At 69.5% G+C, this 57,151-nt stretch carries 45 protein-coding genes, 2 pseudogenes and 1 other annotated feature (2 of these 48 cut by a window edge); of the genes and pseudogenes, 22 read left to right on the top strand and 25 right to left on the bottom strand.

Annotated elements, in window-relative coordinates; all coding sequences use genetic code 11:
- From pepN to AC2YHT_RS17350, 7 genes are all read left to right on the top strand, one after another.
- Nucleotides 1-1,947 carry the 3' portion of an aminopeptidase N gene (pepN, locus tag AC2YHT_RS17380; RefSeq protein WP_487291019.1) on the top strand. It extends 645 nt beyond the left edge of the window, so only the last 1,947 of its 2,592 coding nucleotides appear in the window; the start codon falls outside the window, past its left edge; its stop codon occupies nucleotides 1,945-1,947.
- 365 nt (nucleotides 1,948-2,312) lie between these two features.
- Complete coding sequence (gene pleC, locus AC2YHT_RS17375) at nucleotides 2,313-4,781, top strand: cell cycle histidine kinase PleC (RefSeq protein WP_487291018.1); 2,469 nt, start codon at nucleotides 2,313-2,315, stop codon at nucleotides 4,779-4,781.
- 93 nt (nucleotides 4,782-4,874) lie between these two features.
- On the top strand, nucleotides 4,875-5,663 hold the full coding sequence (locus AC2YHT_RS17370) for a hypothetical protein (RefSeq protein WP_487291017.1): 789 nt from the start codon (nucleotides 4,875-4,877) through the stop codon (nucleotides 5,661-5,663).
- A gap of 6 nt (nucleotides 5,664-5,669) precedes the next feature.
- Complete coding sequence (locus AC2YHT_RS17365) at nucleotides 5,670-6,047, top strand: VOC family protein (RefSeq protein WP_487291016.1); 378 nt, start codon at nucleotides 5,670-5,672, stop codon at nucleotides 6,045-6,047.
- Between the two features lie 77 nt (nucleotides 6,048-6,124).
- The gene (locus AC2YHT_RS17360) at nucleotides 6,125-7,261 is read left to right on the top strand and encodes a helix-turn-helix domain-containing protein (protein ID WP_487291015.1); all 1,137 of its coding nucleotides are present in this window, start codon (nucleotides 6,125-6,127) and stop codon (nucleotides 7,259-7,261) included.
- A gap of 132 nt (nucleotides 7,262-7,393) precedes the next feature.
- Nucleotides 7,394-8,179, top strand: a complete 786-nt coding sequence (locus AC2YHT_RS17355; RefSeq protein ID WP_487291014.1) for a MipA/OmpV family protein — start codon at nucleotides 7,394-7,396, stop codon at nucleotides 8,177-8,179.
- A gap of 11 nt (nucleotides 8,180-8,190) precedes the next feature.
- Complete coding sequence (locus AC2YHT_RS17350; protein WP_487291013.1) at nucleotides 8,191-8,982, top strand: CPBP family glutamic-type intramembrane protease; 792 nt, start codon at nucleotides 8,191-8,193, stop codon at nucleotides 8,980-8,982.
- On the opposite strand, the gene AC2YHT_RS17345 is transcribed toward AC2YHT_RS17350, so the two are convergent.
- Nucleotides 8,966-10,438, bottom strand: a complete 1,473-nt coding sequence (locus tag AC2YHT_RS17345) for a SulP family inorganic anion transporter (protein WP_487291012.1) — start codon at nucleotides 10,436-10,438, stop codon at nucleotides 8,966-8,968. The genes AC2YHT_RS17350 and AC2YHT_RS17345 overlap by 17 nt on opposite strands.
- Before the next feature lie 20 nt (nucleotides 10,439-10,458).
- Nucleotides 10,459-10,512, bottom strand: a sequence feature (sul1 is cis-regulatory element that is thought to sense ions involved in sulfur or methionine metabolism; They are found in Alphaproteobacteria).
- Nucleotides 10,513-10,671: 159 nt separating this feature from the next.
- On the opposite strand from AC2YHT_RS17345, the pseudogene AC2YHT_RS17340 reads away from it, so the two are divergent.
- Nucleotides 10,672-13,446, top strand: a pseudogene (locus AC2YHT_RS17340) (M14 family metallopeptidase); the annotation flags it as partial.
- 283 nt (nucleotides 13,447-13,729) lie between these two features.
- Here AC2YHT_RS17340 and AC2YHT_RS17335 read toward each other — a convergent pair.
- The 8 genes and pseudogenes from AC2YHT_RS17335 to AC2YHT_RS17300 all read right to left on the bottom strand — a co-directional run bounded on the left by AC2YHT_RS17335 (nucleotide 13,730) and on the right by AC2YHT_RS17300 (nucleotide 23,393).
- Nucleotides 13,730-14,836 carry a PfkB family carbohydrate kinase gene (locus AC2YHT_RS17335; RefSeq protein WP_487291011.1) on the bottom strand — a complete coding sequence of 369 codons (1,107 nt, stop codon included), beginning with the start codon at nucleotides 14,834-14,836 and terminating at the stop codon, nucleotides 13,730-13,732.
- Nucleotides 14,836-15,510, bottom strand: a complete 675-nt coding sequence (locus tag AC2YHT_RS17330; RefSeq protein WP_487291010.1) for a bifunctional 4-hydroxy-2-oxoglutarate aldolase/2-dehydro-3-deoxy-phosphogluconate aldolase — start codon at nucleotides 15,508-15,510, stop codon at nucleotides 14,836-14,838. Before AC2YHT_RS17330 ends, AC2YHT_RS17335 begins: the two co-directional genes overlap by 1 nt.
- Nucleotides 15,511-15,947: 437 nt before the next feature.
- On the bottom strand, nucleotides 15,948-18,674 hold the full coding sequence (ppc, locus tag AC2YHT_RS17325; RefSeq protein WP_487291009.1) for a phosphoenolpyruvate carboxylase: 2,727 nt from the start codon (nucleotides 18,672-18,674) through the stop codon (nucleotides 15,948-15,950).
- Between the two features lie 291 nt (nucleotides 18,675-18,965).
- The gene (kduD, locus tag AC2YHT_RS17320) at nucleotides 18,966-19,724 is read right to left on the bottom strand and encodes a 2-dehydro-3-deoxy-D-gluconate 5-dehydrogenase KduD (protein WP_487291008.1); all 759 of its coding nucleotides are present in this window, start codon (nucleotides 19,722-19,724) and stop codon (nucleotides 18,966-18,968) included.
- Nucleotide 19,725: 1 nt separating this feature from the next.
- Nucleotides 19,726-19,850, bottom strand: a pseudogene (locus AC2YHT_RS17315) (hypothetical protein); the annotation flags it as partial.
- A 32-nt stretch (nucleotides 19,851-19,882) separates the two neighbouring features.
- Entirely contained in the window at nucleotides 19,883-20,725 is an 843-nt protein-coding gene (kduI, locus tag AC2YHT_RS17310) for a 5-dehydro-4-deoxy-D-glucuronate isomerase (RefSeq protein WP_487291007.1), read from the bottom strand.
- A gap of 25 nt (nucleotides 20,726-20,750) precedes the next feature.
- The gene (gene uxaC, locus AC2YHT_RS17305; RefSeq protein ID WP_487291006.1) at nucleotides 20,751-22,205 is read right to left on the bottom strand and encodes a glucuronate isomerase; all 1,455 of its coding nucleotides are present in this window, start codon (nucleotides 22,203-22,205) and stop codon (nucleotides 20,751-20,753) included.
- Nucleotides 22,206-22,310: 105 nt separating this feature from the next.
- The gene (locus AC2YHT_RS17300) at nucleotides 22,311-23,393 is read right to left on the bottom strand and encodes a LacI family DNA-binding transcriptional regulator (RefSeq protein ID WP_110120131.1); all 1,083 of its coding nucleotides are present in this window, start codon (nucleotides 23,391-23,393) and stop codon (nucleotides 22,311-22,313) included.
- A 158-nt stretch (nucleotides 23,394-23,551) separates the two neighbouring features.
- On the opposite strand from AC2YHT_RS17300, the gene AC2YHT_RS17295 reads away from it, so the two are divergent.
- Nucleotides 23,552-25,060, top strand: coding sequence for a UxaA family hydrolase (locus AC2YHT_RS17295; RefSeq protein WP_487291005.1), 1,509 nt, complete (start codon nucleotides 23,552-23,554; stop codon nucleotides 25,058-25,060).
- 176 nt (nucleotides 25,061-25,236) lie between these two features.
- On the opposite strand, the gene AC2YHT_RS17290 is transcribed toward AC2YHT_RS17295, so the two are convergent.
- On the bottom strand, nucleotides 25,237-25,827 hold the full coding sequence (locus AC2YHT_RS17290; RefSeq protein ID WP_487291004.1) for a TetR/AcrR family transcriptional regulator: 591 nt from the start codon (nucleotides 25,825-25,827) through the stop codon (nucleotides 25,237-25,239).
- Between the two features lie 106 nt (nucleotides 25,828-25,933).
- Here AC2YHT_RS17290 and AC2YHT_RS17285 point away from each other — a divergent pair, with 106 nt between their 5' ends.
- Nucleotides 25,934-26,671 carry an SDR family oxidoreductase gene (locus AC2YHT_RS17285; RefSeq protein WP_487291003.1) on the top strand — a complete coding sequence of 246 codons (738 nt, stop codon included), beginning with the start codon at nucleotides 25,934-25,936 and terminating at the stop codon, nucleotides 26,669-26,671.
- Between the two features lie 162 nt (nucleotides 26,672-26,833).
- On the opposite strand, the gene AC2YHT_RS17280 is transcribed toward AC2YHT_RS17285, so the two are convergent.
- The 6 genes from AC2YHT_RS17280 to AC2YHT_RS17255 form a co-directional block, all read right to left on the bottom strand.
- Nucleotides 26,834-28,498: an energy transducer TonB gene (locus tag AC2YHT_RS17280; protein ID WP_487291002.1), complete on the bottom strand. Its 1,665-nt coding sequence runs from the start codon at nucleotides 28,496-28,498 to the stop codon at nucleotides 26,834-26,836.
- Nucleotides 28,499-28,612: 114 nt separating this feature from the next.
- Nucleotides 28,613-28,912: a hypothetical protein gene (locus tag AC2YHT_RS17275; protein ID WP_487291001.1), complete on the bottom strand. Its 300-nt coding sequence runs from the start codon at nucleotides 28,910-28,912 to the stop codon at nucleotides 28,613-28,615.
- A gap of 164 nt (nucleotides 28,913-29,076) precedes the next feature.
- Nucleotides 29,077-31,335 carry a TonB-dependent receptor gene (locus AC2YHT_RS17270; RefSeq protein WP_487291000.1) on the bottom strand — a complete coding sequence of 753 codons (2,259 nt, stop codon included), beginning with the start codon at nucleotides 31,333-31,335 and terminating at the stop codon, nucleotides 29,077-29,079.
- Nucleotides 31,336-31,654: 319 nt separating this feature from the next.
- A complete protein-coding gene (locus tag AC2YHT_RS17265) occupies nucleotides 31,655-32,155 on the bottom strand; it encodes a hypothetical protein (RefSeq protein ID WP_487290999.1) in 501 nt (166 codons plus the stop codon).
- 193 nt (nucleotides 32,156-32,348) lie between these two features.
- Nucleotides 32,349-33,947, bottom strand: coding sequence for an FAD-binding oxidoreductase (locus tag AC2YHT_RS17260; protein ID WP_487290998.1), 1,599 nt, complete (start codon nucleotides 33,945-33,947; stop codon nucleotides 32,349-32,351).
- A gap of 40 nt (nucleotides 33,948-33,987) precedes the next feature.
- Nucleotides 33,988-34,344, bottom strand: coding sequence for a hypothetical protein (locus tag AC2YHT_RS17255; protein WP_487290997.1), 357 nt, complete (start codon nucleotides 34,342-34,344; stop codon nucleotides 33,988-33,990).
- A 202-nt stretch (nucleotides 34,345-34,546) separates the two neighbouring features.
- Between AC2YHT_RS17255 and AC2YHT_RS17250 the strand changes: the two genes are divergently transcribed.
- On the top strand, nucleotides 34,547-35,992 hold the full coding sequence (locus AC2YHT_RS17250) for a mannitol dehydrogenase family protein (protein WP_487290996.1): 1,446 nt from the start codon (nucleotides 34,547-34,549) through the stop codon (nucleotides 35,990-35,992).
- 134 nt (nucleotides 35,993-36,126) lie between these two features.
- Here the strand turns inward: AC2YHT_RS17250 and AC2YHT_RS17245 are convergent, their stop codons facing one another.
- From AC2YHT_RS17245 to AC2YHT_RS17230, 4 genes are all read right to left on the bottom strand, one after another.
- Complete coding sequence (locus AC2YHT_RS17245) at nucleotides 36,127-36,684, bottom strand: hypothetical protein (protein WP_487290995.1); 558 nt, start codon at nucleotides 36,682-36,684, stop codon at nucleotides 36,127-36,129.
- 67 nt (nucleotides 36,685-36,751) lie between these two features.
- Nucleotides 36,752-37,312 (bottom strand): sugar transferase, encoded by a 561-nt coding sequence (locus AC2YHT_RS17240; protein WP_487291044.1) that lies wholly within the window; start codon nucleotides 37,310-37,312, stop codon nucleotides 36,752-36,754.
- 7 nt (nucleotides 37,313-37,319) lie between these two features.
- Entirely contained in the window at nucleotides 37,320-40,415 is a 3,096-nt protein-coding gene (locus AC2YHT_RS17235) for a polar localization protein TipN (protein ID WP_487290994.1), read from the bottom strand.
- Nucleotides 40,416-40,612: 197 nt separating this feature from the next.
- Nucleotides 40,613-40,819 (bottom strand): hypothetical protein, encoded by a 207-nt coding sequence (locus AC2YHT_RS17230; RefSeq protein WP_487290993.1) that lies wholly within the window; start codon nucleotides 40,817-40,819, stop codon nucleotides 40,613-40,615.
- A 227-nt stretch (nucleotides 40,820-41,046) separates the two neighbouring features.
- Here AC2YHT_RS17230 and cysD point away from each other — a divergent pair, with 227 nt between their 5' ends.
- A complete protein-coding gene (cysD, locus tag AC2YHT_RS17225; protein WP_487290992.1) occupies nucleotides 41,047-42,018 on the top strand; it encodes a sulfate adenylyltransferase subunit CysD in 972 nt (323 codons plus the stop codon).
- Nucleotides 42,018-43,925, top strand: coding sequence for a sulfate adenylyltransferase subunit CysN (gene cysN, locus AC2YHT_RS17220; protein WP_487290991.1), 1,908 nt, complete (start codon nucleotides 42,018-42,020; stop codon nucleotides 43,923-43,925). The genes cysD and cysN overlap by 1 nt, the downstream gene beginning before the upstream one ends.
- Nucleotides 43,926-44,074: 149 nt before the next feature.
- On the opposite strand, the gene AC2YHT_RS17215 is transcribed toward cysN, so the two are convergent.
- Nucleotides 44,075-45,241, bottom strand: a complete 1,167-nt coding sequence (locus AC2YHT_RS17215; protein ID WP_487290990.1) for an MFS transporter — start codon at nucleotides 45,239-45,241, stop codon at nucleotides 44,075-44,077.
- 213 nt (nucleotides 45,242-45,454) lie between these two features.
- Nucleotides 45,455-47,164 carry a methionine--tRNA ligase gene (gene metG / locus AC2YHT_RS17210; protein ID WP_487290989.1) on the bottom strand — a complete coding sequence of 570 codons (1,710 nt, stop codon included), beginning with the start codon at nucleotides 47,162-47,164 and terminating at the stop codon, nucleotides 45,455-45,457.
- Nucleotides 47,165-47,347: 183 nt separating this feature from the next.
- On the opposite strand from metG, the gene AC2YHT_RS17205 reads away from it, so the two are divergent.
- Nucleotides 47,348-49,144 (top strand): polysaccharide deacetylase family protein, encoded by a 1,797-nt coding sequence (locus AC2YHT_RS17205; RefSeq protein ID WP_487290988.1) that lies wholly within the window; start codon nucleotides 47,348-47,350, stop codon nucleotides 49,142-49,144.
- On the top strand, nucleotides 49,141-49,971 hold the full coding sequence (locus tag AC2YHT_RS17200; RefSeq protein WP_487290987.1) for a glycoside hydrolase family 16 protein: 831 nt from the start codon (nucleotides 49,141-49,143) through the stop codon (nucleotides 49,969-49,971). The genes AC2YHT_RS17205 and AC2YHT_RS17200 overlap by 4 nt, the downstream gene beginning before the upstream one ends.
- Here the strand turns inward: AC2YHT_RS17200 and AC2YHT_RS17195 are convergent.
- Nucleotides 49,932-50,450: a hypothetical protein gene (locus AC2YHT_RS17195; RefSeq protein WP_487290986.1), complete on the bottom strand. Its 519-nt coding sequence runs from the start codon at nucleotides 50,448-50,450 to the stop codon at nucleotides 49,932-49,934. The two genes, AC2YHT_RS17200 and AC2YHT_RS17195, sit on opposite strands and share 40 nt — an antisense overlap.
- Before the next feature lie 147 nt (nucleotides 50,451-50,597).
- Here AC2YHT_RS17195 and AC2YHT_RS17190 point away from each other — a divergent pair, with 147 nt between their 5' ends.
- The 4 genes from AC2YHT_RS17190 to AC2YHT_RS17175 are packed head-to-tail and all read left to right on the top strand — an operon-like array spanning nucleotide 50,598 to nucleotide 52,497.
- Nucleotides 50,598-51,191 carry a DUF2975 domain-containing protein gene (locus tag AC2YHT_RS17190; protein WP_487290985.1) on the top strand — a complete coding sequence of 198 codons (594 nt, stop codon included), beginning with the start codon at nucleotides 50,598-50,600 and terminating at the stop codon, nucleotides 51,189-51,191.
- Nucleotides 51,191-51,427, top strand: a complete 237-nt coding sequence (locus AC2YHT_RS17185) for a helix-turn-helix domain-containing protein (protein WP_110119325.1) — start codon at nucleotides 51,191-51,193, stop codon at nucleotides 51,425-51,427. Before AC2YHT_RS17190 ends, AC2YHT_RS17185 begins: the two co-directional genes overlap by 1 nt.
- A gap of 31 nt (nucleotides 51,428-51,458) precedes the next feature.
- On the top strand, nucleotides 51,459-52,343 hold the full coding sequence (locus tag AC2YHT_RS17180) for an alpha/beta fold hydrolase (RefSeq protein ID WP_487290984.1): 885 nt from the start codon (nucleotides 51,459-51,461) through the stop codon (nucleotides 52,341-52,343).
- Nucleotides 52,344-52,365: 22 nt separating this feature from the next.
- Nucleotides 52,366-52,497 carry a hypothetical protein gene (locus AC2YHT_RS17175; RefSeq protein ID WP_255580316.1) on the top strand — a complete coding sequence of 44 codons (132 nt, stop codon included), beginning with the start codon at nucleotides 52,366-52,368 and terminating at the stop codon, nucleotides 52,495-52,497.
- Nucleotides 52,498-52,653: 156 nt separating this feature from the next.
- On the opposite strand, the gene AC2YHT_RS17170 is transcribed toward AC2YHT_RS17175, so the two are convergent.
- Together AC2YHT_RS17170 and AC2YHT_RS17165 are read right to left on the bottom strand one after the other, a co-directional pair.
- Nucleotides 52,654-53,115 carry an EF-hand domain-containing protein gene (locus tag AC2YHT_RS17170; protein ID WP_487290983.1) on the bottom strand — a complete coding sequence of 154 codons (462 nt, stop codon included), beginning with the start codon at nucleotides 53,113-53,115 and terminating at the stop codon, nucleotides 52,654-52,656.
- 8 nt (nucleotides 53,116-53,123) lie between these two features.
- Nucleotides 53,124-53,906, bottom strand: coding sequence for a DUF4198 domain-containing protein (locus AC2YHT_RS17165; protein WP_487290982.1), 783 nt, complete (start codon nucleotides 53,904-53,906; stop codon nucleotides 53,124-53,126).
- Between the two features lie 162 nt (nucleotides 53,907-54,068).
- Here AC2YHT_RS17165 and AC2YHT_RS17160 point away from each other — a divergent pair, with 162 nt between their 5' ends.
- From AC2YHT_RS17160 to AC2YHT_RS17150, 3 genes are all read left to right on the top strand, one after another.
- A complete protein-coding gene (locus AC2YHT_RS17160) occupies nucleotides 54,069-56,294 on the top strand; it encodes a TonB-dependent hemoglobin/transferrin/lactoferrin family receptor (RefSeq protein WP_487290981.1) in 2,226 nt (741 codons plus the stop codon).
- A gap of 242 nt (nucleotides 56,295-56,536) precedes the next feature.
- A complete protein-coding gene (locus tag AC2YHT_RS17155) occupies nucleotides 56,537-57,142 on the top strand; it encodes a YqaA family protein (protein WP_110119330.1) in 606 nt (201 codons plus the stop codon).
- On the top strand, nucleotides 57,139-57,151 hold the 5' end (the start) of the coding sequence (locus AC2YHT_RS17150; protein WP_487290980.1) for a disulfide bond formation protein B. The gene runs 542 nt beyond the window's last position; 13 of the gene's 555 nt are visible here — the first part of the coding sequence; the start codon lies at nucleotides 57,139-57,141; its stop codon lies beyond the right edge, outside the window. The genes AC2YHT_RS17155 and AC2YHT_RS17150 overlap by 4 nt, the downstream gene beginning before the upstream one ends.

Genomic DNA, 57,151 nt, shown 5'->3' with positions numbered 1-57,151 from the left:
TTCGTCGATCCCGGCCAGGCCTCGCGCGCCGCCTATGCGCTGGACGCCCTCAAGCGCTCGATGAAGTGGGACGAGGAGGCGTTCGGCCGCGAATACGACCTGGACCTCTTCATGATCGTGGCCGTGCGCGACTTCAACTTCGGGGCCATGGAGAACAAGGGGCTGAACATCTTCAACAGCTCGCTCCTGCTGGCCGAGCCGGAGACGGCCACCGACTTCGACTACGAGCGCATCGAGAGCGTCGTCGCCCACGAATATTTCCACAACTGGACCGGCAACCGCATCACCTGCCGCGACTGGTTCCAGCTGTGCCTGAAGGAAGGCCTGACGGTCTTCCGCGACCAGAGCTTCAGCGCCGACATGCGCGGCGCGGCCGTGCAGCGGATCAAGGACGTGAAGGCCCTGCGCGCCCGCCAGTTCGCCGAGGACGCCGGCCCGCTGGCCCACGCCGTGCGGCCGTCCAGCTATCTGAAGATCGACAACTTCTACACCGCGACCATCTATGAGAAGGGCGCGGAGATCATCCGCATGCTGAAGACCATCCTGGGCGCCGGCGCGTTCCGGGCCGGGCTGGACCTCTATTTCGAGCGCCACGACGGCGAGGCGACCACGGTCGAGGCCTTCATCGCCTGCTTCGCCGAGGCTTCGGGCCGGGACCTTTCCAGCTTCTTCTCCTGGTACGAACAGGCCGGCACGCCGTCGGTGTCGCTGACCCACGCCTATGACGCGGACGCCAAGGCGCTGTCGATCACCCTGAGCCAGAAGACGGCGCCCACCAGCGGCCAGCCGGTCAAGAAGGCCCTGCCGATCCCGGTCACCATCGGCCTGCTGTCGCAGGCCGGCGCGCCGCTGCGCGACAGCGAGGTGGTGCTGCTGGAGGGCGAGAGCCTGACGGTGCGCTGGGAGGGCGTGGCGGAAGCGCCGGTGATCTCGGCCCTGCGCGGCTTCTCGGCCCCGGTGACCCTGACCACCGACGCACGGCCCGCCGACGCCTATGTGCTGTTCGCCGCCGATCCGGATCTCTTCAACCGCTGGGAAGCCGGCCAGGGCCTGGCCCGCGGCCTGATCCTGGCCCGCGCGGCGGGGGCTCCCGACGAGGTCGGCGAAGAGCGCTACGCCCAGGCCCTGGGCCAGGCGCTGGACGACGCCGCCGCCGATCCGGCCTTCAAGGCCCTGCTGCTGGCCCTGCCGAGCGAGGGCGACCTGGCCCTGGCCGTCGATCCGGCCGATCCGGGCGCGATCCACGCCGCCCGCGACGCCCTTCGCGCCCGCATCGCCGTGCACCTGGGCGAGCAGCTGGCCCGCATCCACGGCGCCATGCAGGGCGACGGCGAGTTCTCGCCGGACGCCACCTCGGCCGGCCGCCGGGCGCTGCGCAACGCCTGCGTCGACCTGCTGGCGGCCGACCCGCACGCCGACAACGTCCAGCGCATCGTCGGCCACTTCGAGGCCGCCGCGGCCCTGACCGACGCCATGGGCGGCCTCTCGGCCCTGCTGGCCGTGGGCGGCGAGCCCTGCGAGAAGGCGCTTTCGGCCTTCCACGCCAAGTGGCGGCACGAGCCGCTGGTGCTGGACAAGTGGTTCTCGGTGCAGGCCCGCGATCCGTCGGAAGGCGCGCTTGCCCGCGTTCTGACCCTGACCGAGCACGAGGACTTCGACGCCGGCAATCCCAACCGCTTCCGCGCCCTGGTGCAGGGCTTCGCCAGCGCCAACCCGGCCCGCTTCCACGATCCCAGCGGCGCGGGCTATCGCTTCCTGGCCGACCAGATCCTGGCCGTGGACAGCTTCAACCCGATGACGGCGGCCCGTCTGGTCGAGCCCCTGGGCGGCTGGCGGCGCTATGTCCCGGCGCTGGGCGATCTGATGCGGCGGGAACTGGAACGCGTGAAGGCCGCGCCGGGGCTGTCGAAGAACGTGCTCGAGCTGGCGGGGCGAGCGCTGGATTAGGAACCTCCCCCTCTGGGGGAGGCGGCCGAAGGCCGGTGGGGGGACGTTTTCAGCTTCCGGTGAAGCGGACGTCCCGCAAAAACTCCCCCCACCGATCGCTTCGCGATCACCTCCCCCACGGGGGGAGGTTCCCTCAAGCGGCGAGCCTGGGGTGATTCTTCCGCGCAACGGTTGCGACCAAAGCGCTCAGCCCCCAGGGATTCGCGTCTCCCCAGGGTGACGGCGACCGAACGCGTACGGTAGATTCACCACGATTGGCGAACTGACTCGCCTGGGGTGCTGCGGAGTTGCGGGCGTTGCGGATTGGCGGGGCGAAACCCGGGAGGACGGCCAAGGCCGGACTTTCGGCTGCGGGCGCGGCTCGCATGCGCGCCGCCCGGTCGTCGCAGGCCTATGTCCGCGTCGTGATCCTGGCCGCCCTGCTGCTGCTGGCCGTCTACACCGCCCTCGGCGTCGTCAAGCTGCAGAAGGAAGCCGCCGCCCCGCCAGGCGGCGCGGCCCTGGCCGCCCAGGCCCAGATCCTGTCGGGCAAGGTCGAGACCAATCTCGCCGCCCAGCGCGCCGGCCTGTCGGCGGCGGGCGACCTGCTCGAACGCGACCCGACCTCGGCCATGGACGCGGCCGAGACCGCCCTGCGCGCCGCCGGCGGCGAGGCCATGGCCGTCGCCGTGGCCACCACCGGCGAAGTCATGGCGGTGGCCGGCCGCGATCCGTCGGCCGACTGGCGCGAAGCGGCCCGCGCCGCCGCCGCCTCGGGCCGCAGCGCCTGGATCGGCGGCGTCGGCCGCAGCGGCCGCCTCTATGTGGCCATGGCCGCCCAGACCTCGGCCGGCCGCGGCTACGTCATCGCCGCCGGCGATCCCTCGCGCCTGCTGGGCGAGCCGGACAAGACCCAGTCCAACGCCCTCTTCCTGCCGGACGGCGGCCTGCTGGTCGGCGTCGGCCGCGCGGTGCAGGGCGCCGCCAGCCTCGACCAGGCCTACGCCCTGTCGGTGGAGGACCTGCAAGGCGGGGCCGCCGCCCTGACCGGCCGCGGCGTCGACGGCTCGGGCCTGGACGTGGCCTTCGAGCCCCTGGCCCAGGGCGCCCTGATCGCCGCCGTCAGCGCCCCCAGCCACACCGTCGCCAATGTCGACCGCCGCCTGATGGAAGGCGCGCTGACCCTTCTGATCCCGCTGGCCGCCGGCATCGCCCTGGCCCTGATCCTGATGCTGCAAAGCCGCCGCGCCGAGGCCGCCCAGCGCGAGTTCATCGACAGCGAGCAGCGCTTCCGCCTGGCCGTCGAGGCCGCCCGCTGCGGCATCTGGGAATGGGACCTGCGCTCGGACGAGGTCTACATGTCCGACGTCACCGGCGCGATGTTCGGCTGGGGCGGCGGCGGAGTCGCGCCCGGCGAGGATCTCGTCGAGCGGATCTCGTCGGACCACCGCGACCGCGTGCGCCAGGCCCTGGCCAACGCCGCCCAGTTCGGCGCCTTCGACGTGTCGTTCCGCATCCCCGCCCGCGAACACGGCGGCCGTTCGATCTGGGTGGACGCCCGCGGCCAGGGCTTCGGCAAGCCGGGCGAGGACGGCTATTCGCGGATCATCGGCGTGGCGCTGGACGTCACCGAGGAGCGCCTGGCCCAGGCCCGCGCCCAGGCCGCCGAGAACCGCCTGCGCGACGCCATCGAAAGCGTGTCGGAGGCCTTCGTGCTCTGGGATCGCCAGGGCCGCCTGCTGATGTGCAATCGGAACTACCGCAGCGTCTTCTCGCTGGAGCCGCGGATCCTCAAGCCGGGCGCGGCCCGCGCCGAGGTCAACCGCTTCGCGGCCCTGGCCATCAAGCAGGAGATCCCCGACCCGACCGGCGCCAAGGGCGTGCGCGAGGCCGAGATGAACGACGGCCGCTGGATCCAGATCAGCGAGCGGCGCACGGCCGAGGGCGGCCTCGTCATGACCGCCGCCGACATCACCGCCATCAAGACCCAGGAAGAAGCCCGCCGCCGCAACGAGGAGCAGCTCCAGAACGCCGTCGCCGGCCTGGAGCGCAGCCAGGAACAGCTGGCCGAGCTGGCCCGCAAGTACGAGATGGAGAAGGTCAAGGCCGAGGGCGCCAACAAGGCCAAGAGCGAGTTCCTGGCCAACATGTCCCACGAGCTGCGCACGCCGCTGAACGCCATCAACGGCTTCTCCGAGATCATGATGAACGAGATGTTCGGCCCGCTCGGCGACCAGCGCTACAAGGGCTACAGCCTCGACATCCACAACAGCGGCCAGCATCTGCTGGCCCTGATCAACGACATCCTCGACATGTCGAAGATCGAAGCCGGCAAGATGAACCTGAAGTTCGAGCCGCTGCACCTGGAAGACGTGACCGAGGACGCCGTGCGCCTGGTGCGCAACCGCGCCGAGGCCGCCGGGCTGAAGCTGGAGGTCGACTTCCCGCCCCTGCCCGAGATCGAGGCCGACTACCGCGCGGTCAAGCAGGTGCTGCTGAACCTGCTGAGCAACGCCATCAAGTTCACCCCCCGCCAGGGCCGCGTCACCGTGCGCGCCGAGATCCGCCGCGATCCGCTGGGCGAGCGGGTGAAGGTGTCGGTCACCGACACCGGCATCGGCATCGCCGCCGAGGACCTGGCCCGCCTGGCCCGTCCGTTCGAGCAGGTGGAAAGCCAGCACTCCAAGACCACGCAAGGCACGGGCCTGGGTCTGGCGCTGACCAAGTCGCTGGTCGAGATGCACGACGGCGCCCTGGAGATGGTCTCTAACCCGGGCGAAGGCACCACGGTCAGCTTCATCCTGCCGGTCAGCCAGAGCAGCCCGATGCAGATGCGCGACTACGCGGTGGCGTAGAGACGTGCTGCCGACAAAAATCACCCGACAAGCTTGACCGGTCGCGGCAACAGCTAAACTCTCACTTGCAGTAGCAGGAGAGACTTCTTCAAAATGGTGCGCTTTCCATATGCGTGCGGGCTCGCCTTCGGGCTGGCGCTTCTGGCGCTTTCGACGGCCGCGGCCGCGGCCGAGCCCGACAAGACGCAGGCTCTCCAGGACGTTGTCGTTTGGCAGGGCCAGCCGTTCGTGCCGAACCAAGGCACAACTTACATCGGCGAGTTGCGGCTGAAGCCCGGCGCGCAGATCTTCACCAACGGCTTCCCGGTGAAGCTGGTAATCGAGCTCTTGATCATCGAAGACACGGCCCAGCTAATATCCCCTGGCCCCTCAGAGGCGACAATGGGAGAGAGCTCTGGCCTAGTCGAGTTGGTGGTCCAGAACGTGGAGGGCAAGGGCCTCTCGATCCTCAACGCCGGAGTGGCGGGCGCGCCAGGCTCCAATGCACCGCCACGCGACCCATCCGCCTGCGCCGCCGACGCCGCCGCCTCGGCCGGCAACCCTGGCGGCCCGGGACAAAACGGCGGCGACGCGGCCAATGTCTCCATAGTCACCTCCTCGCAGTCGGCCTGGGCGGCCTTCTCGGTGCTCACCGACACGAACGCCGCCGGCCAGCCTCAAAACTGCGGCGGCCAGATCTGCGGGGGTCTCGGAGGCCTAGGCGGCGCGGGCGGCGCGGGTGTTCCCGTCAAGCCCGCATGCGACAGCAAAGCCCTCGGACCGGACGGACCCCCAGGCGCGACAGGGTCGACGGGCCGCAACGGGAAGGTCTCCTTCAACTGGTCCGTCGCCATGCCCGAGCGTTCGCGGCAGGATTCGCTGACAGCTTCCCGCAGGGAGTGAAAGGCCATGCCCGCCGTTTCCGGAACGCCCGTCGCCTTCGTCCACGTCAGCGACCGTCAGCGCGCGCTCGACTTCTATGTCGAGAAGCTGGGCCTGGCGGTGCATAGCACCGACCCGTTCGGCGACTTTCTGGGAGCGGGCGACGCGCTGATCCGCCTGACCGCCCTGCCCGATTTCAAGGCCGGCGCCCATCCGGTGTTCGGCTGGAACGTCGAGGACATCGAGGCCGCCGTGCGCACCCTGGCCGGCCGGGGCGTGGTCTTCACGATCTACGAGGGCTTCGGCCAGGACGCCCTGGGCATATGGACCGCTCCCGACGGCCAGGCCAAGGTCGCCTGGTTCGCCGATCCCGATGGCAACGTGCTGAGCCTGTCGCAGGCTTGAGGCGACGCACGTTCCGCGACACTCTCCGCGCCGTTTCGCGCGGAAGGCTTCCCGCGCGGTTTCGGGGAAATGACTGAATGAGCGGCGCCCTGGTGCTGATCCTGTCGTCGGCCGCCGCCGCCATCGGGCTGTTCGCGGCGACGCAGCTGGTGCTGCGGCCCGGCTGGCGGAAGGCTCCGGCGACGGCGCTGGCGGTGTTCCTGCTGCTGAGCGCGCTGTCGGGCGTCGACCTGATCCTGGATCGTGGTGGGATCTACGCCGCCGCGCCCTGGGCGACGGGGATCCTGTGGTCGACCTCGCTGTTCCTGGGACCGGCGATCCTGGCCTATGTGGTGGCCATGACCGGGGATCCGGAGGCGGGGTGGAGCCCGGTGCGGATCGCGCGGCTCTGCTGGCCGGCAGGGATCGCCCTGCTGCTGGCCCTGCCGTTCTTCGCCCTGCCGATCCCGACCCGGATCGCCATCTACACCGGCGTGGGGGCCGAGACCGACGCCTGGGCCGGCCCGCTGCAGCTGGCCTTCGTGGCGCTGTTCCTGACGACGACCCTGGGCTACCTGGCCGCCGCCTTCCGGGTGATGGGCCGGCACGTGCGGCGGGTGCGCGACCTCTTCTCCAACATCGAGAACCGCACCCTGAGCTGGCTGCGGGTGCTGCTGCTGGTGATGCTGGCCGCTTGGATCTGGGGCGCGGTGAAGTCGGGCCTGGCGCTGAACGTCGCCCACGCCGATTGGCTGGACGTCGCCGGCGCTGCGGTGGAGCTGGCCTGGACGGCGGCCATCGGCCTTTTCGGCCTGTCGCAGCAGCCGATCTTCACGCCCCAGACCGAAACGCCCAAGGCCCTGCCCCCGGCCGAGAAGTACGCCCGCTCGGCCCTGCCCGAAGCTCGCCAAGTCGAGATCGCCGCGCGGCTGGACCGGGCGATGGCGGCTGACGCCCTGCATCGCGATCCGCTGCTGTCTCTTAGTGCGCTGGCCGTCCGCATCGGCGTCTCGCCCAACCACCTGTCGCAGGTGCTGAACGAGCACCTGGGCCAGAGCTTCTTCGACTATGTGAACCGCTGGCGGGTCGACGAGGCCGTCGAGCGGATCCGCACCACCGACGAAGCCATCCTGTCGATCGCCTATGAGGTGGGGTTCAACTCGCGCTCGACCTTCAACGCAGCCGTCAAGAAGCACGCCGGCCGACCGCCCAGCGCCTTCCGCCCCGCCGTCTGACGCCCCCCTCCAGCAATGTCCGGTCCGGCAGGATCGGAAGCCCAAGCCCTTCGAGCCTACCCGTCCGGACGACGCCCGGCGGCGTCTGCTCCAGCGTCGTGACTGTCACCTCCCCGTTCGAGAGAAACAGTCATGATCCTCCGCCTGAAGGGCGCCGCCCTGGCCGCCTGCGCCCTGGCGCTCCAACCGTTCGCCGCCCGTGCGGAGAGCGAGGAGCCCGACCACCTGCTGCTGCTGGGCGCTGGCGTCTACGCGACCAGCAATCCCTATGAGAGCGCCCGCGAGAAAACCGAGACCGGCGTCCTGCCGCTGTTCTTCTACCAGAACCGCTACCTTACCGCCGACCTGTCGGGCCTGGCCGTGAAGGCCTACGAGACCGAGCACTTCAAGCTGGAAGGCCGCGTCAGCCCGCGCTTCCAACTGGTCGATCCGAAGGACACCCGCGACTTCGCCTTTCTGGAGCGCGACACCGGCGTCGATGTCGGCGCGCGGTTCAGCGGCATGGCCGGCCCGGCGACCCTGAGCCTGGAGCTCCTGGCCGACGCCACGGGCGAGACCGAGGGCCAGGAGATCAATCTCGACCTGACCCTCGCCGCCCAGCCCACCGAGCGGCTGTCGCTGGAGGCGGTGGCCGGCCTGTCGTGGAAGGACGAAAAGCTGGCCACCTGGCTCTACGGCCTGCGCGAGAACGAGGTCGCCCCTGCCCTGGCCTATGAGTTCGGGCGCACGCCCCGGGCCCCGTCGGGCGGGGTGGTCGTGCCCTCGCTGGGGGTCCAGGCCCGCTACCAGCTGACCGAGCGGCTCTATGTGATCGCCGCCGCCGAGGTCGAGGCGTTCGACGACGACATCAAGAACAGTCCGCTGATGGCCAAGGGCCAGACGGCCGCCGGCTTCGTCAGCCTCGTTCGCCGGTTCTAGGCGTGCGGCCGGTGCACGCCTCGCGCATTTCGGTCGTGCCCAGCGGGCTGACCCTGGCCTGGGAGACCTTACTGATCCTGCTGATCTGGCTGGCCGCCGTCGCGCCCATGGGCGTGCTGGCCTGGATCGTCGCGCCCCGGCTGATGACGCCGGGCGATCCGCTGCCGGGGCTGGTGTTCTGGCGCATGGTGGTGGTCGGTATGGCCTGGCAAGGCGTGCTGGCCCTGATCGTGCTGAGGCTGGAGGGCGTGCCCTTCACCCTGCCCGCCCTGCGTCGGCGGCTATGGCTGAAGACGCCGACCTGGCGGTCCAGCGGCCGGCCGTTCGCCTCGGCCTTCCTGCTGGTTCCGCTGTTCGTGGGCCTGGGCTTCCTGGGCGACGAGGCGGTCGGGGCGCTGTTCCAGGCCACGCCCCTGGGACACCGGCTGGCCGAGGCGACGCCGGCCTTCGCCCAGATCGAGCACCTGATCACGCCCGAGGCCAAGGGCCGGTGGGACATCCTGGCCCTGGCCCTGGTCTCCAGCCTCTTCAACTACGCCCTGGGCGAGGCCCTGCTGTTCCACGGCGTGCTGCTGCCGCGCATGGAGCGGGCCTGGGGACGCTGGGCGTGGCTGGGCAACGGCCTGCTGTTCGCCGGCTATCACGTGCACAAGATCTGGATCATGCCCGGCCTGGTGATCAGCTGTCTCTGCTACAGCCTGCCGGCCCAGGCCTTCCGGTCGAACTGGCTGGCCGTGGTGATCCATGGCGTCGAGGGCGTGGTGCTGATCGCCGCCGTGCTGATCGTCATCCTGCAGCCGTGAGGGCGCCGTCGGGCGCGCCGAGCCTCGACACCAGGGCCGCGCCGGTTTCGTCGAGGCCGACGACCGACACCACCGCGCCCTGGCGGCGATAGCGCGACACCGCCTTGTCCAGCGCGCCGACGGCGGTCAGGTCCCACAGGCGCACGCCGGCCATGTCGATCTCGACGCGGGCGGGATGGCCATGGAACTCGAAGCCCGCGGCGAACAACTCGGCCGAGACGAAGAACAGTTGGCCCTCGACGGCGTAGCGGCGGACGGTCTCGTCGCTGTCCGCCCGCTCCTTCACCGCGATCATCTTCCCGACCTTGCGGGCGAAGAACAGCACGCTGAGCAGAACGCCCAGCACGACGCCCTTGGCCAGGTCGCGGGTCGCCAGCACCGTCACGGTCGTGGCCAGCATGACGATGGTCGACTGCAGCGGCGTCGAGCGCAGCTTGCGCACCGAGTTCCAGTCGAAGGTCGTGAACGAGACCATGATCATCACCGCCACCAGGGCGGCCATCGGGATCCTGGCCACCCAGTCGCGCAGCACCAGGATCAGGATCAGCAGGAAGAGGCCCGCCCAGAAGGTCGACAGGCGCGAGCGGCCGCCGGACTTCACGTTGATGATCGACTGGCCGATCAGGGCGCAGCCGGCCATGCCGCCCAGCAGTGGCGAGACGAGGTTGGCGATGCCCTGGCCGCGCGTCTCGCGATCCTTGTCCGACGGGCTGTCGGTCAGGTCGTCGAGCAGGTTGGCGGTCAGCAGGCTTTCCAGCAGACCGACGAAGGCCAGGGTCAGCGACACCGGCGCGATGATCCTCAGGGTCTCGAGCGTCAGCGGCACGGCCGGCAGGTGGAAGCCGGGCAAGGCCGTCGGCAGCTGGCCCATGTCGCCGACGGTGCGCACCGGCAGGTGCAGGGTGATGGCAACGGCGCTGAGCGCCAGGATCGCCACCAGCGACGACGGGACAGCCCTGGTCAGGCGCGGGAAGAGATAGATGATCGCAAGGCCCGCTCCCACCAGGGCGAAGGTCTGCCAGTTGCCGCCGATCAGCTGGGGCATCTGCGCCATGAAGATCAGGATCGCCAGCGAGTTGACGAAGCCGCTCATCACCGAGCGCGACACGAACTTCACGTAGCGGCCCAGGCGCAGGGTCCCGATGACGATCTGGATGGCGCCGGTCAGCAGGCTGGCGGCGAACAGATACTCGATGCCGTGCTCGCGCACCAAGCCGCCCATCAGCAGCGACATGGCCCCGGTGGCGGCCGAGATCATCGCCGGCCGGCCGCCGACGAAGGCGATGGTCATGGCGATGACGAACGAGGCGTAGAGGGTCACGGCCGGATCGACGCCGGCGATGAAGGCGAAGGCCAGGGCCTCGGGGATCAGGGCCAGGGCGACGACCGTGCCGGCCAGCAGGTCGCGGCCAGGATTGGCGAGCCATTGCTGGCGCGTCTTGGCGAGGAAGCTCATGGAGATCTGTCTTGGGTGCGGGTTTCCCGAGGGATCGGCGCCCGGGGTAGCCATCCGGCGAGGCCGGATCCGTTGTGCGGCCTGCTGATGCCGCATTCGCCGGCCTGGGGCAAGCCTGGCCGCCGCGAACCATTTTTTGCGTCCCGACTGGCTCCACGTGCGGTTTCATGCTCCGCCTGCGTCAAGCTAGAGGGGCCAGCGAAACAAGCGCCCCGCTTTGGTGGATGGGGAGTGCGATGACGCGACACGTAGCGATGGCCGGGGCCGCCCTGGCGCTGGTGATGACATTCGGCGGCCAAGCCGCCTATTCCGCAGAGATCACCCCGCCCGCCCAGGCCTTCGCCCAGGATCCCGGCAGCGACTACTTCCTGGCCGACTACACCGCCTACGAGGCCTATCTGAAGACCCTGGCCGGCCAGTCGGACCGCATGAAGCTGGTCGACATCGGCAAGTCCGAGGAAGGCCGCACCCAGTGGGTGGCGATCGTCTCCTCGCCCGCTAACCTGGCCAAGCTCGACGAATACAAGGAAGTCGCCCGCAAGCTGGCGCGCGGCGAGGTCACCCGCGAGGAGGCCGAGAAGCTGGCCGCCACCGGCAAGGCCGTGGTCTGGATCGACGCGGGCATGCACGCCACCGAGACGGTGACCTCGCAAGGCCAGATCCAGGTGCTCTACCGGATGCTGACCAAGACCGATCCGGAGACGATGCGCATCCTCGACGACGTCATCGTGCTGTTCGGCCACGACAATCCGGACGGCATGGAGCTGGTGTCCGACTGGTACATGCGCAACGCCGATCCGCAGAAGCGCGAGTTCAACTCGATCCCACGCCTGTACCAGAAGTACGTCGGCCACGATAACAACCGCGACAGCTTCATGTCGCAGATGTCCGAGACCACCAACGTCAACAAGGTGCTGTTCCGCGACTGGTATCCGCAGATCATCTACAACCAGCACCAGCCGGCCCCGAACGGCATGGTGGTGTTCGTGCCGCCGTTCCGCGACCCGTTCAACTACAACTACGACCCGCTGGTCATGACCTCGCTGCAGGAGGTGGGCATGGCCATGCACAGCCGCCTGGTGGCCGAGGACAAGCCGGGTTCGGGCGCCCGCAGCGCCGCCCCCTACTCGACCTGGCACAACGGCATGGAACGCTCCATCGCCTACTTCCACAACGCCGTGGGCCTGCTGACCGAGATCACCGGCGGGCCGACGCCGATGCCGCTGAACCTGGTGCCCGAGGTGCAGCTGCCCAACGGCGATCGCCCCATGCCCGCCCCGCCCCAGACCTGGCACCTGGCCCAGACGGTCGAATACCAGTGGAGCCTGGACCGGGCGGTGATGGACTACGCCTCGCGCAACCGCGAGCGCATGCTGTTCAACATCTGGAAGATGGCCAGCAACTCGATCGCCAAGGGATCGAAGGACAGCTGGACGATCACCCCGACCGAGATCGACGACCTGAAGGAAGCCGGCGCCAAGGTGAAGTTCGAGGGCAAGGTCACCGGCTCGGCCACCTCGGCCGCCGTCGATCCGTCGCTCTACAAGACCATCCTGCAGGCCCCGGAGAAGCGTGATCCGCGCGGCTACATCCTGACCGCCGACCAGGCCGACAAGCCGACCGTGGTGGCGTTCCTGAACGCCCTGATCAAGGCCGGCGTCGACGTCGATGAGGCCTCCAAGCCGTTCACCGTGGCCGGCAAGACCTATCCGGCCGGCTCCTACGTGGTGAAGACCGCCCAGGCCTATCGCCCGCACGTCCTCGACATGTTCGAGCCGCAGGACCACCCGCACGACGCCGAATATCCGGGCGGCCCGCCCAAGGCGCCCTACGACGTCACCGGCTACACCCTGGCCTACCAGATGGGGATCAAGTTCGACCGCGTGCTCGACGGCTTCGACGGGCCGTTCCAGCGCGTGCCCGACCTGATCGCCGTCAAGCCGGGCGCGGTGAAGGGTTCGGGCAAGGCCGGCTGGCTGATCGACCACGCCCCCAACAACGCCTTCACCCTGACCAACCGCCTGCTGAAGGCCGGCGCCCAGGTCTCGTGGCTGAAGGACGGCGCCAAGGCCGGCAAGCAGAGCTTCGCCGCCGGGGCCATCTGGGTCCCCTACTCACCCGCCGCCGCGACCGTGATCACGGCCGGGGTCAAGGAACTGGGCGTCGACGCCTGGGCGACGGGTTCGAAGCCCGGCGGCAAGGCCATCGCCCTGAAGCCGGTGCGCATCGGCCTGGTGGACGTCTATGGCGGCTCGATGCCCTCGGGCTGGAACCGCTGGATGTTCGAGAAGTTCGAGGCCCCCTTCCAGGTCGTCTACCCGCAGCGCCTCGACGCCGGCGATCTGGCCAAGGACTTCGACGTCTTGGTGTTCGCCGACGGCGTGGTGCCGGCCCCGGCCGGCGGCCCGTTCCGCGCCGGCCGCGGCTATCCGCAGCCCAAGCCCGAAGAGATCCCGGCCGAGTACCGTCCATGGCTAGGCACGGTGACCGACGAGACCACCCTACCGCAGCTCAAGGCCTTCGCCGAGCAAGGCGGCACGGTGATCGCCATCGGCGCCTCCACCCGCCTGGCCACCGCCTTCGGCGCGCCGGTGGACGTGGCCACGGCCAAGAGCGAGGGCGGCAAGCTGGTGGGCCTGTCGACCAAGGAGCTCTACATCCCCGGCTCGGTGCTGCGGGCCAAGGTCGACGTCACCCAGCCCCTGGCCTACGGCATCCCGGCCGACGTCGACATCTTCTACGACCGCTCGCCGACCTTCACCCTGAAGTCGGACGCCAAGGGCGTGTCCAAGGTCTCGTGGTTCGACAGCGACAAGCCCCTGCGCAGCGGCTGGGCCGTCGGCCAGGACAAGCTGAAGGACACCACGGCGATCCTCGACGTCGACGTGGGCAAGGGCAAGCTGTTCGTCATGGGCCCGGAAATCACCCAGCGGGCGCAGTCGTACGGGACGTTCAAGTTCCTGTTCAACGGGCTGCTGTACGGGCCGGCGGTGAGCGCCGGGAAGTAGTTCCAACCACCGTAAAACCCCCGCGAAAGCGGGGGCCCAGGTGTTTTATCGTCGAGCGACACGCGCTTCAGAAAAGGCCTGGGTCCCCGCTTTCGCGGGGATTTTACGGAATGAGATATGGAAAAGCCCCGGTCGCAGGACCGGGGCTTTTTCTTATGGGGAAAGACCCCCTCAGTCGCTCCGCGACAGCTCCCCCAAAGGGGGAGCATCTACTTGGCGCGGCGCTTCCAGATCCTCCCCCTCTGGGGGAGGTGGCCCGGAGGGCCGGAGGGGGTCTTCGGCGTCAGCGAATAACCCGCGCCCCAGCGCCCTGCACCAGGGCCTCGACCTCCTTCAGGCGCACCATCGAGGTGTCGCCGGGGGTGGTCATGGCCAGGGCCGCGTGGGCCGCGCCGTAGTCGACGGCGGCTTGCGGGCCGAGGTTCTCCATCAGGGCGTAGGCCAGGCCCGAGGCGAAGCCGTCGCCGCCGCCGATGCGGTCGTAGATGGCCAGGCCGTCGCGCATCGGGGCCTCGTAGAAGGCCCCATCGACCCACAGGATGGCGCCGAAGTCGTTGACGCTGGCCGAGCGCACGGCCCTCAGGGTGGTGGCCAGCACCTTCAGGTTCGGGAAGGCCTTCACCGCCTGCGGGGCCAGGGTCTTGAAGTTGGCCGGGTCGGTGGGGGCCAGACCCTTCACCAGACCGTCGATCTCCATGCCCAGGCAGACCACGAAGTCATGATCGTTGCCGATCATCACGTCGGTCATGGCGGCGATCTTGCGGTTCAAGGCCTGAGCGGCGTCGAGGCCGCCACGGTCCTTCCACAGCGAGGCGCGGTAGTTCTGGTCGAACGAGACGATGACGCCGTGCTTCTTGGCGACCTCCAGGGCCTCCAGCACCACCTCGCCGGTGTTGGACGCCAGGGCCGTGAACACGCCGCCGGTGTGGAACCAGCGCACGCCTTCCTCGCCGAACAGCCGCTCCCAGTCGATCTCGCCGGGACGCAGTTGCGAAGCGGCCGAGTTGGCGCGGTCGGAAACGCCCAGGGCCGGACGCACGCCGAAGCCGCGCTCGGTGAAGTTCAGCCCGACCCGGGTGTTGCGGCCCAGGCCGTCGAACGGCCGCCAGACGACGTGGGACATGTCCACGCCGCCCTGGCCGATCAGGTCCTGGACCAGCCAGCCCAGATCGCTGTCCGGCAGGGCCGTAGCGACGGTCGAGCGCTTGCCCCAGCACTTGCTCATGCCGCGGGCGAAGTTGTACTCGCCGCCGCCTTCCCAGACCTGGAACTGGCGGGCGTTGCGCACCCGCCCGTCGCCGGGATCGAGCCTCAGCATCACCTCGCCGAGGGCCGCGCAGTCCCAGCGGGTCTCCGACGCCGGGCGAAGCTTAAGGATCGGATCGCTCATCAGGCCTTGCCGCGCACCTTGGCGATCAGGTCGACCGTCTCGCGCACCTTCTTGGAGATGCCCGCGTAGTCCTTGGCGTCGAGAGCTTCCTGGGTGATCAGCTTGGAGCCCATGCCGGCGGCGACGATGCCCGCGCCGAACCACTTCTTGATCGAGGCCTCGTCCGGATCGACGCCGCCCGTCGGCATGATCTTGGTCCAGGGCATCGGGCCCATCACGGCCTTGATGAAGTCCGGGCCGCCGACCGACGAGCCGGGGAACACCTTGACGATCTCGCAGCCCAGCTCCTGGGCGTAGGAGATCTCGGTCGCCGAGCCGCAGCCGGGGCTGTAGGGGATCATGCGACGGTTGCAGAGCTTGGCGACGTCGGCGTTGACGATCGGGCTGACCATGAACTTAGCGCCGTTGGCGATGTAGAGGCCGGCGGTCGGCGCATCGACGATCGAGCCGACGCCCATGATCACGCGCGGATCGGCCGAGGCGAAGTGCTTGGTGACTTCGTAGAAGACGTTGGCGGCGAAGTCGCCGCGGTTGGTGAACTCGATGCAGGGCGCGCCGCCGTCGGCGCAGGCCTGGATGACGTTCTTACAGATCTCGACGTCCGGGTGGTAGAACACCGGCACCACGCCCTGGCTCTCAAGGGCCTGCAGCACCGCCATACGGTTCTTCAGCATTCGCGTACTCCTCCCGGAAGGGATGGTCTTGCGCGATGCGCCGCTGAGCGCCCCGCGCGTGGAAGATCTGTTCGGCGATCCCTTAGCCCGCGCGCGCGGCTTGCGCCACAGGCCGAGGCTGCCGCCACGTCAATTTCAGCCGCCCTGCCCTCTTGGGTGGGGCGAGGCAAAATGAAGGGCGCCGAGCCGAAGCTCGACGCCCTGGAAAAGTTTGCGCAGGAGCGAACTCAAAGAGCCGCAGGACGCCCGGTCGCGCGAGGCGGACCAAAACGTCATGACACCGGTATCAAGTTGAGCTCGGCTCGCGTTGTCACCGGTGTCATGAACAGATAAGCGCAGTTTCGGCATTTGAGCAAGCCTGTAGAAAACGCAGTTTCGCGCTTCGTGGAATTTTTGACGGGCGCGCCGATTTGGTGATCGGCGCGCCCCTTTTCCGGTCAGCCGGTGTTGCGCAGGCCGGCGGCGATGCCGGCCACGGTCAGCTGGATGGCCAGGCGCACGTCCTCGGCCTGCTCGCCGCCGCGACGGCGGGCCAGCAGCTCCAGCTGCAGGTGGTTCAACGGGTCGACCGAGTGGCCGGCCAGGGTCACCGACTCGGCCAGCTCCGGCTGGTTGTCGAGCAGGCTGGAACCGCCGCGGATGGCCAGGGCGATGGTCTGGGCCGCGTCGTGCTCGCGCTTGATAGCGTCGAAGATCCGCTGGGCGTTGTCCTGGTCGGGCGACAGGGCGACGTAGCGGGCGGCGATGCCCATGTGGCTCTGGGCGAGCGCCAGCTCCATGTTCGACAGCAGCGAGGCGAAGAAGTCGAAGCCGCCGGCCAGGTCCTGCAGCTGGCCGGTCGACAGGCCCGCGCGCTCGACGCCCGAGGCGAAGCCGTACCAGCCCGGCAGCATGAAGCGGGCCTGCGACCAGCTGAACACCCAGGGGATGGCCCGCAGATCTTCGATCTTGCGGCTGGCCGTACGCGAGGCGGGACGGCTGCCGATGTTGAGGCCGACGATCTCGCCGATCGGGGTCGCCGACCAGAAGAAGTCCTCGAAGGCCGGGTCGTCATAGACGAGCGCGCGATAGCCCTCGAACGAGGCCTGGGCCAGGGCGGTCATCGCGCCCTCGACCTTGGGATCGGGACGGTGGGCCGGGCGCTGGCTGGACTGCACCACCGCGGCGGCCAGGCCGTCGAGGTTGCGGCGGGCCGTCGGCTGGTCGCCGAAGCGGCGGGCGATCATCTCGCCCTGCTCGGTCATGCGGATGCGGCCCTGGACGGTGCCGGCCGGCTGGGCCAGCACCGCCTCGGCGGCCGGTCCCCCGCCCCGCCCGACGCTGCCGCCGCGGCCGTGGAACAGCTGGATGCCGACGCCCATGCGGTCGGCCTCGAACGCCAGGGCCGAGGCCCCGCGCGCGACGCCTCGACGGGAAGCGACATAGCCGCCGTCCTTGTTGCTGTCGGAGTAGCCGAGCATGATCTCCTGCACCGGCCGGTCGCCCAGGATGGTGCGGCTGATCGGCAGCTCCAGCCACTGACGCAGCACGCGCGGACCGTTCTCCAGGTCCTCGATGGTCTCGAACAGCGGGGCGATCTTCAGCGACGAGCGCGGCGCCGCGCCGCCCCAGACCAGGCCGACCTGCTTGAGCAAAACGAGCGGCTCGAGGATGTCCGACAGGGTGGCCGACTTGGAGATGATGTAGGCGCCGATGCAGGCGTGGCCGTAGTCGCGCACGGCCTGGGCCGCGGCTTCCATGGTCGCCAGTTCCTTGGCCGTCTCCTCGCTATAGGCGGTGAACGGCGAGACCAGCGGCCGCTGGTGCGACAGCTCCTCGATCAGCAGGGCCGAGCGGGCTTCCTCGTCGAGATCCAGATAGCGCACGCCGGTGCCGGCGCGGCGGTAGAGCTCGTCGATCGTGCGCTCGTGGACGTCGGCGTTCTGGCGCAGGTCCAGGCTCATCAGGTGGAAGCCGCAGGCCTTGGCGACGGCCACCAGGGTGCGCAGGGACGAACCGACCAGGCGCTCGCCGCCGCTGGCTTCCAGGGAGTCGATGATGATCTGCAGGTCGGCGACGAAGGCGTCAGGATGGTCGTAGGGCGCCACATCGGTGCGGCTGGTGGCGTAGGCCACCCACTGGTTGGTCAGCTTCTGCGACACGGCCGTGAGGCGGTCGAAGATCAGCTCCAGGGCCAGGCGGTAGGGCTCGTCCAGGCGATGCACCGACGGGTCCTTGGCCTGGGAGGCCAGGTTCAGCAGTTCCTGCGAGACGGGCGTGTAGGCGGTCGAGACGGCGAGGTTCGACCACAGCTTGCGCACCTCGCCGGCGTACCAGTCGAGGATCACCCGCGACTGCGACGACAAGGCCAGCTTCAGGGTCTCGCCGTTGACGCCGGGGTGGCCGTCGCGGTCGCCGCCGAGCCACGAGCCCATCTTCAGCAGCGGCGCGATGTGGCCGTGGCTGCCGATCTTGCCCGACCATTCCTCGTAGAGATCCACCATCGCCGGCAGGATCGAGGTGCGGACGATCGACAGGGCGTTGCGGATCTCGTCCTTCACGGTGATCCGCTCGGGCCGGTAGAGGCGCGTGCGCCACATCAGGGCGATCTCGCGGAACAGGCGCTCGCGGATGTCGGCTTCCAGGTCGGCCGGCAGGTGATGGCGGCGCAGGGTCATCAGGCGCGAGATCTCGGTCTCGCGGTCGACCATGCTGCGGCGGCGCACTTCGGTCGGGTGGGCGGTCAGCACCGGCACCACGTTCATGGCGGCGAACACCTTGGCCAGCTCGGCGTCGGTCTTGCCCTCGGCCTTCAGCGCCGCGACGGCGTCGACCAGGGTGCGGGCGCGCTCGTCGCCCGGCTGGGCGTCGGCCTCGGCGTGGCGGCGGCGGCCGGCGACGTCCTCGCCGATATTGGCCAGCAGCGAGTGGCTGGCGAAGGCGCGGGCCAGGAAGATGGCCTGGTCGTTGGACAGGTCGGCGAACAGGTGGTCGAGGCCGGGCGCCTCGCCGTCGGCGGTCTCGTGCGAGGCGGCCTTGCGGGCCTTGGTCACCAGCTCGCCGGCCTCGTCGCCTTCCAGATAGGCGATGGCCTCGATCAGGAGATCGCCCAGCAGATTGGCGTTCCGCCGGACATCACGGCTGGTGGGTCGGTCTGAGCCGAGGGAGAGGGCCGAGTCGCGCATGCGCATGCTCCATCACCGCCGCGAGGAGGAGCGGCGGATCGTCAGGACTGTAAGAACTGATCTAACGGTTCTCGCGTCCAACCCGGCCCGGACGAACGCTGTGCGGGCTCTAGCGCCCTTCGTCGCTCGGGGGAAGTCGGACGGCGATATGGTTGCGCTACCATCGTTCATTGGCGCGCATTTTGTGCGTGAGACGGTGCAGTTTGGTCCCCACCTGTCCCGGAACGGAAAATCCCCGCGAAGTCGCCTTCGCGGGGATCAAACGCTCGGTCGTCCCGAAGGCCGTGGAGCTTAGCGCGCCAGCCAGCCGCCATCGACCGGCAGAGTGACGCCCTGGATGTAGTCGGCGGCCGACGAGGCCAGGAACACAGCCGCGCCGCCCAGGTCTTCCGGACGACCCCAGCGGCCGGCCGGGATGCGGGCCAGGATCGAAGCGTTGCGGTCGGCGTCGGCGCGCAGGGCCTCGGTGTTGTTGGTGTCGAAATAGCCCGGCGCGATGGCGTTGACGTTGATGCCCTTAGTCGCCCACTCGTTGGCCAGGATCTTGGTCAGGCCGGCCAGGCCCGACTTGGCGGCCGTGTACGACGGCACGCGGATGCCGCCCTGGAACGACAGCAGGCTGGCGATGTTGATCACCTTGGCGCCGGTCCCTTGAGCGAGCGCCTGCTTGGCGAAGGCTTGGGTGAGGAAGAAGACGACCTTCAGGTTGGTGTCGATCACCGCGTCCCAGTCGGCTTCGGAGAATTCGATCGAGTCGGCGCGGCGGATGATGCCGGCGTTGTTGACCAGGATGTCGACCTTGCCGAGGGCGGCGACGGTCTCGTCGACCACGCGCTGGACGGGCTCGATGGTCGAGAAGTCGGCCTTGATCGACACGAACTTGCGGCCCAGGGCCTCGACGGCGGCCTTGGTCTCGGTCGGTTCGCTGCGGCCCGCGGCGGCGATGTCGGCGCCGGCCTGAGCGAGCGCGATGGCGATCCCCTGCCCGATGCCGGTGTTGGCGCCGGTGACGAGCGCGACCTTGCCTTCGAGGCTGAACGGATTGGCCATTTTATCTGCTTCCTGATCCCAATTTGTCGTCATCCCGGACGGCCGAAAGGCCGATCCGGGACCCAGGGGCCGGCGCATTGCGGCTGCCCCTGGGTCCCGGCTCTACGCTGCGCTTCGGCCGGGATGACGGCCGAAGGAACGCGGGAGGCGTGTTACGCCTACTTCAGCTGGCAGATGTCCAGCACGTTCATGTCGGTGTAGTCGAGGTTCTCGCCGCCCATCGCCCAGATGAAGGTGTAGTTGGCGGTGCCCGAACCCATGTGGATCGACCACGGCGGGCTCATGACGGCCTCTTCGTTGGCGATCACGATGTGACGCATCTCGTCCGGCTCGCCCATGTAGTGGAACACGCGGTCGTTCTCGCCGAGGCCGAAGTAGAAATAGGCTTCCGAGCGGCGGTCGTGCAGGTGGGGCGGCATGGTGTTCCAGACGCTGCCCGGCTTCAGCACGGTCATGCCCAGCAGCAGCTGGGCCGACTTGCAGGTGGTCGGCACGATGTACTGGTAGATGGTGCGCTCGTTGGAGGTCTCCAGCGCGCCGCGCTCCAGCGGGATGGCGTCGGCGAAGGCCAGCTTCTTGGTTTCGAACGCGGCGTGGGCCGGCAGGCTGACCAGGTAGAAGCGAGCGGCTTCGCCGCCCGTGCCTTCGAAGGTCACTTCCTTGGCGCCCATGGTGACGTACAGGCCGTCACGCGGAACGATGTCGTAGGCGACGCCGTCGACGGTGATCTTGCCGGTGGTCTCACCGACGTTGATCACGCCCAGCTCGCGGCGCTCCAGGAACGGGTGGCCGGCGGCCGAGGCCGGTTCGGTCTGGTCGGGCAGCTTCACGGCGCCCACGGCGACCACGCCGCCGACGACGAAGCGTTCGGCGTGGTTGTAGTTGAGGACGACTTCGCCTTCGACGAAGAGGTCCTGCATCAGGTAGCGATCGCGCAGGTCGTCGTTGCTGACCGCGAACATCATGTCCGGATGGGTGGCGTGGTAGGTCTTGGCGAACATCGAGTTTACTCCGGAAGTGGTGTTCTTATTCGGCGGCGAGCGCCGGGGCCGGTAGCGGCCGCGGCTGATCGAGCTTGTAGGCCTTCTTAGGCAGATTGTACGTCAGGTCTACGATGAGCTCCTGAGCTTCCACCAAATCCATGCGGTGCTCGCTCACCATGCGCGCCAGGAAGGCGCTGTCGACGCGTCGGGCGACATCGTGGCGGGCGGGGATCGACAGGAAGGCGCGGGTGTCGTCGTTGAAGCCGACGGTGTTGTAGAAGCCGGCGGTCTCGGTGACCTGCTCGCGGAAGCGCATCATGCCTTCCGGGCTGTCGTGGAACCACCAGGAGGGACCCAGCTTCAGCACCGGATAGTGGCCGGCCAGCGGGGCCAGCTCGCGGCTGTAGGTCGTCTCGTCCAGAGTGAACAGGATGATCGACAGGCGCGGGTCGGCGCCCAGTCGGCCCAGGAGCGGCTTCAGCGCATCCACGTACTCGGTGCGCATCGGGATGTCGGCGCCCTTGTCGCGACCGTGCGATTCCAGAAGACCGACATTGTGGTTGCGGTGCGAGCCAGGGTGGATCTGCATCACCAGGCCGTCCTCGAGGCTCATCTTGGCCATCTCGGTCAGCATCTGGGCGCGGAACAGCTCGGCCTTGGCGGGCGTCACATCGCCCTTCACCAGGCTCTGGAACAGGGCCTCGGTCTCAGCCTCGGAAAGATCGGCCGTAGCGGCGGTCGGGTGGCCGTGGTCGGACGAGGTGGCGCCGGCCTCGATGAAGGCCGCCCGGCGGATGCGGTGGGCTTCGAGATAGCCCTTCCAGCTGTAGACGTCCTGGCCCGAGATCTCGGCGAAGCGTTCGAAGGCGCGCGGGCTGCGCTCGTCCTCGAAGTCGATGACCGCGTCGGGGCGATAGGCGGTGATGACGTGGCCGCCCCACCCGCTCTCGCGGATCGCCTTGTGGTGCTTCAGCGGATCGTGCGGGCCCTCGGTGGTGGCCAGGGTCTCGATGTTGAAGCGGTCGAACAGGGCGCGCGGGCGGAAGGCGTCGGTCGCCAGCGCCTCGTTGATGCCGTCGAAATAGGCGTCGGCGTTGTCCTCGCCGAGGAACTCGGTAAAGCCGAACACCTTGGAAAACACGTGGTTCAGCCAGATCCACGACGGCGTGCCGCGGAAGAGGTGGAAGTTCTTGGCGAACACCTTCCAGGCCGCGCGCGGATCGGTGGCCGGCACGCCGGACTTGCGGGGCACCTTCAGGTCGTCCAGCGCCACGCCCTGGCTGTAGAGCATGCGGAAGACGTAGTGGTCGGGCGCCAGCAGCAGGTCGGTCGCGTCGCGGAACGGCTCGTTGGTGGCGAACCAGGCCGGGTCGGTGTGGCCGTGCGGGCTGATGATCGGCAGGGCCGCGACGGTGGAATAGAGCTCGCGGGCGATGCCGCGCACGGTCGGATCGGCCGGGAACAGACGATCGTCGTGCAAGATCAGGGGGCGGGCCATGGCGTGTCTCCTCGTCCCTTCGCCGAAGGCCGCTGACGGGCCGTTTCGCGGCGCTTGGTAACCGGTGTCAGAGTTTGGTGCAAGGTGCAGGGCGCGGCGCGCACCCTACACAGGTTTGGGGGCAGCGGAAGACTCGCGCACCACCAGATAGGGGATCGTGGTCGCCGGATCGCCCGGCTCCTTGCCCTCGCGGGCGATCAGCTTCTCGGCGGCCATGCGGCCGACCTGGCGCGTCGGGATGTGGACGGTGGTCAGCGGCGGCCAGACGGCCTGCGCGATCTGGAAGTCGTCGAAGCCGACCACGGTCAGGTCCTCTGGCACGGTCAAGCCGGCGCGGCGGGCGGCCTGCAGCACGCCGGCGGCCATTTCGTCGTTGCCGGCGAAGATGGCGGTCGGACGCGGGGTCTTGGCCAGCAGCGCCTCGCCGGCGGCAAGACCCGATTCGAAGGTGTAGGCGCCCTGCACCACATAGTCCGGGTCGAGCTTCAGCCCCGCCGCCGCCAGGGCGTCCTCGAAGCCCCCTCGCCGCTCGTGCGACGAGCGGAAGCTGGGCAGGCCGGTGATGAAGCCGATGCGCTCGTGGCCAAGACCCACCAGGTGCTCGCCCATGGCCTGGGCGCCCAGCCGGTCGTGGCCGACGATCATGTGCTCTTCCTCGTCCAGCGGAACCGAGGCGATGCGGATGTATTCGCAGCCGATGTCGCGCAGCAGGTCGGCGACGCGCTCGTCTTCGGAAACCGACGGCGGCAGGATCACCCCGAACAGCTTCTGCCGCTCGATGAACATCCGCACGTCCTGCAGGAAGGTCGGGCTGGAGCGATCGCAGGGGTGGACCACCAGCTCGAAGCCCGAGCCGCGCATGCCGTCCAGCAAGCCCAGCTGCATGTTCACGACGTACTGCGGATTGGGGTTGTCGTAGATCATGCCGATCAGGAACGAGCGGCGGAACGCCAGGCCCCGGGCCTGGGGATCGGGGGCGTAGCCCCATTCGGCGATCACCGCCTCGATCCGCTGGCGGGTTTCCTCGCGGACGAACGGCGACTGGTTGATGACCCGCGAGACGGTCTTCTTGGAGACCCCGGCCAGGCGAGCGATGTCGTTGATGGTGGCGCGGCGACGACCGCTTTCCAGCGCGGCGTTCACATCCGTGTCGTCGGCGGACTTGTTTGGCGTCTTAGACGAGGTCACGGCGTTTCCATGCAGTGGTTTTCGTTTTTTGTCATACTCCAGCGTCTGGAGCGTCGCTAATCAAGCGGCAAAAAGCACGCTGGCGAAGCTCTTGACACCGGTTTCCACTCCCTTAGGACCGGATGGCAGCACAAAAAGTCGCAAAGACAAAGACCCAGATGAGCGAAACAGCCTCCCTCCCCGGCGAATCGATCCACGGCGTCGACCCGCGTGACCACGTCGCCACCGCCCTGCGCCCCCTTGGCGTCGGCGAAACCGTCGATCTGCACGGCCAGTCGATCCTGGTGCGGAGCGACATCCCCAAGGGCCACAAGATCGCCGTCCGCCCAGTCGCGAAGGGCGAGGACGTGCTGAAGTACGGCTGGCCGATCGGCCGGGCGACCGCCGACATCGCCGTCGGCGACCACGTGCACGTCCACAATGTCGAGACCCGCCTGGAGGGCGTCGAGGGCTACGCCTATGCGCCGGCCCCGACCGACAACACCGAAGTGGTCGGCGAGCGTAGCTTCCTGGGCTACCGCCGCGCCAATGGCCGGGTCGGCACCCGCAACGAGATCTGGGTGCTGTGCACCGTCGGCTGCGTGGCCAACACCGCCCGCCGCATCGCCGAGAAGGCCAACGCCCGCTTCGCCGGCCGCGTCGACGGGGTGTTCGCCTTCCCCCACCCGTTCGGCTGCTCGCAGCTGGGCGATGATCTTTCCCACACCCGCCAGCTGATCGCGGGCCTGGCCGCCCACCCCAACGCCGGCGGCGTGCTGATCCTGGGCCTGGGCTGCGAGAACAACCAGCTCAAAGCCCTGCTCGACAGCGCCCCGGACCTTGATCCCGCGCGCCTGCGCTCGTTCACCACCCAGTTCGTCGAGGACGAGTACGAACAGGGCCTGGAAGCCATCGAGGAACTGGTCGCCATCGCCGAGCAGGACCGCCGCGAGCCGGCGCCGATCTCCGAACTGGTGGTGGGCCTGAAGTGCGGCGGCTCGGACGGCTTTTCGGGCGTCACCGCCAACCCTCTGGTCGGCCGCATCGCCGACAAGGTGGCGGCCGCCGGCGGCACGCCGGTGCTGACCGAGATCCCCGAGGTGTTCGGGGCCGAGAACGTGCTGCTGCAACGGGCTGCAAGTCGCGAGATCTTCGACGAGGCCGTCGCGGTGATCGACGACTTCAAGCGCTACTTCATCGACAACAACCAGCCCATCTACGAGAACCCCTCGCCCGGCAACATCGCCGGCGGCATCACCACGCTTGAGGAGAAGTCCCTGGGCGCGGTGCAGAAGGGCGGCCGCGCGCCGCTGGTCGAGGTGCTGCGCTACGGCGAACGCGTGGGCCCGCACGGGCTGACGCTGCTGGAAGCCCCGGGCAACGACGCGGTATCGTCCACCGCCCTGACGGCGGCCGGCGCCACGGTGATCCTGTTCACTACCGGCCGCGGCACGCCGCTGGGCTTCCCCGCCCCCACGCTGAAGATCGCCTCCAACAGCGCCCTGGCGATCCGCAAGCCGTCATGGATCGACTTCGACGCCGGGGTGGTGCTCGACGGCCAGACCATGGATCAGGCCGCCGACTCCCTGCTCGACCTGGTGGTCGCCACCGCCTCGGGCCAGGAGACCAAGGCCGAGCGCAACGGCGAACGCGAGATCGCCATCTGGAAGTCGGGCGTGACGCTCTAGGGCGGATCGACGTTCAAGAACGCGAGCTATTTTTCACCGAGCATCCCCGCGAAGGCGGGGACCCAAGCCGAGTCTGCGGATAGCCCACGGCCGCGCCCCATCCTGAGCGCCAGCTTGGGTCCCCGCCTTCGCGGGGAATGACGGAATTGGGGCCAGCAGTTTAGCGACGATCCGTTCTAGGCGCCGCCCCTCGCCGCCAGCCCTCGCAGGGCCAGGCGCGCCGCCTCGCGCAGTTCGTCCTGGCCCGCCCCGCCGCGCGCGGCCACCTTCAGGCCCGAGCGCAGGGTCAACAGCATGCGGGCCGCCGCCTCGGCGTCGAGTCCGGCGTCGAACGCGCCCGTGGCGATCCCGCCCTGCACCCGGGTGGCGAAGGCGGCGACGACGGCGCGGGCGGCCTCGTCATTGAGGGCGTTGACCTCCGGATCCGAGCGGCTGAACTCGACGATCGAACCGACGCCCAGGCAGCCGCTTTCCAGCTCTTCGGACGAGCCGAGCCCAACCAGCAGCGCGGCCTCGACAGCGTCGGCCGCCTGGTCGTGGGACGCGAGCGCCTGGACCATCTGGGCCAACGAACCGGCCGCGTAGCGGCGCAGGGCCTCCAGGAACAGACGGCGCTTGTCGCCGAACGCCCCGTAGAGGCTCTGGCGGCCGATGCCCATGCCCTCGATCAGGTCGCTGGTCGAGGCGGCCTCGTAGCCGTGGCGCGCGAACACCTTGATCGCGCTGGCGATCGCTTCGTCCCGGTCGAATTCAGAAGGCCTGGCCATGATCGCATCCTAGCGACCTTGATCGATCAGTCCAGAATTATTCTTGACTGATCGATCCCGAATGCACAGTTGTTATGGACCAATCAGTCCATAACGGAACATCGCCATGACTTCCCCCTCCTCCTCCCCTGCCCCCGCACTGGTTTTCGGCGGCTCGCGCGGCATGGGCGCCGCCATCGTCCGACGCCTCGCCGCCGAAGGACGCCCGGTCGCCTTCACCTACGCCAGCTCGCCGGGCAGCGCCGCGGCCCTGGCCGCCTCCATCGAGGAGACCGGCGGAACGGCGCTGCCCCTCCAGGCCGACAGCGCCGACGCCGAAGCGGTGCGCGCCGCGGTCGAGGCCGCCGTCGCGCGGTTCGGAAAGCTGGGGGTGCTGGTCGTCAACGCCGGCGTGCTGATCCCCGGCGCGATCGACCAATACGCCTTCGACGACTTCGACCGCATGCTGGCGGTCAATGTGCGCGGGGTGTTCGCGGCCATCCGCCACGCCGCCCCGCACCTGCTGGACGGCGGCCGCATCGTCACGATCGGCAGCAACACGGCCGAGCGGATCGGCGCGCCCGGATCGAGCGTCTACGCCATGACCAAGGCGGCCGTGGCCCAGCTGGTGCGCGGCGCCGCGCTCGACTTCGCCCCGCGCGGGATCACCGTCAACAACGTCCAGCCGGGTCCGGTCGAGACCGACATGACCGCCGGCCTGATGGACTACATCACGCCCCGCCTGCCGCTGGGCCGCATCGGCAAGCCCGAGGAGATCGCCGACCTGGTCGCCTGGCTGGCCGGTCCGACCGCCGGCTACATGACCGGCGCCAGCCTGACCATCGACGGCGGCTGGACGGCCTGAGGCGGCGCTTAGGATTGATCGACATTCAAGCTCGGTGCGTGGTCCTCGTCCTTCGACAAGCTCAGGATGAGGACCATTTACAGGCTCGGGCAGTAGAAAAACCTCATCCTGAGCCTGTCGAAGGACGAGGTTTTCGTCTCAAACGCCGAATGCCGATTGACCCTAGTCCGGGACCGAGAAGTTGACCGGGATGAGGATCGGCTCGTCGACTGGGACGCCGTCGATCGTCTCTGGGCTGAAGCGGAACAGCCGGCTCATTTTCAGCGCCGCTTCGCCGAAGCCGTATTCCAGCGGCGATTCCGACAGCAGCGTGCAGTCCTCCACCCGGCCCTTGACGATCCGGGCGCAGCTGAGCTCGGCCTTGCCGCCGACCTCCATGCGCTGGGCGCGGTCAGGGTAGTAGCGGGCGGCGGAGTCGGCATCCATGCCGGCGCGGATCAGGGGCCGGTAGTCGACGACTCCCGGCCCCGGCCTGGGCAGGTCGGGCTCCGCAGCGACGATCGAGGGCTTGCCGAACTTGCCGACCGGCACGTCCAGCAGCACGGTCGCGCCGATCGTCGAGCGGCCCTCGTCGGTCCAGAGCGGGGACGCGACCTTGGCGAGCCGCGCCCGCGCGTCGATCTCGGCCCCGGCGTCGCCGGCCGGCGTCAAGCTCAGGATCTCGCAGCCTTCCAGCTTTCCGCTCAGGCCGACCCGGCAGCGGGCCCGCGCCTCGCCCGGGACCGGCGGCTTTCCGTCCGGCTTCGGCGTCGGCGCCGCGTACGGCATGCTCATCCAGTAAGGCCGGCCCTCCGGGTTTCCGAAATCGATCACGACCGCCTGGGGCGTGAGCACCGGGGCGGCAGGAGCCTTCTTGCGGGCGCCCGACGCGGCGGAGGTCGTCGGCGGCTCGAGCCGGAAAGCCGAAGCCAACCCCAGGGCGGCCTCGCCGAAACCCTCGCCCTTCACCGTCTCGGCGATCACGCGGCAGTCCTGGAGCCGGCCTTCGTCGTTGGCCATGCAGCTGAGCCGGACCAGCCCCTTCACCCCGCGCTGCCGGGCCGAAGGCGGATAGGCCGCCAGGACGTCGGCCTGGCTGGGCGCGGCGCGCCACGCCAGGGTGGGCTGATAGGGCGCGCCCTCGAACGGACGGCAGCGGTAGTCGCAGGAGAAAAACACCTTCACGACGGTGGTCATGGGAACCGGAACGCCGTTCCTGCGCCCCGGCTGGAAGCGATAGAGGGGCGCCACGCTCAGCGCGGCGGGGCCCAGGTCCTGCGCCACGCTGCGTTGCGACAACACCCCGCAGTCCTTGGCGCGCCCCTCCAGCGTCACCGTGCACAGCAAGTCGACACTGCCTTCGAGGCCACTGAAGCGCGCCGCCGCCGGCCAGGCGGCGTGCAGCGCGTCCTGAGAGGGCTGCTCCACCTCCAGCGGGGCGACGTATTCGACCCCGCCCGCATGGAACACCCGCGCCTTGGGCGCGATGAACTGCACGGCGATGGTGCGCGAGCCGGTCACGGCCCGGGTTCTCGGCGCGACCTCGTAGCGCTTGACCATGGTCAGCGCCGCCGCGCCAAAGCCCTCGCCCACGGGCGTCTCCGACGTCAGGGCGCAGCCCCAGACGCGTCTCTCGGCCGCCTGGCAGGTCACGATCGCGACGCCGTTCAGACCCTTGGCCTTGGCGTCGGCCGGATAGACGCCCTGCACCTCGTCATAGCGATAGGCGAAGACCGGATCGCCGGTTCCCTCCTGCGCGGCCGCGCCGCCGCCCATCCCCGCCCAAGCCAAGCCGATCCAGGCCAGCGCTGCAAAGGCGCCGGCTTTCCCGGTCGTACGATAGGTCATGATCCACCCCGAAACTCGCCTCAACCTATGGACGGCGGTGACGATTGCCAAGCCACCGGTCGGCGAGTTCGGGAAGCGAAGGAACGGGCGGCGCGGCGCGCCGCCCTCCCCGCGTCAGTGCGCGGCGTCCTTGGCCTTTTCACCGGCCTTTTCCGCCTGATCGCCGGCCTTCTCGGCGGTCTCGCCCGCGGCTGCCGCCGCATCGCCGGCCGCCTTGGCCGTGCTGGTGTCGCCGGCGGCCGCGGCCTGGGCGCTGGCGTCGGCGGCGGTGTCGGCGGCGCTCGAAGCCTGGGCCGCGGCGTCGGCCGCCTTCTGGCTCTCGACCGAGGCCTCGGCGGCCTTTTCGGTCTTGTTCTCGCAGGCGGTGACGCTCAGGGCGACGGCGGCCAGGCCGATGAGCAGGGTATGACGCATGTGAACTCTCCCAAACGAGCTTCGCCGGTCTGTCGCCGGCTTGGCTCAACCCGCATGCGGCGGCGTTCGTTCCGCCGCCCTCCGCTCAGGCCTTCGGGCATGAAAAAGCCCGGCGGCGTCCTTTCGAACGCCGCCGGGCCGGTCTCTTCAGCGAAAGCGCGTCCTTAGAAGCGCTTGGTCACCTGCACCCCGTAGGTGCGCGGCTCGTTGACGAAGGCGGTCAGGTTGTTGAAGTCGATCGCGCCGATGACATTGGCTTCGTCGGTCAGGTTGCGGACGTAGACCGCCGCTTCCAGGCCCTGGGCCGGGTTGCGCCAGCCGGCGCGGGCGCCGCCTTCGAAGTTGGTGTCCTGCATGAACTCGACCGATTCATAGAGGAACAGGTTGAAGTCCTTCTGCATGACCCAGTCGGTCGAGGCGAAGAGCTCGGTGCCGTTGCTCAGGCCATGCACGTAGTTCAGCGTGATGTTGGCCGTGTACTTCGGGGCCTGCGGGAACGGGTTGCCGTCGATGTTGGCGCGACGGGTCGTGCCCACCGTGACGATCGGATCGGTGACCGTGCAGTTGGCGCCGCAGAAGGCGACCAGCAGGTCCTTGTCCTTGATCTCGGTGTGATTGTAGGCGAACCCGCCCGACAGGCTGAAGCCCGCGCCCAGATAGACGTCGCCGTCCAGTTCCAGGCCGTAGCCCTCGCCCTTGTCGGCGTTGATCAGCTGGTTGAAGTTGCCTTCGCCGCCGATGGCCGTGAACTGCGGGTCGGTGACTTCGTAGTAGTAGACCGTGGCGTTCAGGCGAGCCTTGCCCTGCCACAGGCGCGACTTCAGGCCGGCCTCGTAGGACATCACCGTCTCGGAATTGGCCGCCGTGATCAGGTCGGACGAAGTGATCCGGCCCTGCAGCGACGGACCGCGATAGCCCTTGGCCACGCGGGCGAAGGCGTTCAGGTCGCTGTTGATTTCATACAGCGCGCTGAGGTCCCAGCTGACCTGCTCGTCGCCGACCGAACGGCGCACGTTCGACAGCGGCAGGGCCGTGCTGGTGCTGCCGGCCGGGATGATCCGGTCGCCGTGGAAGTCGCGGCTGTCTTCGGTGTAGCGCAGGCCGCCGGTGATCTTCAGGGCGTCGGTGACCTTGTAGTTGGCCTGGCCGAACACCGACCAGGATTCCGAGCGCTGGATGATGTCGCCGATGACGATCGGGTTCAGGCCGCCGACGCCGTTGAAGGTGCCCGAGACGAGGTTGAAGCGCTCGTCCCAGAAGAAGGCGCCGACCTGCCAGCCCAGGCGGCCGTCGCCGTTCGAGGCCAGGCGCACTTCGATGGTCTTCTGGTCCAGGTCGCTCGACAGGGTGCCGGTCTCGGAGTTGAACGGCGTCTTGTAGGGCGCGGTGGAGGCGGCCGAGGCGACGCCGCCGTCGATGTCGCCGTCGCCGGCCGAACGGCCCTGATAGGCGCTGACCACGCCGGTCAGGGTGACCGGCCCGAAGTCGTAGGCCGCCTGCAGGCTCTGCGAGGTGGTGTGCTGCTTCTGCGGGTTGTTGCGGCCGCCGTCGTAATAGACCGTGTCGCGGTCGAAATTGCCGTTCAGCTCGTTGGAGCCCTTGGTCAGCACGTTGGCGCGGTTCAGCGTGCCGGTGCCGGTGTAGTTGCGCGACTGCAGGGTCAGCAGGGTCGACAGGCGGTCGGTCGGCTTCCAGGCCACGTGCACGCGGGCGGCGGTGTCGTCGAAGCGGCCCAGGTCGTCGCCGTCGCCGGCGAACGAGGGATTGTAGGCGTTGTTGACCCAGTCGTCGCGATGGTTCCACAGGCCGGCGATGCGCACCGACAGCGTGTCATTGACGGGGATGGTCACGCCGGTCTCGGCGCGCACCGCGCCCAGGTTGCCGTAGGCGATCGAGCCGAAGCCGCCGAACTCGCCGCCCGGCTTGACGGTGTCGATCTTGACCACGCCGGCCGGGGTGTTGCGGCCGAACAGCGTGCCCTGCGGGCCGCGCAGCACTTCCAGCTGATCGACGTCGAACAGCGGGAAGCCCTTCAGGTAGACGTTCTCGAGCACCACGTCGTCGAGCACGACGGAAACCGGCTGCGAGGCGTTGAAGTCGAAGTCCACATTGCCGAGGCCGCGGATATAGAAGCGCGGGGCGTAGCGGCCGTTGGAGCTTTCGATCTGCAGGCTGGGCACGCGGGCCGAGAGCGACAGCACGTCGCCGCCGCCGGCCGACACGGCCGCCAGGGTCTTGCTGCTCATCGCGGTGACGGCGAACGGCACGTCGCGGATGTTTTCGCTGCGGCGCTGGGCGGTGACGACGATCTCCTCGGTCACCGTGGCGTCGGAGGCCGGCGCCTGCTGGGCCAGAGCCGGCGCCGAAACCATCAGGGCCAGGGCGCTGACCGACAGGCCCAGCCAGTTCTGATGATGCTTCATGTTGGTATCCCCTAAAAATTCGGGGAGGACCTACGCCGCAACGTTGCAACACCGCCAACAAAAACCGGCGCTATTGCTTGAATTTTTCAAGACAACTCGAACACCGAACGACGAACACTGATCTTCGCTGCGAAAGCACTACATCGCAAACCACGATCGAACGGCAATATATGACCCGCGCCCGTCACAACGAGGCCCGCGCGAGACGCCTCACCGACGCACGTAAGAAAAGAATTACCTCACAAAACTCCGTTCACGGACTATCACTCCATGAACGGTTCAGGGCAGGCCAGGCGTCCAGGACGGCCGCGCCCGCGGGTCAGACCGACATCATCGCGTCCCAGGCCACGCTGCGCCACGTGCGAACCCTGCGGATTTCGACTCGGATCGTCTGCGGCGCCGCGCCCGGGCGGCGCACCATCCGCACCACGAGGTCATGAGAGGCCGAAGGCGTGGCGATCGGCGGAACAGTGAACCCACACATCGTGTCGGGCGCGGCGCCGGGCCCGCAATCCTCCCCATCGACGCCTGGCTGGCCGGGCGCGGGCTCCAGCCGGGCCGACAGCGGTCGCTCGCCGTCGCCGCAGTCGATCCAGGCGACCACGACCAGCGGATAGGCGACGTCGGAAGCGTCGACGCCCGGCCCGAGCTGCTTTCTCGTCCAGTCGCTGCGTTGACTGACCTTGACCTCGCACGCGCCATCGCTGCGCGCGACGACCTCCTCCAACCGGTAGGGCCAGAGAAGGAACGCCACGATTGCGGCGGCCAAGGCGATCCCGCACCAGCGCAGGACGCGCCCGAACATCTTCCAGCCGCTCACTTGACCTCGCGGCTCGAGGGACTTGCACGACGACTTTGCACGACGACTTCAGGCATCGAATCCCACGCGAAACTCCAAGTGGGGATGGGACGATACGATCCGCGAGGCGGCAAGGCCTGGGCGGCGGACGCTCACCCCAACTCCCATCATTCCCGTCCTTGTAGCGGGAATGATGGGGAGAAGTGGAAAGGCCCTACGCCCCCGGGATCGCCTGGGCGAACCTGAACACCCGGTCCGGATCGACCGCCGCCTTGATCGCCTTCAGCCTGGGCAGGTTGTCGCCGTAATAGGAGGTGGCGAAGTAGTCGGGCTTGGACGGATCCCTCGACAGGCCTGGGTCGGCGAAGTTCTGGTAGGCGCCGCCGCCGGCGCGCGGGCGCATGGTCCTGTAGAAGGCGTCCAGCCAGGCGTGGTTGGCCCTCATCCGCGCCTCGTTGTGCGAGTCGGCCTCGCCCCAATAGAGGCCGTTGACCATCAGCCAGCGGCTGTCGCGGTGAACGAAGGCGGTGTCGGCCTTGCCCACGGCGTTGATCTGGCCGCCGGTCTGGAAGAAGCGCAGGTCGCAATAGCCGTAGGTCCCCGGCCATTTGCGCAGGTGCTCCAGGCCCGCGGCCAGGTCGTCGGCTCCGAACCTGCGGTTGGTCACGAAGGCCGAGCGCTCCTGGTAGAAGGTGGCGAAGCCGTCCTCGTGCAGGAAGTCCTGGGCGGGCCAGTAGAGCAGTTCCTCGACCCCCGCCCCGCCGGTCGGCTTGGCCAGGTCGAACACCGGCTGCAGCAGCTTCATCAGCGCATCACGCGGCCCGACGAACTGGCCCAGCAGGCTGATCGGGACGTCGTAGCCGGCCTTGACCTGCACCGGCGTCACCGCCCCGAACGACACCCGCGAGCCCAGAGCGTCGGGCGCTTCGTCCAGCACCGCCATCAGCTTGGCGCCCAGTTCGGCCACCGAGACCTTGGGATGCGGCGCGTCGGGCGTGCGGCTCCAGCTGAGGTCGAACACGGTGACGACCTTGCCCTTCACGTCGAAGGTCTGCAGCGAGAACGAGGTGCTGACCCCGAAATTGCCGCCGCCCCCGCCCTGGCTGGCCCAGAACAGGTCGCGGTCCTTCGGGTCGGCCGCCTTGGGCGACAGCTTTCGCAGCGAGCCGTCGGCCAGAACGATCTCGCTCTCGACCAGCTGATCGCAGCCCAGGCCGTGGGCGCGCATGTTGAAGCCGATGCCGCCGCCCAGCAGGAAGCCGGCCGCGCCCACCGACGGGCAGCGGCCGTGGGTGACGGCGCGGTCCTGGCTGCGCAGCAGGCGGTAGAGGTCGCGGTTGCGCGCACCCGCACCAGCCCGGGCCACGCCGGTGGCGGCGTCGTAGCTGGCCTGGCTGAGGCCGCCGGTGTCGAGCATCAGGCCCGTCGTCGTCGAATAGCCGGCGTAGGAATGGCCGCCGCCGCGCACGACCAGCGGCACGTCGTTCTGGCGCGCCCAGCCGATGGCGAAGGCGACGTCGGCGGCCGAGCCGCAGCGGGCCACGCCCTGCGGCAGGGTCGCGGCGAACTCCAGATTGTTGGGCAGGGCGATGGCCTGGTAGTCGGCGTCCCAGGCGCGCAGCACCCCGCCGCTCAGGTTCCGCGCCAGGCGGTCCCACTCGCCCTCGGCCGGACCGGCCGGCGGCGTCGGATTGGGCGCGTGCAGCGGCGAGCGGGCCAGGGCGCTCCTCGGCGCCAGCGCCGCCCCCATGGCCAGCAGGCCGCCCGCGGCCAGGAAATCGCGCCGGCTGGCGAAATAGCGTTTCGTCTGCATCGTCTCCCCCAGATTTTTCTTCGAAACTCGTCGGCCGCGATCAGCGGCAGTCCGCCGCCACCTTGGCTAGGGCCGTGCCGCCGTCGCCCTTGGCGAACAGCGCCTGCTCCTCGGGCGGCAGGGTCGGCAGCGCCTGGGCGAAGCCGTTCTCGCGGCCGCGCGCATAGTCCTCCAGCACCGTCATCGCCGCCGGCGACAGCTGGGCCTGCAAAACATTGGCCGCGCAGGCGCAGCCGATCCGGTCGTACTTGAGCCCCAGGCCCGTCAGCTTGCCGTCGACGCAGGCCCGCGTCACCACCGCCCGCTGGGCGGCCGGGGCGTCGGCCTCGACCCGGTCGCAACTCGACGCCGCAACGCCCGACGCCAACACCGCCGCGATGATCAGAAACTTGCGCATGCTCTTCCCTTGCGGCGGCAAGCTTGGCGCTACAGCCTTCGGTTTTATGTGAAAATTATAACGCCGCGGCGCTTTCCCCCGGATCCCCCCGCTCAGCGTGCGATGGCGGCGAAGACAGGATTGCCACCGGTGTCTCGGCGCCGCATCTAGGCGTCCGGGCGGACGCCAGATCCGCCGAACCAGCATTATCGAGGCGCCCCCTGTGACCACCGACACCGCCAGCTCGTCCCTGCGCCTGAGCGCCGTCAGCTATCCGGCCGCCCTGCCCGGCACGGCCTTGCCCGGCTACGACCGCGACAAGGTGGAGATCGGCGTCGTCCACTTCGGTCCCGGCGCCTTCCACCGCGCCCACCAGGCCTTCTATTTCGACCGGCTGCTGGAAAGCGACCCGCGCTGGGGGATCTGCGCCGTCTCGCTGAAGAGCCCCGGCGTGCGCGACGCGCTCGCTCCGCAGGACGGTCTCTACACCCTGGCCCAGTTGGACCGTGAGACGAGCTTCCGCGTCATCGGCTCGATCCTGGAGGTGCTGGTCGCGCCGGAAGACCCAGAGGCGGTGTTCGCCCGCCTGGCCGCGCCGCAGACGCGCCTCGTCACCCTGACCGTCACCGAAAAGGGCTACTGCCTGACCGGCGAGGGCAAGCTCGACACCGGCCATCCCGACATCGTCCATGACCTGGCTTCGCCGCGCGGCCCGGTCAGCGCCGTGGGCTACATCGTCGAGGGCCTGCGCCGCCGCTTCGCCGCCGGCCTGCCGCCCTACGCGGTCGTCGCCTGCGACAACCTCGCCGACAACGGCTGGCGCCTGAAGGCGGCCACGATCGCCTTCGCCGAGGCGGTGGATCCGGCCCTGGCCTCGTGGATCGAGCAGACCGCCGCTTTCCCGCGCACCATGGTCGACAGCATCACCCCGGCCACCGACGACGCCCTGCGCGCCCGCGTCCAGGCCGCCACCGGCCTCTTCGACGCCTGGCCGATCCAGCGCGAGGCCTTCACCCAGTGGGTGGTCGAGGACGTGCTGGGCGAGAACGCCCCCGACCTCGCCTCGGTCGGCGTCACCCTGACCGACGACGTGCGCGGCTTCGAGCGGGCCAAGCTGCGCCTGCTGAACGGCGTGCACTCCACCCTGGCCTATGCCGGTCTGCTGAAGGGCCATGAGACGGTGTTCGAGGCGGTCGGCGACCCGGCTCTGGAGGCCCTGGCCCGCGACCTGATGGTGCAGGACATCATCCCCACCCTGACCGCCCCGCGCGGCCTGGACCTGGTCGCCTACGCCGAGGCCATTCTCGACCGCTTCCGCAATCCCGAGATCCGCCACTTCCTCAGCCAGATCGCCTGGGACGGCTCGCAGAAGCTGCCGTTCCGCATCCTCGGCACGGTGAAGGACGCGCTGGAGGCCGGCCGCCCGGTCGACCGTCTGGCCGTACCGATCGCCGCCTGGTTCCATTTCCTGAAGAAGCGCGCCGCCGAAGGCGTCGCCGTCACCGACCCCCTGGCCGACCGCCTGCTGGCCGTCGTCCAGGCCCTGCCGGGCGACGTGAAGGGCGATGTGGCCGCGTTCCTGGCGGTGGAAGCGGTGTTCCCAGCCGAACTGGCGGCGAACGCGACGTTCGCGGCGGCGGTGGAGACGGCGTACGGGGAACTCGCCTAGTTAACCCCCGCGAAAGCGGGGCCCAGGCGTTTTATCGTCGAGCGCCGCGCGTTTCAGAAAAAGCCTGGGTCCCCGCTTTCGCGGAGATTTTGCGGATCCATGACCCCTACGCATACGGAGCCCGCGCGGGAAACTCACTCGATGCTGCAGCTCAGCACGGCGCCCTGGGCCTGGTCGCGCTCGACGGCGATCGTCACCTTCACGCCCGGAGGACCGCTGGTGTCGACGCGCCGTCCCTGCTGGCCCAGCCGGAAGCCGGCCGCATTGACCTCGCGCAGCACGTCTTCGAACGGCGCGTCGAAGCCGATCCACAGGCGATTTCCGTAGCCCATCCAGCCGCCGACCGCGATCTGGCGCACCTTCAGGCCGCGCCAGGTTCCCGACACCGGGACGATGGCGCGATAGGTGTCGCCGTTCATCTCCACGTCCGGCTCGCCGACCTGCGATCGATAGGCTTCCGGCACCTGCGGGACGGCCGGCAGCACGGTCAGCTCCATGGGAGAGCCCTCGAACTTCACGACGCTGGTGGTCAGGCGCTGCAGGTCGGGTGCGGGCTGGCAGCGCGCGGCGTCCTTGAAGGCCAGAAGGCCGTCGAGCGGCGGCGGGGGCGGCGCCTTCTTCTGTTCGGCGCAGCCGGTCAGCGCCATCAGGGCGGCCGCCGTCAGGCCCGCGCCAAGTCCGATCTTCCGCATCACGCCCCCAACTCGCCTCAAGGTTCAGCTTGGCCGATGCGGACACGGGGGCGCAAGGCCCGAAGCGTCAGGCCCGCACGCCCTTGCCCAGCAACACCGGCGCGACGGTGCCGATCAGGATCTTCAGGTCGAACAGGAACGAGGCCCGGGCCAGGTATTCGGCGTCCAGCGCCACCTTGTCGGGAATGGCCAGCTCGTCGCGGCCGTTGATCTGGGCCCAGCCGGTGACGCCGGGACGCAGGGCGTCGACGCCAGCGACGGTGCGGGCGGCGACGAGGTCGTCCTGATTGAACAGGGCCGGGCGCGGGCCGACCAGGCTCATGTGACCCACCAGCACGCTCCACAGTTGCGGCAGCTCGTCGAGGCTGGTCTTGCGCAGCAGCGGCCCGACCGGCGTCAGCCAGCGGGCGGGGTCTTCCAGCAGGTGGGTGGCGACCTCGGGGGCGTCGATCCGCATGGTGCGGAACTTGGGCATGGGGAACAGTCGATTGCCCCGCCCCACGCGCTGCGACCAGTAGAGCGCCGGTCCCGGCGAGGTGGCGCGCACCAGCGCCGCCACCGCCAGCAGCGGCAGGGCCAGCGCCAGCAGGCCCGCGGCCGAGGCGGCGAGGTCGAAGGCGCGCTTCAGCACCGGATCAGGCCAGGTCGCTGGCCGCCGCGTCCAGCAGCAGATAGGCGCGGCCGGCTTCCGAGGCCAATAGGGCGGCCACAAGGAAGCCCTCGCGATCCTGCTGGGCGGCCTCGTTGATCATGCCGGCGTAGCGGCGCACGAAGCGCTCGGCGTTGGACTTCAGCGGCGCGTCCGAGAACAGGCGGCGGACCAGGCGGCGAATGGCGGCCGGGGCCAGCTTCTTGACCACCTCGCGGGCGCCGTCCTCGTCGTGGGTCTGGATGGCGGCGGCGATCTCGTCGATGCGGCCGCGCGGCAGCAGGGCCGACGGGTCGATGCCCATGGCCAGGATCTCGCCGGCCAGCTTTTCACCGAGAGCCGCGTCGCCCGGCGAGCTGTTCTGGGCGTCGCCCAGCACGGTCTTCCAGCTCCAGCCCTCGTCCTGCGCGGGCTCGGCCGGCGCCGGGGCCGGACCGCGGCCGCCGGCGGCGTCGAACATGGTGCGGAACTCGTCGTCGGTGGCCGTGGGCGTCAGCTTCAGGCGCTGGCGCGGCGGCGGCTCCAGCGGCGCGAAATCCTCGTTGGGATAGGGATAGGGCGCCGGCGGCGGGGTCTGGGCGCGCGGCGGCTGCGGCGCGGGCTGGACCGGCGGCGGAGGCGGCGGCGCCTGGCGCTGCTGCGGAGGCGGGACCGGTTGCGGAGCCGGTTGCTGCGGTTGGGGCGCACGCACCAGGCCGGCCGCGCCGCGGTTCGACGGGGCGGCGAAGGTCGGCGTCGCGGCGGCGGCCGCGTTCATCGTGCTGACCGCCTCGCTCAGCATCTCGTAGTTGCGACGCACGCGGTCCTGGAAGGCCTGGTCGATGGCCGCCGTCTCCTCGGCGGTCTTGCGGGCGGCGGCGCGCAAATCATCGATGCCCTTCTCGATCTGGGCGCGGACCTCGGCGGCGCGGGCCAGGGCCTCGCCCGGCAGGGCGGCGCTGCGCTGGCCGGCCTCGGCCAGGATGCGCTCCATCTCGGCGATCGAGCCGCGCGCGGTCTCGACGGTCTCGGCCAGCTTCTGGGCGGTGCGGGCGCCGGCCTGCTCGACCACCTGGGCCGAGCTCTCGATCAGGTCGCGGGCTTCCTGCATGCGCGACTCGAACACGGCGTCGGCCTTCTGGCCGGCCGAGAAGGCGATCTCGTTCAGCTGGTCGACGCGGCCGCGGGCGGTCTCGACGCGCAGCTCGACGCCCTCCCCGGCCCGCTGGGCGGCGTCGGTGATGGCGTTCATGGCGCGGGTCAGCTCGCCCTCGAGGTCGCCGCGACGGTCGGCGGCGGCGGCTTCGAGGCGGGCCAGGGCGGCTTGCGTCTCGGCGGCCAGGGCCTCGCGCTCGGCGCGGGCGGCCTCGGCCATCTCGCGCAGCTGGTCGCCGGACGAGACGATCAGGCCGCGCAGCACCTCGGCGCCCATGGCGGCGATGTCGCCAAGCTCGGAGGCGCCGACACGGGTGTAGGCCACGAACTCGGTGAGCTGGGCGGTGCGGGTCTCGGTCTCGGAGGAGAAGTCCTCCTGGTCGGCGCGCAGAGCCTGGGCGGCGGCAACCAGGGCGGCGCGCTGCGAGGCGAGGCTCCGTTCGACATTGCCGATCTGGTCGCCGACGCCCTGGCCGGCGGTTTCCAGACGGGCGATCTGGCGCGACAGGTCCTCGGCCCCGATGCGGGCGGCGTCGGACGCCTCGGCGGCGGCGGCGGCCAAGTCGGCGGCGCGGGCGGCGAGCGCGGCCTCGGCTTCGCGCAGCTGGGTCTCGGCGAGGTCGGAGGCCTCGGCGACCATGCGGGCCTGGCTGCCAATGGCGTCGACCACCGAGGTAGACTGGGCGTCCAGCGTGGTCGACAGCGCCTGCATGGCGCTGCGTTCGTGGCCCAGGCCCTCGGCCAGCTGCTTGGCCATGCGGCTGGAGGTGTCGGCGGCCTCGACAAGGCGGGCGGTCTCTTCCGCCAGGGCTTGCCGCAGAGTGACGATGCGCTCGCGGGCGGCGTCGGCGGCGCTGGTGGCCGCGTCGATCTGGCCGCTGAGGGCGTCAACCACGCCGGTGGCGCCGGCGGCGGCCAGGGTGGCCGGGGTCAGCAGCTGATCGGTCAGCTCACGGGTGCGGCGCAGCTCGGCCGACACGCCCAGCGCCTGGCGCAGCATGTAGGCGGCCAGCAGGATGAACGCGGCCGGACCGGCGGCCAGGGCCGAGAACACCGCCATGGTGATCGGCATCGGCAGGCTGGGGCCGTAGCCGAGGGCGAACATCACCGGCGCCACGGCCCACAGGGCGGCGACGCAGACGGCCAGGCTCCAATAGACGCCGCCGGGCATCGGCTTGCGCTCGGTCGTCTCCGACAGGGCGTGCACCCGGCGGTCGGGCGTCTGGGCCGAAGACTGGGCGACCGACTGCTTGGCCGGCTCCGGCCTGGCGGGCGGCTCGGGCTCGACGCGCGGGGCCGGCGGCTGGGCGGCGGCGGGCGCGGTCAGGAAGGTGGGCAGCGGCGACAGGTCGTCGGCCGTCGGCGCGCTGGCCTGTTCGCGTTCGCGCTCGGCCTTCAGGCGGGCGCGCATCGAACCATACTGCGGGACGGGCTCGGGTTCCGGGGCAGGCGCGGGTTTGGGTTCCGGCGGCGCAGCTTCGGCGACCGGTTCAGGCGCGATCGGCTCGAACTTGGGAGCCGGCGGCGGCTCCGGATCCGGCGTCTTGTTCGTGCGGAAGAACGAGCGGCGGGCCGTGGAGCGGTCTTCGCGCAGCGCCGCCTCGAACGGATCGGGCGTCGGGGCCTCGGGCTCCGGCGCGGGTTCGGACGCGACCGACGAGGTCAGCGGCTCGGGGACCGGCTCGGCGGAGGGCTCGGCCTGGGGCTCTGGCGCCTGGTACGACGGCGGACGCGCGCCGCGCGGCGGCGCGGCCAGGAACCCGGTCTCGGGATCGGCGATGTCGAGGTCGTTGTCGGGCTCGGTGACCGGCGCGTCGGGATCCGGCTCCTGGGAGGTCGGCGCAAGTGAGTCGGCTTCAGGCAGACCAGAAGGGGGCGCCGCATCCTCGCGGGGCGTCTCCACCGGCAGGGTGGAAAAGTCGAGCGGTCGGCGCTTCTTAGGCTTCATACGCAGCCACTGTCCCAAGGCGAACGGTGAGGGGGCCTCTCACAGCGACACAGCGCGCAAGCCCCTTCTTCGCGCAGGCGAGTAAACCTAGCCGCGAATGACGCCTGCGCCTAGCCGCTTGCAACGGTTTTCCCCAAAGCCGGCCATGCCTTACGCGCGCCGAAGGGGCTTTTCGAGGCGCTCTCGGGGCGGACGGATCAGGCGCGGACGACGCCCGCGGCGCGCTCGGGACAGACGATCCGCGGCGGCGTGTCGATGCGAGCGGCGTCGCGCGGCGTGCGCGCCACGGTGCGTTCGGCCTTGGGCTTGGGCATCTTGCTTTCGATGACCACGCCGAACTGGCACAGGGCCATGGCGGAAAGCCACAGCACGATCGCCGCGAAGATTTCAGTCAGGAATGACATCGGTTCACCCGTCGGTCCGATACCGTCGTTATGCCGCAACCCACGGCCAGGCTCGAATGAACTTTTGGTCATGTTGCCGCAACCGGGCGCCCACACAAGCTGACAGCGACCCTAGATTTCTGCGCCTTGCTCGCGAGGCCCCAGAGACCTAGGTCGCAAGCTCCCCCGGTTCTTCGTCGGAAAGCCGCCTGGCGCCGATGAAGTTTTTCTGTTTGCGGACGACTGTCTTGCCCCTTACCCAGCTTGCACCTCAGGCGTCCGCCGTCGCTCTCGAGCCGCCTATGCCCGCGATCACGCCCGCTCGCCTGACCCACCTGCAGCGCCTGGAAGCCGAGAGCATCCACATCATGCGCGAGGTGGCGGCCGAGTGCGAAAACCCGGTCATGCTGTACTCGATCGGCAAGGACAGCGCGGTGATGCTGCACCTGGCCGCCAAGGCCTTCTATCCGTCCAAGCCGCCCTTCCCGCTGCTGCACGTCGACACGACCTGGAAGTTCAAGGCGATGTACGAGCTGCGCGACAAGGTCGCTGAGCAGCTGGGCTTCGACCTGCTGGTCCACAAGAACCCCGAGGCCGAGGCGCGCGGCATCAACCCGTTCGACCACGGCAGCGCCCTGCACACCGACCTCTGGAAGACCGAAGGCCTCAAGCAGGCCCTGGCCAAGTATGGCTTCGACGCGGCCTTCGGCGGCGCCCGCCGCGACGAGGAGAAGAGCCGCGCCAAGGAGCGCGTGTTCAGCTTCCGCTCGGCCGAGCAGCGCTGGGACCCGAAGAACCAGCGCCCCGAACTGTGGAAGCTCTACAACACCCGCAAGCACCCGGGTGAAAGCCTGCGCGTCTTCCCGATCTCCAACTGGACCGAGCTGGACGTCTGGCAATACATCCACCTGGAAAACATCCCGATCGTGCCGCTCTACTTCTCGGCCCCGCGGCCGGTGGTCGAGCGCGACGGCGCGCTGATCATGGTCGACGACGAGCGCTTCCGCCTGCGCGAGGGTGAAGAGCCCCAGATCAAGAGCGTCCGCTTCCGCACCCTGGGCTGCTATCCGCTGACCGGCGCCGTCGAGAGCACCGCCTCGACCCTGCCCGAGATCATCCAGGAGATGCTCCTGACCACCACCAGCGAGCGCCAGGGGCGGGTCATCGACCACGACCAGTCCGCCTCGATGGAGAAGAAGAAGCAGGAGGGCTACTTCTGATGGCTCACCAATCCGCCCTCATCGCCGAAGACATCGAAGCCTATCTCGAGGCCCACCAGAACAAGTCGCTGCTGCGCTTCATCACCTGCGGCAGCGTCGATGACGGCAAGTCCACCCTGATCGGCCGGCTGCTCTACGACAGCAAGATGATCTTCGAGGACCAGATGGCCGCCCTCGAGGCCGACTCCAAGCGCGTGGGCACGCAAGGCGGGGCGATCGACTTCGCCCTGCTGGTCGACGGCCTGGCCGCCGAGCGCGAGCAAGGCATCACCATCGACGTCGCCTACCGGTTCTTCTCGACCGACAAGCGCAAGTTCATCGTCGCCGACACCCCCGGCCACGAGCAGTACACCCGCAACATGGTCACCGGCGCCTCGACCGCCGACGCGGCCGTGATCCTGATCGACGCGCGCAAGGGCGTGCTGACCCAGACCCGCCGCCACTCCTACCTCGTCAGCCTGCTCGGCATCCGCAACGTGGTGCTGGCGGTCAACAAGATGGACCTGGTCGACTGGGACCAGGCGGTGTTCGACGCCATCGTCGCCGACTACCGCGCCTTCGCCGAGAAGATCGGCCTGAACGTCTTCACCCCGATCCCGATCTCCGGCCTGGGCGGCGACAACATGGCCGTGCGCAGCGAACACACGCCGTGGTTCGACGGCCCGATCCTGATGGACTGGCTGGAAAGCGTCGAGGTCGAGGACAGCCTGCAGGCCCAGCCGTTCCGCATGCCGGTGCAGTGGGTCAACCGCCCGAACCTGGACTTCCGCGGCTTCTCGGGCCAGCTGGCCTCGGGCGTCGTCAAGCCGGGCGACCGGGTCAAGGTGCTGCCCTCGGGCCGCGAGAGCCGGGTGTCGCGCATCGTCACCCTGCCGGGCGACCTGGATCAGGCCGTGGCCGGCCAGTCGGTGACCATCACCCTGGCCGATGAAGTCGACGTCTCGCGCGGCGACGTGCTGGTCGCCGCCGACAGCCCCTCGGCCGTCGCCGGCCAGTTCGAAGCCACCCTGGTGTGGATGGACGACGAGCCCCTGCCCCCGGGTCGCTCCTACCTGCTGAAAATCGGCGCGCGCCTCGTCGGCGCCAGCGTCACCGAGATCAAGCACCGGGTGAACGTCAACACCCTGGAGCACACGGCTGCCAAGCGGCTGGAGCTCAACGAGATCGCCCACGTCAACATCTCGCTCGATCAGGCCATCCCGTTCGAGGCCTATGCCGACAACCGGGATCTGGGCGGCTTCATCCTGATCGACCGGATCAGCAACCGCACCGTCGGCGCGGGCCTGCTGAACTTCGCCCTGCGCCGGGCCGACAACATCCACTGGCAGCACACCGATGTCTCCAAGGCCTCGCGCGCGGCGCTCAAGAGCCAGCGCGGCCGCGTGGTGTGGCTGACGGGCCTGTCGGGCGCGGGCAAGTCGACCATCGCCAACCTGGTGGAAAAGCGCCTGCACGCCCTGGGCCGCCACACCTACCTGCTGGACGGCGACAACGTCCGCCACGGCCTCAACAAGGACCTCGGCTTCACCGAGGAAGACCGGGTCGAGAACATCCGCCGGGTGGCCGAGGTCGCCAAGCTGATGGTCGACGCCGGCCTGATCGTGCTGACCGCCTTCATCTCGCCGTTCCGGGCCGAGCGCCAGCTGGCGCGCGAGATCCTCAACGACGGCGAGTTCGTGGAAGTGTTCGTCGACACCCCCCTGGCCGTGGCCGAGAGCCGCGACGTCAAGGGCCTCTACAAGAAAGCGCGTTCGGGCCAGCTGAAGAACTTCACCGGCATCGACAGCCCTTACGAGGCGCCCGAGGCGGCCGAACTGGTCATCGACACGACCAAGGTCGATCCGGTGGCGGCGGCCGAGCAGATCGTGGCCTGGCTGGAAGGCGAGGAGATCGCCTACGAGATCTAGGGAAGACGAAGGCGCTTGCCGCCCCCTTCCCCCTCGATGGGGGAAGGGTCGGGGATGGGGGTGACCTGCTGAATTGGCCGCGGCTCAGCGTCGAACGCCGCATCACCCCCACCCCTTCCCCTCCCCCATCAAGGGGGAGGGATGAGTGTTCAAGCCGCCGCCTTCACCCGCGCGCTGCGGCCCAGCACCAGCGCGCCGACCAGGCCCGCCGCCCCCAGCGCCGCCATCGCCCAGTAGCCCTTCACGCCCAGGGCGTCGAACAGCGGCCCCGAGGCCAGGGTCGCCGCGCCCAGGGTGAAGCCCTGCGACACCGCCGAATTCAGGGCCTGGGCGGCCGAGGCGCTGCGGGACGGCGTCAGGCGCTCGATCAGTTGCAGCGAGGCCAGGAAACTGGCGGCGAAGGTGAAGGCGTGCAGCATCTGCAGCGGGAACAGCGCCCACAGCGGCGGGGCGAAGGCGTAGGCGGTCCAGCGGATCACCGCCGCGCCGGCGCCCATGGCCAGCAGCTTGCCGGGGCCAACCCGTCGCCGCCACGGCTCCAGAAACCACATGAACCCGACCTCGGCCGCGACGCCGACGCCCCACAGCACGCCGATCACCGGCTCGGGGATCTCCTGCTTGCGCCAGAGGATGGTCGAGAAGCTGTAGTAGAAGCCGTGTGCGCCCTGGATCAGGCCGGCGGTGACCACCGCCAGCACGAACACCCGGTCGGTCAGCAACTGGCCCAGGCCCTTCCAGCGCTCGCGCTTGGGCGGAGCCTCGCCCTCCTCGTGCACCTGCTCGGGCGGCACCAGGACGAAGGCGGCGGCGGCCGCCAACAGGGCCGCGACGGTGATCCAGACGACGATGACGTCGGCCCCCGCCAGGGTCAGCACCACGCCCATGACCAGATTGGCGGCGATGAAGGCGCTGGAGCCGCTGCCGCGCGGCAGGCCGTAGTTGAAGCCCTCCAGCCGCGCCCGGCGCAGGGTGACGACGTCGATCAGCGGCGAGATGGTCGAAAGCAAGGTGGCGCCCAGCAGCCAGCAGATCAGCAGACCCCAGAAGCCGGGCGCGATCAGCATGGCGAGGTAGGCGACGGCGGCGGCCACCGCCAACAGGATCATCGGCGAGCGCCGCAGTCTGAACCCGTCGGCCCACACCGCCAGCACCGGTCCGGTGAACGGCTTGAGCAGCAGCGGCGCGGCCAGCACGGCGCCGATCTCGGCCCCCGACAGGCCCTTGGCCCGCAGGAAGGTGGCGATGTAGGGCAGGCTCACGCCCGTGCCCAGATAGATGGCCACGTAGAACAGACAGAGGCGGACGACGAGCGGCATGGCCGTCCCGTAGATCGGCGTGCGGCGAAGGGGAAGGAAATCCTTCTCCCCCTGCGGGAGAAGGTGTCATCCGAAGGATGACGGATGAGGGGTCGCACAGACGAAAAACGCCGCGACAGCGGATCAGCTGTCGCGGCGTCTGGCTTTTGAGAGACCCCTCACCCGACCCTGCTCCGCAGGGCCACCCTCTCCCACAAGGGGAGAGGGATCAGGTCATTCCGCCCCTCCAAACCGCGCAGCCCATTCGGCGATCATGTCTTCGTCGATCTTCTTGAAGAGGACCTCCGGCGCACGCACGGCCTGGCCGGCGGGTACGGTCGAGAGCTCGGCGGCGACGTCGGCGGTCGGCCACGCCGGCGGCCAGGCCTGGGCGAAGGCCTCGCCGATCTTCTCGGCGGCGAACGGGATGAACGGCGCGGAGATACGGGCGTAGAGCGCGGCCAGGTTCAGGGCCGTGCGCACGATCACGGCGGCGCGGTCGCGGTCGGTCTTGATCGCCGTCCAGGGAGCGGCCTCCTGCAGGTACTCGTTGCCGACCACCCACAGGGCCCGCAGCGCCTGGGCGCTCTTGCGGATCTCGATGGCGTCCATCTGCTCGGAGAGGTCGGCCAGGCGCGCGGCGACGTCGGCGTAGAGCTTCTCCTCCAGCGGGCCGGCTTCGCCGCCCTCCGGCACGAGGCCGTCGAACTTGCTCTCGTTGAACTTCAGGATGCGGTTGACGAAGTTGCCCAGCACGTCGGCCAGGTCACGGTTCACGGCGCTGGCGAACTGCTCCCAGGTGAAAGCCGTGTCGCTGCCTTCCGGCGAGTTCGAGGTCAGGTACCAGCGCCACAGGTCGGGCGGCAGGATGTCGAGCGCCGCGTCCATGAACACGCCGCGCTTGTTGCTGGTCGAGAACTTGCCGCCGTACCAGTTCAGCCAGTTGAAGGCCTTGAGCATGTCGACGCTCTTCCACGGCTCTTCGGAGCCGAGGATGGTGGCCGGGAAGCTGACGGTGTGGAACGCCACGTTGTCCTTGCCCATGAACTGGACGTAGCGGACGTCGTCGGCGCCGGCGTCGGTGCGCCACCACGAGCGCCAGTCGCGATCGGCGCCCGCCTCGGCCCATTCCTGGGTGGCGGCGATGTACTCGATCGGCGCGTCGAACCAGACGTAGAAGACCTTCTCCTCCATGCCCGGACGCGGCAGGCCGTCCTTGGTCACCGGCACGCCCCAGGCCAGGTCGCGGGTGATGCCGCGATCGATCAGGCCTTCGTCGAGGTGCTTGTAGGCGATCGACTTGGCCAGGGTCGGCCAGTCGGGGTGGGCGTCGACCCAGGCGCGGATGCGCTCGGCCATCTTGGTCTGGAGCAGGTAGAGGTGCTTGGTGTCGCGCACCTCCAGGTTCCGCGAGCCCGAGATCACCGAGTACGGGTCCTTCAGGTCGGTCGGGTCCAGCAGGTTGCCGCAGTTGTCGCATTGGTCGCCGCGGGCCTTTTCGAAGCCGCAGTGCGGGCAGGTGCCCTCGATGTAGCGGTCGGGCAGGAAGCGGCGGTCGTCGATCGAGTAGACCATCTGGTCGACCCGCTCCTCGATCAGCCCCTGGGCTTCCAGCACCTCGGCGAAGTGCTGGGTCAGGCGATGGTTCTGCGGCGAGGACGAGCGGCCGAAATGGTCCCACGACAGGCCGAAGGCGCGGCCCACGTCGTGCTGCAGCACGTGCTGCTCCTCGCAATAGGTCGCCACGTCCTGGCCAGCGGCCGAGGCGGCCAGCTCGGCCGGGGTGCCGTGCTCGTCGGTGGCGCAGATGTAGAGGGTGTCGTGGCCCCGGGCCCGCTGGAAGCGCGCATAGACGTCGGCCGGCAGCATCGAGCCCGCGAGGTTCCCCAGGTGCTTGATGCCGTTGATGTACGGCAGGGCCGAGGTGATCAGGATGCGGGCCATGGGACGGGGCGTCTTTCCGGGGGCGAACAACGAACAGGAAGCGTCCGCATATAGAAGCCCCCGCGCCGAAGGGAAAGCTTCGCCGCTCGACCGCAACCTCGCCGCGCGGCGAAATCACAGGCTCGCGCGTTTGGCGTTTTCGGGTTTGGATGGCCGCGCCCCTCTTCCCCGACCGGAGGACGCATGTTCCGACGCCGCCTGCCGCTGCTGCTGCTCGTCCTGGCCGTACTGCTCGCCGGCGGCTGGTGGTGGTGGCGCGAACGACCCGATCCCTCGGTCATGCACGTCTTCCCCAGCGTGCGCGGCCCGGCCCAGGCCTCGAAGATCGTCGAGCCGCCCCGCACCCGCATCGCCCAGTTCGACAGGGGCGGCCCGCACCGCCTGGCCATACTGGTCACCGACCCCCAGTCGGGGTGGCTGGGCCTGGTGCGCGGCTTCCGCGCCCACGGCGTGCCGATCACGGTCACGGAGGATCCCGCCAAGGCCCTGACCCACAAGGTGGTGCTGGTCTATCCGATCGTCTCGGGCCGGGTGCTGAGCGCCGAGCAACTGCGGGCCCTGGCCCAGCATGTGCGGAGCGGCGGCACGGTGCTGGCCTTCAACCTGGCGGGCGGAGGGCTGGGCGAGCTGTTCGGCGTCGGTCCGGGAACCGAGGCCTCGTCCCGCCTGCGGCTGCGCTGGAGCCAGACGACGGGCGAGCCGGAGACCGACGAGATCGTCGTCTCCTCGGCCGGCGAGGCCAAGGTCGCCAGCGTCGGCTACGCGCCGGGGACGGCGCAGGTCGCCGCCCGCTTCGACGACGGCTCGACAGCCGCCGCCTGCCGCCAAGTGGGCGGCCAGGCCTGCGTGCTGGGCGTCGATCTCGGCTCGCTGGCCCAGCGCTCGATGAACGGCCGGGCCGAGGCCCTGGCCCGCCGCTACGTCAACGGCTACGAGCCCTCGCTCGACAGCCTGTTCCGCTGGGTGCGCGACCTCTACGTGGCCGGCGAGCCGATGCCCTGGCTGGTCTCCACCGCCCCGGCCGGCAAGCAGGTGTCGATCCTGTTCACCCACGACGTCGACTACGGCCCGTCGGTGCGCAACGCCCTGGCCTATGCCGACGCCCTGAAGGCGCGCGACATCCGCGGGACCTTCTACGTCCAGACCAAGTACATGAAGGACTACAACGACAAGGTGTTCTTCGACGAGGCCGCGGTGGCCGACGTGAAGGGCCTGCTGGCGCGCGGCCAGGAGGTGGGCAGCCACACCGTCGCCCACTCCGGGGCCTTCGAGCACACCATGCCGCTGGGCAACGGCCGCGAGCGCTATCCCCGCTACCGGCCGTTCGTCGAGACGGTCGACACCGTCCGGGGCGCGTCGATCCTCGGCGAACTGCGAGTGTCGAAGTTCCTGCTGGAACGGCTGGCGGGCGCGCGGGTCGTCTCGTTCCGACCGGGTCGCCTGGCCTATCCCTTCACCCTGCCCCAGGCCCTGGACGCCAGCGGCTACCGCTATTCCTCATCGATCACCGCCAACACCGTGCTGACCCACCTGCCCTTCCAGCTGACCGACGGCCGGGCGGACGGCGCGTTGCAGCCGGTGTTCGAGTTCCCGGTCGCCATCGAGGACGAGGCGCCGCCAGCCCTGCTGCAACGGCTCGACGCCGCCGACGCCCTGGTGGCCAGGGTGGCCCGCGACCGGGGCGTGGTCACCGTGCTGATCCACCCCAACACGGTCGGCGACAAGCTGGCCTTCGAGGCGGCCCTGGCCGACCGCTGGAAGGGCCGGGCCTGGATGGGGGCGACGGACCGCTTCGGCGACTGGTGGTCGGCTCGCGACGCCCTTGAGCTGGACGTCGAGCCGCGCGGCGCCGGCTGGGCCCTCACCGCCGCCGCGCCCCGGGCCGTGTCGGGCGTGGAGGTGCTGCTGCCCAAGGCCGGCAAGAAGACCGTGACCCTGGCCCTGCCGGAGGGCGGCCGCTCGACGACGGCGATCCCGTGATCCGCCTCGCCCTGCTGCTGGCCATGCTCGCCGCTCCGGCCGTGGCCGCGCCACGCCTGATCTGGTCCGACGAGTTCGACGGCGAGCGGCTCGATCCCGCCAGGTGGGCGGTTTCGAACGACTGCTGGGGCGGCGGCAACGAGGAGCGCCAGTGCTACACGCCCGCCGCCGTCTCGGTGTCGGGCGGGGTGCTGCGCCTAACCGCGCGACGGGCAAAGACCACCGGCCCAGCCGTTCGCGACGCCGCCCCAGGCGCGCCCCGCGTCGTCCGCGACTACGCCTCGGGTCGGATCCACACCAAGGGCCTGGCCTCGTTCCGCTACGGCCGCATCGAGGTGCGGGCCAAGCTGCCTCTGGGCCAGGGCCTATGGCCGGCGATCTGGATGCTGCCTGAACACGACAACTACGGCCCTTATCCGCTGTCCGGCGAACTCGACATCGCCGAGGCGGTGAACCTGGGCGTCCGCTGCCTGTCCTGCCGCGACGTGGTGCGGGCGGCGGCGCATCACGGCCCGACCCTGGCCGCCAACCGCAGCGACAACGCCGAGACCCGGCTCGACGACCTGACCGCCTTCCACGTCTTCGCCCTGGACTGGACGCCGCGCCGGCTGACCTGGTCGATCGACGGCAAGCCCTATTTCAGCCGCCCGGGCGGGCGCCCCTTCGACGAGCGCTTCCACCTGATCCTGAACCTGGCGGTCGGCGGTCGCTGGGCCGAGACGACGGGCCGCAAGGGCGTCGACGACGCGGCCCTGCCCGAAAGCCTGCTGGTCGACTGGGTGCGGGTCTACGGCGGCGACGAGGCGGGCGCGACGTCGATCCGGTAGCCCGCGCCCGCCGGAGTATAGCGGAACAGCAGGCCGCCCAGGGCCGCGTCGGCGGGCTCCGAGGCGTCCGAGAAGATCTGCAGCCGCTTGGCGATGGCCTCGGCATCGGAGACCAGGTGCGGCGGGGCGACGGCGACCACGAAGTCTCGGATCGGCGAGCCCTTCTCCACCGAGGCCGGCCGCTCGGCGACGACCAGCGTGTAACTGACCGCCTCGCCATTGGCCGCGTCACGGGCGGTCAGGACGATCCCCTCGCCCGCCGTCGCCGTCCACACCGCCGGACCGGCGCCCGACCATTCGGCCTTGGGTCCGAAGAAGCCCTTGGGCGTCATGCGGTTGAGCAGAGTGGCCTTGGCCGGCAGGCCGTTGGCCTGCCAGATCGCCAGCTTCGAGGCGTCCTTGACGCCGTTGGGCAGGCAGGCGGCCAGGGGCGAAAGCCCCAGGGCCAGCACCATCAAGGCCGCCGTTCGTCGCCGCATGCCGCGCTCTCCCCGCTTGCTCCGACTTCAATGGGCCAACCCCGTCCGCGTTCCTCGCCCCGTCTCGGTAGACGATCGATTCATATCGTTTGACAGAAATTATTTTCTGTAAGAACGATGATCCATCGAAGCCCAGGGGAGGTTTCCGTGTCCACCGTCGTCTCGCTGCGACCACCGCCGGTCGCGCCGCCGCCCTCGGCCAGCCATCGCCGGCTGCGGCTGGGCAGCCGCGCCCTGGCCTGGCTGCTCACCGCCCTGCTGGCGCTCACGGGCCTGATCGCCGGCGTGCTGATCCTGGCCGTGCTGGCCTGGCCGGGCGACAATTTCCGCATCGGCCCGACGGCGGCCTGGATCGGCAAGGGACCGCCGGACTCGGTGGCCTTCGCCTCGCTGTCGTTCCCGCACCGCGCCGCCTACGCCCTGGTCGGCGCGTTACGCATCGCGCCGGTGCTGGCGATCCTGGCCCACCTGCGGGCGCTCTTTCTGCTCTATGCCGGCGGCGAGGTGTTCGGCGCGGCCAACGCCCGCCACATCGGCCGGGTCGGCGCCTGGCTGTGCGCCTACGCCGTCTCGCCTTTCCTGTGCCACCTCTTCCTGTCGGCGACCGGTTGGGAGATCGACAGGAACTGGTTCCACCTCTCGAGCATCCAGGGCCTGATCCTGGGCCTGCTGGTCTTCGTCATCGCCCAGGTGATGCAGGTCGGCCGCGAGATCGAGGAAGACCGGGACGCGTTCGTCTGATGCCGATCCTCGTCCGCCTCGACGTCATGCTGGCCCGCCGCAAGGTGCGCTCCAACACCCTGGCCCGCGCGGTCGGCATCACCGACGCCAACCTGTCCCTCCTTAAGTCGGGCAAGGTGAAGGGCCTGCGCCTGTCCACCCTCGACGCCATCTGCCGCTACCTCGACTGCCAGCCGGGCGACATCCTGGAATACCTGCCTGACGACGGCGTCGAAGAGATCCGCGACGCGGGCTGAGCCCGCCCTTCCCTCACACCGGAGACGAAAGATGCGCCTTCTGTCCACGCCCGTTCGGGCGATCGCGGCCGCATGCCTGCTGCTCGCCGCTCCCGCCATGGCCCAGCCCGCCGAGACCTTCGTCGAGGTGGAGAACGGACGCCTGGCCTACGAGACCTGCGGCCAGGGCGAGACCACCCTGGTGCTGCTGCACGACGGCATACTGCACAAGGCCGCCTTCGACGCGACCTGGCCGGCCCTGTGCGAGCGCTACAGGGTCGTGCGCTACGACCGGCGCGGCTTCGGCGCCTCGACGCCCGCCGCCGCGCCCTACCAGACGGTCAGGGACCTGGAGGCGGTGATCGCCGCCCTGAAGATCGAGCGGCCGGTGCTGGTAGGATCCTCCGCCGGAAGCGGCCTGGCCGTCGATTACGCCCTTGCCCATCCGGACGGCGTCTCGCGCCTGGTGCTGGTGGGACCCTTCGTGGCCGGCTTCAAGCCCTCGGCCGGCTTCATCGCGCGGGGACTGAAGCTGATGACGCTGTTCAAGCTGGGCGACATCGAGGGCGCGGCGCGCGATCCCTACATCCTGACCAAGGACGCGGACGCCCAGCGCCAGTGGGTGGTGGATCAGCTGAAGGCCCATCCGGGCAATGTCGGCGCCAACCAGAAGGAGCGCTTCGCCGTCGACGCCAGGCCGCGGCTGGCCGAGATCAAGGTCCCGACGCTGATTCTGGTCGGCGAGGTCGACATCGAAGACGTGCAGGAACAGGCCAAGGCCCTGGAGACCGCCCTGCCCGACGTGAAACGCGTCGTGGTCCCGGCCAGCGGCCACTTCCTCTATATCGAGCGCCCCGAGGCCTTCGTGCGGGCGATCGAGGACTTCGTCTCCAACGCAAGCGTGGCTGGACAATCCGCCCAGATGGAGGTCAATTGATATTGCAATCTGGAGACGATCAATGACTCGGCGCGACCGCTCGCTGGCCCTGCTCTACGCCATCGCCGCCTTCCTGGCGCTGAACGTGCTGATCGGCGACGAGGTGCGTGGTTTCAAGGACGGCCTGGTCGCTGGCTTCAGCGACGAGCGCTAGGTCGGTCTGGGGTATCGCCCCCGGCTCCTCAAGGGGATGAACGGAGCCAGGGGCGGCGGCGGCCCGCAGCCCCCCAGGCTTTCGCGGAGCGGTCGCGAGGACCGCTCACGCGTCAGGCCGCCGATCTCAGTTGGTGTTGGCTCGGTTGGCGTCGGCTCAGTTGGTGTCGGCGGGGATCGGGTCGGCCGCCGAGACGGTCCCGTCCTTGTTGGTGTCGTGGGTCACGAACATCCGCCAGCCCGAATAGGCGAACTCGGCCGGGGTGATCGCGCCGCTCTTGTCGCTGTCGAGCACGCCGAAGCGCACGTCGGCCTGGCGCATCTGGCGCACGCGCTCCTCTTCCTTCTTCTCGGCCGTATCGGGCGAGGCGGCGAGGCGCTTTTCGAGACGGGCCTTGAACTCGCCGACGTACTCTTCCTTGGACAGCGAGCCGTTCTTGTCGGCGTCGATCGCCTTGAACAGCTGGTCGCGGGTGATGACGAACTCTTCCTTGGTGACCACGCCGTCGCCGTTGACGTCCTGTTCCTTGATGAAGGTGTCGCGGGCGTGCGAGGCGGCCAGGGCCGGGGCGGAGATGGCGGCCAGGGCGGCGGCCAGGATCAGGCTCTTGCGGATCATGTCGGTTCTCAGCGCAGGGATTCGAAGGTCAGGGAGTAGGTGTGGCTCTGGCCGGGCTGGCCTTCGGCGGCCGGGGCCACGCGGTAGCGGGCCTGCACCTGGTAGACGCCCGAGTGGTCCGGCTTGATCTCGAAGCGGCCCTGGGCGTCGCTCTTGACGGTGACCGGCGCGGCCTTGACGTCGGAATAGCGGTCGTTGCCGCCGGTCAGCGTGACCTCCTGGCCGGCCACCGGCTTGCCGTCGTACAGCACCACGAACTTGGCCGTCTGGCCGGTGGTGATGTCGCTGGGATGGGTGACCGCCTGGAATTCCAGACCCTTGCCGACCGGGGCCAGGGCGGCCGTGCTCGGCGCGCCGCGGGTCACGTAGACGTCGGCGGTGGTGATGCTCTGCATGTCCACGACCTGGACGCCGGCGGGCGCCTTGCCCGGCTCCATGAACTCCCACTCGCCCTTGATCAGGGCGGCCTTGCCGACGCGGCCGACGCGCTGGCCGGTGGTGATGCGGTAGGTGCCGGCGGCCTCGACCGGAGCCTCGACCAGCGCCATCTCGCGCAGGTAGGTCGGGGTCAGCGGCTTGCGCTGGCCGTCCGGGCCGACCACGGCGTAGGTGTCGGACTTCATCGCCACTTCAGGCGTGAAGAAGGTCTCGGTGAACGAGCCCTGCACGGTGACGATCTTCCGGTCGGAGACGTCGAAGGTGCTGGGCAGCATGTAGGGCGAGTGGGCGTGCGCCAGGCCGGCCAGGCCCAGGCCCGCCAGCAGCGCCGCCGAAGCGAGCATGGTCTTCATCGGAATCCCCCTTCCAGGACGATCGGTCGTTGCAGAGGCTCCTATTGCGGATGAATCTAAGAATCAATTGCAAATAACTTGACCAGGCCGCCAGACGGTTTTAGCACGCTCCCAACGAATGCGAACAATTCGCATCAAGGCCGACTACCTGGGGGTTCTTCCTTGTCTCGCAACACGCTCTTCTTCGCCGCCGCATCCGCCGCCGCCCTGCTCTGCTCGGCCGCCGCCCACGCCGCCGACGCGCCTGACGCCCCTGCGGGCGACGTGGCCGAACTCGACAAGATCACCGTCACCGCCACCCGCGGCGAAAAGTCGGTGCTCGACGTCCCGGCCACCGTCACCGTGACGACCAGCCAGGAGATCGAGGACGCTCTGGTCGAGGACGTGAAGGACCTGGTGCGCTTCGAGCCGGGCGTCTCGGTGCGCAGCGCGCCCTCGCGCTTCACCGCCGCCGGCGCCTCGACGGGCCGCGACGGCAACGCCGGCTTCGCCATCCGGGGCCTCGAAGGCAACCGCGTGCTGATCATGGTCGACGGCGTCCGCATCCCGGACAGCTACGCCTTCGGCGCCCAATCCGCCGGTCGCGGCGACTATGTCGACGTCGACGTGCTGAAGTCGGTCGAGATCGTCCGCGGTCCGGCCTCGGCCCTCTACGGCAGCGACGGCCTGGCCGGCTCGGTCAGCTTCTTCACCAAGGATCCGGCCGACATCCTGCAGGGCAAGGACTTCGCCGCCCGCGGCCGCGTCGGCTATTCGTCGGCCGACGAAAGCTGGAGCGAAAGCGCCCTGGTCGCCGGCACGACCGGCCGCTGGGAAGGCCTGCTGGCCTACACCCGCCGCGATGGCCACGAGACCGAGACACAAGGGACCAACGCCTCGCGCACCGTCGCCCGCACGGTCGCCAATCCCGAGGACAACCAGTCCAACGCCTTGCTCGGCAAGCTGGTCTTCAACCTCGATGACCGCAACAAGTTCACCCTGACGCTCGACCACCTGGACCGCGACATCGACTGGAACGTGCTGTCGGCGATCGCGATCAGCCCGACGGCCTCGACCTCGGTGATCGGCCTGACGGCCTTCGACAAGATGCGTCGCGACCGCGTCAGCCTGTCCCACGTCTTCACCGGCGGCGACGGCTTCATCGAGAGCGCCCGCACCACCGCCTACTACCAGAACAGCACGACCCGGCAGTACTCGGCCGAAGACCGCAACACCGCCGCCGACCGCACCCGCGACGCCAAGTTCGACAACGAAGTGTTCGGCGGCGCGCTCGAACTGGTCAGCAAGGCCGAGCTTGGCGGCGCCGAGCACCGCATCGTCTGGGGCGCCGACGCCTCGCTGACCCAGCAGCAGAGCCTGCGCACGGGCACCGTGCCGCCGGCCGGCGAGACCTTCCCCAACCGCGCCTTCCCGACCACCGACTACACCCTGGTCGGCGCCTATGTGCAGGACGAGTTCGCGGCCGGTCCGGTCACCTTCTACCCGGCTCTGCGCTACGACTATTACAAGCTGGACCCGAAGAACGACCCGCTGTTCACGGCCAACACCCCGGTCGGCCAGAGCGACTCGCACGTCTCGCCCAAGCTGTCGGCGGTCTGGAAGGTCGACGACCTGATCAGCGTGTTCGCCAACGCCGCCAGCGGCTTCAAGGCCCCCGCCCCGTCGCAGGTCAACAACGGCTTCTCGAACCCGACCAGCTTCTACACGGCCATCTCGAACCCCAACCTGAAGCCCGAGACCAGCCGCAGCTTCGAACTGGGCGTCCGTCTGCGCCGCCCGACCTGGAACCTCGGCGTCACCGGCTTCACCGGCAAGTACGACGACTTCATCGAGCAGGTGCAGGTCAGCGGCGCGTTCACCGCCACCAACCCGGCCGTCTATCAGTACGTCAACCTGGCCGAGGCCGAGATCAGCGGCGCAGAGGCCCGCGGCGAGGTCCTGATCGGCGACAACTGGCGCCTGATCGGCACCGCCGCCTACGCCCGCGGCTTCTCGACCAACACCGCCGGCGTCAGCACCGCGCTGCAGTCGGTCGATCCGGCCAAGTTCACGGCCGGCCTGTCCTACCGTGACCCGGCCGGTCGCTTCGGCGGCCAGTTCAACGTCATGCACGTGCAGAAGAAGTCGTTCGACAGCCTGGGCGTCACCTGCTCGGGGACCTGCTTCGCCCCGCCGGCGTTCAGCACCGCCGACCTCACCGGCTACTGGAACGTCACCCAGGCCGTCACCGTGCGCGGCGGCGTCTTCAACCTGACCGACGAAAAGTACTGGTGGTGGAGCGACGTGCGCGGCGCGACCACCACCCCGACCGCCACCCAGCCGGTGGTCGTCGACGGCTACACCGCTCCTGGCCGCAACTACAGCGTCTCGCTGGCGGTCAAGTTCTAGAGGTCGCTCCCCCGACCTCTTTCGAGACGCGCGGTCGTAATGTTGCGGCGACCGCGTGGCCCCGTCCTCCTCCGCGCCATGTCGGCCCGGCGCCTGGAGGACGGGGCGTTTTCGTATCTGGAACGCCCCTTCGCGCTCGCCTTCGCATCGCCTTGAAAAGAACCGCAACACACCGACGCATCGGCCGGGACAAGCGCCCCGCCCCCTGCTAGCAACGGCGCGTTCCGCAAATGGGAGTCCGTATGCTGCGCCGCCTCTACGACTGGGTCATGGGCCTCGCCGCCTCGCGCCACGCCCCTACCAGCCTGTTCGCCGTCTCCTTCGCCGAAAGCTCGTTCTTCCCCGTTCCGCCGGACATCATGCTGGCTCCGATGGTGCTGGCCCGGCCCGACCGCGCCTGGCGCTACGCGGCCCTCTGCACCCTGGCCTCGGTGCTGGGCGGCATCGTCGGCTACGGCATCGGCTTCTTCTTCACGGCCGGCGCGCAGCAGCTGCTGGCGATGCTGGGCAAGCCGACCGCCCTGGCCGACGCCGAGTGCTGGTACAACCAGTGGGGCTCGTGGGTGATCATCGCCAAGGGCTTCACCCCGATCCCGTTCAAGCTGGTCACGATCACCTCGGGCCTGCTGCACTTCAGCTTCCCGATCTTCGTGGCGGCCTGCACCGCCACCCGCGCCGGACGGTTCTTCCTGGTCGCCTTTGTCGTCAAGAAGTTCGGCCCCACCCTGCTGCCGGTGATCGAGCGTCGCCTGGCCCTGGTGGCCGGCGGTTTGATCCTGCTCCTTGTCATCGGTCTCGGCGCGAGCCATTTCCTGGGGGGAAGCAGCGGAGGCGCGTGCGCCGGATGACCACCGACA

The sequence above is a fragment of the Caulobacter sp. SRI_008 genome (assembly GCF_057586355.1).
This window is presented reverse-complemented; position numbering and strand designations above follow the sequence as displayed.

Bases quoted from the DNA above. Each gene is read 5' to 3' on its own strand.
- pleC (WP_487291018.1), top strand. From the start codon at position 2,313: ATGCGCGCCGCCCGGTCGTCGCAGGCCTATGTCCGCGTCGTGATCCTG.
- AC2YHT_RS17370 (WP_487291017.1), top strand. From the start codon at position 4,875: ATGGTGCGCTTTCCATATGCGTGCGGGCTCGCCTTCGGGCTGGCGCTT.
- AC2YHT_RS17365 (WP_487291016.1), top strand. From the start codon at position 5,670: ATGCCCGCCGTTTCCGGAACGCCCGTCGCCTTCGTCCACGTCAGCGAC.
- AC2YHT_RS17360 (WP_487291015.1), top strand. From the start codon at position 6,125: ATGAGCGGCGCCCTGGTGCTGATCCTGTCGTCGGCCGCCGCCGCCATC.
- AC2YHT_RS17355 (WP_487291014.1), top strand. From the start codon at position 7,394: ATGATCCTCCGCCTGAAGGGCGCCGCCCTGGCCGCCTGCGCCCTGGCG.
- AC2YHT_RS17345 (WP_487291012.1), bottom strand. From the start codon at position 10,438: ATGAGCTTCCTCGCCAAGACGCGCCAGCAATGGCTCGCCAATCCTGGC.
- AC2YHT_RS17335 (WP_487291011.1), bottom strand. From the start codon at position 14,836: ATGAGCGATCCGATCCTTAAGCTTCGCCCGGCGTCGGAGACCCGCTGG.
- AC2YHT_RS17330 (WP_487291010.1), bottom strand. From the start codon at position 15,510: ATGCTGAAGAACCGTATGGCGGTGCTGCAGGCCCTTGAGAGCCAGGGC.
- ppc (WP_487291009.1), bottom strand. From the start codon at position 18,674: ATGCGCGACTCGGCCCTCTCCCTCGGCTCAGACCGACCCACCAGCCGT.
- kduD (WP_487291008.1), bottom strand. From the start codon at position 19,724: ATGGCCAATCCGTTCAGCCTCGAAGGCAAGGTCGCGCTCGTCACCGGC.
- kduI (WP_487291007.1), bottom strand. From the start codon at position 20,725: ATGTTCGCCAAGACCTACCACGCCACCCATCCGGACATGATGTTCGCG.
- uxaC (WP_487291006.1), bottom strand. From the start codon at position 22,205: ATGGCCCGCCCCCTGATCTTGCACGACGATCGTCTGTTCCCGGCCGAT.
- AC2YHT_RS17295 (WP_487291005.1), top strand. From the start codon at position 23,552: ATGAGCGAAACAGCCTCCCTCCCCGGCGAATCGATCCACGGCGTCGAC.
- AC2YHT_RS17290 (WP_487291004.1), bottom strand. From the start codon at position 25,827: ATGGCCAGGCCTTCTGAATTCGACCGGGACGAAGCGATCGCCAGCGCG.
- AC2YHT_RS17285 (WP_487291003.1), top strand. From the start codon at position 25,934: ATGACTTCCCCCTCCTCCTCCCCTGCCCCCGCACTGGTTTTCGGCGGC.
- AC2YHT_RS17280 (WP_487291002.1), bottom strand. From the start codon at position 28,498: ATGACCTATCGTACGACCGGGAAAGCCGGCGCCTTTGCAGCGCTGGCC.
- AC2YHT_RS17275 (WP_487291001.1), bottom strand. From the start codon at position 28,912: ATGCGTCATACCCTGCTCATCGGCCTGGCCGCCGTCGCCCTGAGCGTC.
- AC2YHT_RS17270 (WP_487291000.1), bottom strand. From the start codon at position 31,335: ATGAAGCATCATCAGAACTGGCTGGGCCTGTCGGTCAGCGCCCTGGCC.
- AC2YHT_RS17260 (WP_487290998.1), bottom strand. From the start codon at position 33,947: ATGCAGACGAAACGCTATTTCGCCAGCCGGCGCGATTTCCTGGCCGCG.
- AC2YHT_RS17255 (WP_487290997.1), bottom strand. From the start codon at position 34,344: ATGCGCAAGTTTCTGATCATCGCGGCGGTGTTGGCGTCGGGCGTTGCG.
- AC2YHT_RS17245 (WP_487290995.1), bottom strand. From the start codon at position 36,684: ATGCGGAAGATCGGACTTGGCGCGGGCCTGACGGCGGCCGCCCTGATG.
- AC2YHT_RS17235 (WP_487290994.1), bottom strand. From the start codon at position 40,415: ATGAAGCCTAAGAAGCGCCGACCGCTCGACTTTTCCACCCTGCCGGTG.
- AC2YHT_RS17230 (WP_487290993.1), bottom strand. From the start codon at position 40,819: ATGTCATTCCTGACTGAAATCTTCGCGGCGATCGTGCTGTGGCTTTCC.
- cysN (WP_487290991.1), top strand. From the start codon at position 42,018: ATGGCTCACCAATCCGCCCTCATCGCCGAAGACATCGAAGCCTATCTC.
- AC2YHT_RS17215 (WP_487290990.1), bottom strand. From the start codon at position 45,241: ATGCCGCTCGTCGTCCGCCTCTGTCTGTTCTACGTGGCCATCTATCTG.
- metG (WP_487290989.1), bottom strand. From the start codon at position 47,164: ATGGCCCGCATCCTGATCACCTCGGCCCTGCCGTACATCAACGGCATC.
- AC2YHT_RS17205 (WP_487290988.1), top strand. From the start codon at position 47,348: ATGTTCCGACGCCGCCTGCCGCTGCTGCTGCTCGTCCTGGCCGTACTG.
- AC2YHT_RS17195 (WP_487290986.1), bottom strand. From the start codon at position 50,450: ATGCGGCGACGAACGGCGGCCTTGATGGTGCTGGCCCTGGGGCTTTCG.
- AC2YHT_RS17185 (WP_110119325.1), top strand. From the start codon at position 51,191: ATGCCGATCCTCGTCCGCCTCGACGTCATGCTGGCCCGCCGCAAGGTG.
- AC2YHT_RS17180 (WP_487290984.1), top strand. From the start codon at position 51,459: ATGCGCCTTCTGTCCACGCCCGTTCGGGCGATCGCGGCCGCATGCCTG.
- AC2YHT_RS17175 (WP_255580316.1), top strand. From the start codon at position 52,366: ATGACTCGGCGCGACCGCTCGCTGGCCCTGCTCTACGCCATCGCCGCC.
- AC2YHT_RS17170 (WP_487290983.1), bottom strand. From the start codon at position 53,115: ATGATCCGCAAGAGCCTGATCCTGGCCGCCGCCCTGGCCGCCATCTCC.
- AC2YHT_RS17165 (WP_487290982.1), bottom strand. From the start codon at position 53,906: ATGAAGACCATGCTCGCTTCGGCGGCGCTGCTGGCGGGCCTGGGCCTG.
- AC2YHT_RS17155 (WP_110119330.1), top strand. From the start codon at position 56,537: ATGCTGCGCCGCCTCTACGACTGGGTCATGGGCCTCGCCGCCTCGCGC.